This window comes from Pseudomonas sp. SCA2728.1_7 (assembly GCF_018138145.1).
Taxonomy (GTDB): Bacteria; Pseudomonadota; Gammaproteobacteria; order Pseudomonadales; family Pseudomonadaceae; genus Aquipseudomonas; species Aquipseudomonas koreensis_A.
In genome coordinates this window covers 5,004,136-5,060,141 of record NZ_CP073104.1, presented here as the reverse complement: position 1 = coordinate 5,060,141, position 56,006 = coordinate 5,004,136, and the positions used below count along the sequence as shown (strand labels likewise).

The 56,006-nt window shown below is 59.3% G+C and carries 56 protein-coding genes and 1 pseudogene (2 of these 57 only partly in view); 26 read left to right on the top strand and 31 right to left on the bottom strand.

What is annotated here, in order from left to right; translation table 11 throughout:
- The 3 genes in view from KBP52_RS22670 to KBP52_RS22660 are tightly spaced (at most 49 nt apart) and all read left to right on the top strand, a layout consistent with a single transcriptional unit that may run on beyond the window.
- Position 1, top strand: partial view of a C4-dicarboxylate transporter DctA gene (locus tag KBP52_RS22670; RefSeq protein ID WP_212621010.1) — a 1-nt sliver only. Its footprint begins 1,313 nt before the window's first position; only 1 of the gene's 1,314 nt is visible here; its start codon lies off the left edge, out of view; its stop codon straddles the left edge of the window (only 1 of its three bases is visible, at position 1).
- Between the two features lie 49 nt (positions 2-50).
- Complete coding sequence (locus tag KBP52_RS22665) at positions 51-755, top strand: FadR/GntR family transcriptional regulator (protein WP_212621009.1); 705 nt, start codon at positions 51-53, stop codon at positions 753-755.
- 19 nt (positions 756-774) lie between these two features.
- Positions 775-1,485, top strand: coding sequence for a GntR family transcriptional regulator (locus tag KBP52_RS22660; protein ID WP_137216695.1), 711 nt, complete (start codon positions 775-777; stop codon positions 1,483-1,485).
- A 98-nt stretch (positions 1,486-1,583) separates the two neighbouring features.
- Here the strand turns inward: KBP52_RS22660 and yjiA are convergent, their stop codons facing one another.
- The 3 genes from yjiA to KBP52_RS22645 all read right to left on the bottom strand — a co-directional run bounded on the left by yjiA (position 1,584) and on the right by KBP52_RS22645 (position 4,997).
- The gene (yjiA, locus tag KBP52_RS22655) at positions 1,584-2,555 is read right to left on the bottom strand and encodes a GTPase (protein ID WP_212621008.1); all 972 of its coding nucleotides are present in this window, start codon (positions 2,553-2,555) and stop codon (positions 1,584-1,586) included.
- Between the two features lie 162 nt (positions 2,556-2,717).
- Positions 2,718-2,915 (bottom strand): YbdD/YjiX family protein, encoded by a 198-nt coding sequence (locus tag KBP52_RS22650; protein ID WP_003228401.1) that lies wholly within the window; start codon positions 2,913-2,915, stop codon positions 2,718-2,720.
- Between the two features lie 15 nt (positions 2,916-2,930).
- Complete coding sequence (locus KBP52_RS22645) at positions 2,931-4,997, bottom strand: carbon starvation CstA family protein (protein ID WP_095121699.1); 2,067 nt, start codon at positions 4,995-4,997, stop codon at positions 2,931-2,933.
- A gap of 159 nt (positions 4,998-5,156) precedes the next feature.
- Here KBP52_RS22645 and KBP52_RS22640 point away from each other — a divergent pair, with 159 nt between their 5' ends.
- On the top strand, positions 5,157-5,525 hold the full coding sequence (locus tag KBP52_RS22640; protein WP_212621007.1) for a PilZ domain-containing protein: 369 nt from the start codon (positions 5,157-5,159) through the stop codon (positions 5,523-5,525).
- A gap of 120 nt (positions 5,526-5,645) precedes the next feature.
- On the opposite strand, the gene radA is transcribed toward KBP52_RS22640, so the two are convergent.
- The 3 genes from radA to katB are packed head-to-tail and all read right to left on the bottom strand — an operon-like array spanning position 5,646 to position 9,205.
- On the bottom strand, positions 5,646-7,013 hold the full coding sequence (gene radA, locus KBP52_RS22635) for a DNA repair protein RadA (protein ID WP_007909773.1): 1,368 nt from the start codon (positions 7,011-7,013) through the stop codon (positions 5,646-5,648).
- Positions 7,014-7,058: 45 nt separating this feature from the next.
- Positions 7,059-7,604 (bottom strand): ankyrin repeat domain-containing protein, encoded by a 546-nt coding sequence (locus KBP52_RS22630; protein WP_077574619.1) that lies wholly within the window; start codon positions 7,602-7,604, stop codon positions 7,059-7,061.
- A 59-nt stretch (positions 7,605-7,663) separates the two neighbouring features.
- Positions 7,664-9,205 (bottom strand): catalase KatB, encoded by a 1,542-nt coding sequence (gene katB, locus KBP52_RS22625; protein ID WP_077574620.1) that lies wholly within the window; start codon positions 9,203-9,205, stop codon positions 7,664-7,666.
- A 286-nt stretch (positions 9,206-9,491) separates the two neighbouring features.
- Here katB and mscL point away from each other — a divergent pair, with 286 nt between their 5' ends.
- Positions 9,492-9,905 (top strand): large-conductance mechanosensitive channel protein MscL, encoded by a 414-nt coding sequence (gene mscL, locus KBP52_RS22620; protein ID WP_212621006.1) that lies wholly within the window; start codon positions 9,492-9,494, stop codon positions 9,903-9,905.
- Positions 9,906-9,952: 47 nt separating this feature from the next.
- On the opposite strand, the gene KBP52_RS22615 is transcribed toward mscL, so the two are convergent.
- Positions 9,953-10,729 (bottom strand): ferredoxin--NADP reductase, encoded by a 777-nt coding sequence (locus tag KBP52_RS22615; protein ID WP_212621005.1) that lies wholly within the window; start codon positions 10,727-10,729, stop codon positions 9,953-9,955.
- 280 nt (positions 10,730-11,009) lie between these two features.
- Between KBP52_RS22615 and KBP52_RS22610 the strand changes: the two genes are divergently transcribed.
- Both KBP52_RS22610 and KBP52_RS22605 read left to right on the top strand, forming a co-directional pair.
- Entirely contained in the window at positions 11,010-11,723 is a 714-nt protein-coding gene (locus KBP52_RS22610; RefSeq protein ID WP_212621004.1) for an autoinducer binding domain-containing protein, read from the top strand.
- Positions 11,724-11,900: 177 nt separating this feature from the next.
- On the top strand, positions 11,901-13,025 hold the full coding sequence (locus KBP52_RS22605; protein ID WP_212621003.1) for a class I SAM-dependent methyltransferase: 1,125 nt from the start codon (positions 11,901-11,903) through the stop codon (positions 13,023-13,025).
- Positions 13,026-13,097: 72 nt separating this feature from the next.
- Here the strand turns inward: KBP52_RS22605 and KBP52_RS22600 are convergent, their stop codons facing one another.
- The 3 genes from KBP52_RS22600 to KBP52_RS22590 form a co-directional block, all read right to left on the bottom strand.
- On the bottom strand, positions 13,098-13,265 hold the full coding sequence (locus tag KBP52_RS22600; protein ID WP_008084615.1) for a DUF2474 domain-containing protein: 168 nt from the start codon (positions 13,263-13,265) through the stop codon (positions 13,098-13,100).
- 77 nt (positions 13,266-13,342) lie between these two features.
- A complete protein-coding gene (gene cydB / locus KBP52_RS22595; protein WP_007909749.1) occupies positions 13,343-14,350 on the bottom strand; it encodes a cytochrome d ubiquinol oxidase subunit II in 1,008 nt (335 codons plus the stop codon).
- 3 nt (positions 14,351-14,353) lie between these two features.
- Complete coding sequence (locus tag KBP52_RS22590) at positions 14,354-15,799, bottom strand: cytochrome ubiquinol oxidase subunit I (RefSeq protein WP_077574624.1); 1,446 nt, start codon at positions 15,797-15,799, stop codon at positions 14,354-14,356.
- A 459-nt stretch (positions 15,800-16,258) separates the two neighbouring features.
- Between KBP52_RS22590 and KBP52_RS22585 the strand changes: the two genes are divergently transcribed.
- On the top strand, positions 16,259-17,497 hold the full coding sequence (locus KBP52_RS22585) for an MFS transporter (RefSeq protein WP_016986176.1): 1,239 nt from the start codon (positions 16,259-16,261) through the stop codon (positions 17,495-17,497).
- A gap of 12 nt (positions 17,498-17,509) precedes the next feature.
- On the opposite strand, the gene KBP52_RS22580 is transcribed toward KBP52_RS22585, so the two are convergent.
- Positions 17,510-18,055 carry a DJ-1 family glyoxalase III gene (locus KBP52_RS22580; protein WP_212621002.1) on the bottom strand — a complete coding sequence of 182 codons (546 nt, stop codon included), beginning with the start codon at positions 18,053-18,055 and terminating at the stop codon, positions 17,510-17,512.
- Between the two features lie 66 nt (positions 18,056-18,121).
- Positions 18,122-18,571: a DUF4879 domain-containing protein gene (locus KBP52_RS22575; RefSeq protein WP_212621001.1), complete on the bottom strand. Its 450-nt coding sequence runs from the start codon at positions 18,569-18,571 to the stop codon at positions 18,122-18,124.
- A 222-nt stretch (positions 18,572-18,793) separates the two neighbouring features.
- Here KBP52_RS22575 and KBP52_RS22570 point away from each other — a divergent pair, with 222 nt between their 5' ends.
- On the top strand, positions 18,794-20,089 hold the full coding sequence (locus KBP52_RS22570; RefSeq protein WP_212621000.1) for an NCS2 family permease: 1,296 nt from the start codon (positions 18,794-18,796) through the stop codon (positions 20,087-20,089).
- Positions 20,086-21,165 (top strand): tRNA (uridine(54)-C5)-methyltransferase TrmA, encoded by a 1,080-nt coding sequence (trmA, locus tag KBP52_RS22565; protein WP_077574628.1) that lies wholly within the window; start codon positions 20,086-20,088, stop codon positions 21,163-21,165. Before KBP52_RS22570 ends, trmA begins: the two co-directional genes overlap by 4 nt.
- 58 nt (positions 21,166-21,223) lie before the next feature.
- On the opposite strand, the gene KBP52_RS22560 is transcribed toward trmA, so the two are convergent.
- Together KBP52_RS22560 and KBP52_RS22555 are read right to left on the bottom strand one after the other, a co-directional pair.
- Positions 21,224-21,667, bottom strand: coding sequence for a DUF2442 domain-containing protein (locus tag KBP52_RS22560; protein ID WP_122599762.1), 444 nt, complete (start codon positions 21,665-21,667; stop codon positions 21,224-21,226).
- Positions 21,664-22,092, bottom strand: a complete 429-nt coding sequence (locus tag KBP52_RS22555; RefSeq protein ID WP_064392335.1) for a hypothetical protein — start codon at positions 22,090-22,092, stop codon at positions 21,664-21,666. The genes KBP52_RS22560 and KBP52_RS22555 overlap by 4 nt, the downstream gene beginning before the upstream one ends.
- A 315-nt stretch (positions 22,093-22,407) precedes the next feature.
- On the opposite strand from KBP52_RS22555, the gene aroQ reads away from it, so the two are divergent.
- Together aroQ and KBP52_RS22545 are read left to right on the top strand one after the other, a co-directional pair.
- On the top strand, positions 22,408-22,848 hold the full coding sequence (gene aroQ, locus KBP52_RS22550; RefSeq protein WP_008084592.1) for a type II 3-dehydroquinate dehydratase: 441 nt from the start codon (positions 22,408-22,410) through the stop codon (positions 22,846-22,848).
- Positions 22,849-22,853: 5 nt separating this feature from the next.
- On the top strand, positions 22,854-23,708 hold the full coding sequence (locus KBP52_RS22545) for a shikimate dehydrogenase (protein ID WP_212620999.1): 855 nt from the start codon (positions 22,854-22,856) through the stop codon (positions 23,706-23,708).
- 114 nt (positions 23,709-23,822) lie between these two features.
- Here KBP52_RS22545 and KBP52_RS22540 read toward each other — a convergent pair whose 3' ends face one another.
- Positions 23,823-24,500, bottom strand: coding sequence for a TetR family transcriptional regulator (locus tag KBP52_RS22540; RefSeq protein WP_016986169.1), 678 nt, complete (start codon positions 24,498-24,500; stop codon positions 23,823-23,825).
- A gap of 101 nt (positions 24,501-24,601) precedes the next feature.
- The gene (quiC, locus tag KBP52_RS22535; RefSeq protein ID WP_160041910.1) at positions 24,602-26,503 is read right to left on the bottom strand and encodes a 3-dehydroshikimate dehydratase QuiC; all 1,902 of its coding nucleotides are present in this window, start codon (positions 26,501-26,503) and stop codon (positions 24,602-24,604) included.
- 357 nt (positions 26,504-26,860) lie between these two features.
- On the opposite strand from quiC, the gene KBP52_RS22530 reads away from it, so the two are divergent.
- Complete coding sequence (locus KBP52_RS22530; RefSeq protein ID WP_064118770.1) at positions 26,861-28,198, top strand: MFS transporter; 1,338 nt, start codon at positions 26,861-26,863, stop codon at positions 28,196-28,198.
- A 128-nt stretch (positions 28,199-28,326) separates the two neighbouring features.
- Here the strand turns inward: KBP52_RS22530 and KBP52_RS22525 are convergent, their stop codons facing one another.
- The 4 genes from KBP52_RS22525 to KBP52_RS22510 all read right to left on the bottom strand — a co-directional run bounded on the left by KBP52_RS22525 (position 28,327) and on the right by KBP52_RS22510 (position 32,221).
- A complete protein-coding gene (locus KBP52_RS22525) occupies positions 28,327-29,205 on the bottom strand; it encodes a DMT family transporter (RefSeq protein WP_007909717.1) in 879 nt (292 codons plus the stop codon).
- Between the two features lie 116 nt (positions 29,206-29,321).
- Positions 29,322-30,137: a sugar phosphate isomerase/epimerase gene (locus KBP52_RS22520; protein ID WP_212620998.1), complete on the bottom strand. Its 816-nt coding sequence runs from the start codon at positions 30,135-30,137 to the stop codon at positions 29,322-29,324.
- Between the two features lie 2 nt (positions 30,138-30,139).
- Positions 30,140-31,201 (bottom strand): Gfo/Idh/MocA family oxidoreductase, encoded by a 1,062-nt coding sequence (locus tag KBP52_RS22515; RefSeq protein WP_077574633.1) that lies wholly within the window; start codon positions 31,199-31,201, stop codon positions 30,140-30,142.
- Between the two features lie 243 nt (positions 31,202-31,444).
- The gene (locus KBP52_RS22510) at positions 31,445-32,221 is read right to left on the bottom strand and encodes an IclR family transcriptional regulator (protein WP_212620997.1); all 777 of its coding nucleotides are present in this window, start codon (positions 32,219-32,221) and stop codon (positions 31,445-31,447) included.
- Positions 32,222-32,398: 177 nt separating this feature from the next.
- Here KBP52_RS22510 and KBP52_RS22505 point away from each other — a divergent pair, with 177 nt between their 5' ends.
- The 4 genes from KBP52_RS22505 to KBP52_RS22490 all read left to right on the top strand — a co-directional run bounded on the left by KBP52_RS22505 (position 32,399) and on the right by KBP52_RS22490 (position 36,989).
- A complete protein-coding gene (locus KBP52_RS22505) occupies positions 32,399-34,138 on the top strand; it encodes an FAD-dependent oxidoreductase (RefSeq protein ID WP_212620996.1) in 1,740 nt (579 codons plus the stop codon).
- Complete coding sequence (locus tag KBP52_RS22500) at positions 34,122-34,955, top strand: aldo/keto reductase (RefSeq protein ID WP_212620995.1); 834 nt, start codon at positions 34,122-34,124, stop codon at positions 34,953-34,955. Before KBP52_RS22505 ends, KBP52_RS22500 begins: the two co-directional genes overlap by 17 nt.
- Positions 34,956-35,147: 192 nt before the next feature.
- Positions 35,148-36,035: a neutral zinc metallopeptidase gene (locus KBP52_RS22495; protein ID WP_077574637.1), complete on the top strand. Its 888-nt coding sequence runs from the start codon at positions 35,148-35,150 to the stop codon at positions 36,033-36,035.
- Positions 36,036-36,989 carry an alpha/beta hydrolase gene (locus KBP52_RS22490; RefSeq protein ID WP_212620994.1) on the top strand — a complete coding sequence of 318 codons (954 nt, stop codon included), beginning with the start codon at positions 36,036-36,038 and terminating at the stop codon, positions 36,987-36,989.
- Between the two features lie 143 nt (positions 36,990-37,132).
- On the opposite strand, the gene KBP52_RS22485 is transcribed toward KBP52_RS22490, so the two are convergent.
- The 3 genes from KBP52_RS22485 to KBP52_RS22475 form a co-directional block, all read right to left on the bottom strand.
- Positions 37,133-37,726, bottom strand: coding sequence for an HAD family hydrolase (locus tag KBP52_RS22485; protein WP_212620993.1), 594 nt, complete (start codon positions 37,724-37,726; stop codon positions 37,133-37,135).
- Complete coding sequence (tesB, locus tag KBP52_RS22480) at positions 37,723-38,592, bottom strand: acyl-CoA thioesterase II (protein ID WP_003228466.1); 870 nt, start codon at positions 38,590-38,592, stop codon at positions 37,723-37,725. Before tesB ends, KBP52_RS22485 begins: the two co-directional genes overlap by 4 nt.
- A 111-nt stretch (positions 38,593-38,703) precedes the next feature.
- Complete coding sequence (locus KBP52_RS22475) at positions 38,704-39,273, bottom strand: GNAT family N-acetyltransferase (RefSeq protein ID WP_077574640.1); 570 nt, start codon at positions 39,271-39,273, stop codon at positions 38,704-38,706.
- 82 nt (positions 39,274-39,355) lie between these two features.
- Between KBP52_RS22475 and KBP52_RS22470 the strand changes: the two genes are divergently transcribed.
- Complete coding sequence (locus KBP52_RS22470) at positions 39,356-40,276, top strand: histone deacetylase (RefSeq protein ID WP_212620992.1); 921 nt, start codon at positions 39,356-39,358, stop codon at positions 40,274-40,276.
- A gap of 279 nt (positions 40,277-40,555) precedes the next feature.
- Positions 40,556-41,791: a TIGR03862 family flavoprotein gene (locus tag KBP52_RS22465; protein WP_212620991.1), complete on the top strand. Its 1,236-nt coding sequence runs from the start codon at positions 40,556-40,558 to the stop codon at positions 41,789-41,791.
- Between the two features lie 187 nt (positions 41,792-41,978).
- Here the strand turns inward: KBP52_RS22465 and KBP52_RS22460 are convergent, their stop codons facing one another.
- Positions 41,979-43,316: a DEAD/DEAH box helicase gene (locus KBP52_RS22460; protein ID WP_016986155.1), complete on the bottom strand. Its 1,338-nt coding sequence runs from the start codon at positions 43,314-43,316 to the stop codon at positions 41,979-41,981.
- Between the two features lie 52 nt (positions 43,317-43,368).
- Positions 43,369-44,304, bottom strand: coding sequence for a drug/metabolite exporter YedA (yedA, locus tag KBP52_RS22455; protein ID WP_212620990.1), 936 nt, complete (start codon positions 44,302-44,304; stop codon positions 43,369-43,371).
- A 161-nt stretch (positions 44,305-44,465) separates the two neighbouring features.
- Between yedA and KBP52_RS22450 the strand changes: the two genes are divergently transcribed.
- Positions 44,466-44,921 carry an Lrp/AsnC family transcriptional regulator gene (locus tag KBP52_RS22450; RefSeq protein ID WP_212620989.1) on the top strand — a complete coding sequence of 152 codons (456 nt, stop codon included), beginning with the start codon at positions 44,466-44,468 and terminating at the stop codon, positions 44,919-44,921.
- A gap of 153 nt (positions 44,922-45,074) precedes the next feature.
- Here the strand turns inward: KBP52_RS22450 and KBP52_RS22445 are convergent, their stop codons facing one another.
- Positions 45,075-45,587, bottom strand: coding sequence for a Bro-N domain-containing protein (locus KBP52_RS22445; protein WP_212620988.1), 513 nt, complete (start codon positions 45,585-45,587; stop codon positions 45,075-45,077).
- Between the two features lie 451 nt (positions 45,588-46,038).
- On the opposite strand from KBP52_RS22445, the gene KBP52_RS22440 reads away from it, so the two are divergent.
- Together KBP52_RS22440 and KBP52_RS22435 are read left to right on the top strand one after the other, a co-directional pair.
- On the top strand, positions 46,039-47,043 hold the full coding sequence (locus tag KBP52_RS22440) for a hypothetical protein (RefSeq protein ID WP_212620987.1): 1,005 nt from the start codon (positions 46,039-46,041) through the stop codon (positions 47,041-47,043).
- Between the two features lie 6 nt (positions 47,044-47,049).
- Positions 47,050-47,148, top strand: a pseudogene (locus KBP52_RS22435) (Lrp/AsnC family transcriptional regulator); the annotation flags it as partial.
- 134 nt (positions 47,149-47,282) lie between these two features.
- Here KBP52_RS22435 and KBP52_RS22430 read toward each other — a convergent pair.
- The 3 genes from KBP52_RS22430 to KBP52_RS22420 all read right to left on the bottom strand — a co-directional run bounded on the left by KBP52_RS22430 (position 47,283) and on the right by KBP52_RS22420 (position 49,297).
- Entirely contained in the window at positions 47,283-47,888 is a 606-nt protein-coding gene (locus tag KBP52_RS22430; RefSeq protein ID WP_150694677.1) for a 3'-5' exonuclease, read from the bottom strand.
- A 35-nt stretch (positions 47,889-47,923) separates the two neighbouring features.
- Complete coding sequence (locus KBP52_RS22425) at positions 47,924-48,403, bottom strand: NYN domain-containing protein (RefSeq protein ID WP_007949802.1); 480 nt, start codon at positions 48,401-48,403, stop codon at positions 47,924-47,926.
- 138 nt (positions 48,404-48,541) lie between these two features.
- Positions 48,542-49,297: a DUF2076 domain-containing protein gene (locus tag KBP52_RS22420; protein WP_212620986.1), complete on the bottom strand. Its 756-nt coding sequence runs from the start codon at positions 49,295-49,297 to the stop codon at positions 48,542-48,544.
- 178 nt (positions 49,298-49,475) lie between these two features.
- On the opposite strand from KBP52_RS22420, the gene KBP52_RS22415 reads away from it, so the two are divergent.
- A complete protein-coding gene (locus KBP52_RS22415; protein ID WP_127929880.1) occupies positions 49,476-50,150 on the top strand; it encodes a YciC family protein in 675 nt (224 codons plus the stop codon).
- A gap of 75 nt (positions 50,151-50,225) precedes the next feature.
- Positions 50,226-51,305: an endonuclease/exonuclease/phosphatase family protein gene (locus tag KBP52_RS22410; protein ID WP_212620985.1), complete on the top strand. Its 1,080-nt coding sequence runs from the start codon at positions 50,226-50,228 to the stop codon at positions 51,303-51,305.
- Positions 51,306-51,492: 187 nt separating this feature from the next.
- Here the strand turns inward: KBP52_RS22410 and hrpB are convergent, their stop codons facing one another.
- Positions 51,493-54,012, bottom strand: coding sequence for an ATP-dependent helicase HrpB (gene hrpB / locus KBP52_RS22405; protein WP_212620984.1), 2,520 nt, complete (start codon positions 54,010-54,012; stop codon positions 51,493-51,495).
- A 364-nt stretch (positions 54,013-54,376) separates the two neighbouring features.
- Here hrpB and KBP52_RS22400 point away from each other — a divergent pair, with 364 nt between their 5' ends.
- Both KBP52_RS22400 and KBP52_RS22395 read left to right on the top strand, forming a co-directional pair.
- On the top strand, positions 54,377-54,796 hold the full coding sequence (locus tag KBP52_RS22400; RefSeq protein WP_212620983.1) for a polyribonucleotide nucleotidyltransferase: 420 nt from the start codon (positions 54,377-54,379) through the stop codon (positions 54,794-54,796).
- Between the two features lie 12 nt (positions 54,797-54,808).
- Positions 54,809-55,717 carry a cation diffusion facilitator family transporter gene (locus KBP52_RS22395; protein WP_077574648.1) on the top strand — a complete coding sequence of 303 codons (909 nt, stop codon included), beginning with the start codon at positions 54,809-54,811 and terminating at the stop codon, positions 55,715-55,717.
- Here KBP52_RS22395 and KBP52_RS22390 read toward each other — a convergent pair.
- On the bottom strand, positions 55,711-56,006 hold the 3' end of the coding sequence (locus tag KBP52_RS22390; RefSeq protein ID WP_212620982.1) for a DUF6515 family protein. Its footprint extends 778 nt past the window's final position; only the last 296 of its 1,074 coding nucleotides appear in the window; its start codon lies beyond the right edge, outside the window; it ends in the stop codon at positions 55,711-55,713. The genes KBP52_RS22395 and KBP52_RS22390 overlap by 7 nt on opposite strands.

Below are 56,006 nucleotides of genomic sequence, written 5' to 3'. Positions count from 1 at the left end.
AATGACCGCCGTGCCTGCCCGTCCGCAGGCACGGCTCATGGAGCGAATACGTGATCACTACATCAACCGTCGTCAACTCAGTGGTAGAAAAACTGCGGGCCGCTTTGGCCCGTGGTCAGTGGCGCTCCGGCGACATGCTGCCGGGTCAGCGCGAACTGGCCGAACAACTGGGCATCAGTCGCCCAAGCTTGCGTGAAGCGGTCATCGTCCTGGAAACCCTGGGTCTGGTGCGTTCGATGCCGGGCAAAGGCGTGGTCGTGCTCGACGCGCAAATCGGCGATAGCCAGAACCACGACAGCGCGGTCGCCGGCGCCAGCCTCGAAGACGTGCTGCAACTGCGTTACACCCTTGAACCATTCATCGTCGGCCTGGTTGCGCAGTCGATCAGCAGCAAGGAAGTCGGTCAATTGCGCCTGACTTTGATGGACATGCGCGAAGCCCTCGAGGCTGGCGACAGTGAGGCCGGGGTCAACGCCTACATCGCCTTTCATGAAGAGCTGTTCACCCTCACGTCCAACCCGATTTTCCAGAGCGTGGTGCAACAGACCAGCAACGCGCTCAAACAAAGCGCCGAAGTGCTGCGCAATTCCCCGGAACATCTGGCCGAGCGGCTAGAAGAAAACGAAGCGGTGGTCCGCGCGATCCGCAGCAAGAACAGCGCCCAGGCCAGCGCCGAAATGCGTCGGCACATTTTGCGCGAAGGTCAGCGCATGGGGATTGAGCTGAACATTCCGGATGACAACTTGAGTCGCTGATTTCTATTGGAGACAGGCCATGAACAGTTTCGCTTCACCGTCGCAAACCCACCCGACCACTGCGCCCCTGCCCTTCTCCCGCGTAAGAGTGCCAGCGGAGGATCTGTACCCGCGACTGTTCGACGCGATTCTCGAGCAGCGCATCGATCCGGCCAGCCGTTTCACCGAAGACAGTTTGAAGGAGATGTTCTGCGCCAGTCGTGCCGATGTGCGGCGGGTACTGACGCAGTTGTCGCTTGAGCAGGTCATTGTGCTGCGCGCCAATCATCGGCCGCGTGTGGCAGCACCTGATCGAGAGCAGACGCGGCAGGCTCTGCATGCGCGGCGACTGGCCGAAAACACCTTGGTGCGTCTGGCCTGCCAGCGCCCGCAAACAGCAGGCTTGAAACGGCTGCGCGGGTTGATCGAGCGCGAGCGTCAGGCTGTCGAGCAGGATCGGCGCGGGACGGCGATTCGCTTGTCGGGGGAGTTTCATCTGCACTTGGCGCAGATGGCGGGGAATGCACCGTTGGCGCATTTTCTCGGCAGTTTGGTGCCGCTGACGTCATTGGCGATTGCGCGAAGTTCGTCCCTGACGCACAGCTGTTGCGCTTGGCGGGAACATTTGGCGCTGGTTGAGGCGGTCGAGCGTGGCGATGCTTCCAAGGCTGGCATGCTGATGAATCAGCATCTGGATCATCTTGAGCAGACCCTGCTGGGTTCAGACCTTGAGCATTGTGTTGCAGGTTAGATTGCTATCGCGAGCAGGCTCACTCCTACATTTGAAACGCGTTCCCCTGTAGGAGTGAGCCTGCTCGCGATGGCGTCATCATTGACACTACAAACCCATCAGGCAGAAGCCACCCTGGCAAACCCCGCCCGAATCTTCTCTTCCGGCAAATCATCAGCAATAAACACAATCACACTCTCCCGCGCCTCACCCTCGGCCCACTCGGTGTCCCAGTCGAAACCATAGAGTTTCAGCACGCCCTGAAACACCAAACGCCGATCCTCACCGGCAATGTTCAGCACGCCCTTGTACCGCAGCAATTGTTTGCCGTGCTCTTCCAGCAGTTCATTCATGAACTCGCTGAGCTGATCGATATCCAGCGGCTGATCGGTGCGCAATACCAGACTGGAAATACGATCAATCGACGGCGCCTTGCTCAGCGGACGCAAGCTCAAACCACCGCCGAGATCGGCGTTAAGGTTGAAGCCGCGCACGTCGAGCAATTCACCCAGATCGATGTTGCCGTGATCAACCACACGGACTGGCGCGCGACGGTTGATCCGCGTCAGGCGTTCGCTCAACGCGTTGAAAGTCGCCTCGTCCACCAAGTCGGTCTTGCTCACCAGCAGGCGATCGGCAAAACCGATCTGCGCCTGAGCGATGGTTTGGGTCAGGTGCACGTCCGCGTGCGCGGCATCGACCAAGGTAATGATGCCGTCGAGCAGGTAACGCTCGCGCAGTTCTTCATCAATGAAAAAGGTCTGCGCTACGGGTGCCGGATCGGCCAGACCGGTGCACTCGATGACCAGACGATCGAACGCAATCTCGCCGCTGTCCAGCCGTTCCAGCAGCAAATACAACGCCTTGGTCAGGTCGGTGTGAATGGTGCAGCAGACGCAGCCGTTGGCCAGAGTCATGACTTGCACCGGCTCATCACCCAGCAACTGCGTGTCGATGCCGGCGTCGCTGAATTCGTTTTCGATCACGGCGATTTTCAGGCCGTGCTCGGCTTTCAGAATATGGCGCAGCAAAGTGGTCTTGCCGGCGCCGAGGAAACCGCTGAGTACCGTTACAGGTATGGGAGAAGACAAAACTGATCCCCTTCACAAAATGAATGAACAACACAAAAACAACTGTGGGAGCGAGCCTGCTCACGAAAGCGGTGTGTCAGTCAAATCATTCATCAACTGACACTCCGTATTCGCGAGCAGGCTCGCTCCCACAGGGGATTACCTCAACCGCAGGCTGTCAGCTCAACAGCACTTCGGCCCACCCTTGCCACCGTAACGGGCTTCCTGACGTTCGCGAAAGAACATCTCGTAGCTCATCACCGGTTTGTCCGGGTGCTTGGTTTGCATATGCTCGACGTAGGTGTCGTAGTCGGGCATGCCGACCATCAGGCGCGCGGCCTGACCGAGGTATTTACCGAGGCGACTCAGGTCATTGAACATGGTGCAATCCTCTGGTTACGCATCCGGCAAAGCCTGGAATGGCGATTCTTTATCCGTACGCTCTTTTTTGCCCCAGGCGGCGATGCCGACCTTGAGCGCATAGAACAGGATGCTGAAGACCACGAACAGGAACAGCGCGGTAAGCGTTGCGTTGGTGTAAGCGTTGAAGATCACGTGCTGCATCTGCTCGACGCTTTTTGCCGGTGCCAGCACCTGACCATTGGCCAGCGCATCGCTGTATTTCTTGGCCAGCGACAGGAAGCCGATCGCCGGGTTGGCATCGAACAGTTTGATGAAGCCTGCAGTCGTGGTGCAAATCAGCAGCCAAGTGGCTGGCAGCAGGGTGACCCAAATGTAGCGCTGACGCTTCATTTTGATCAGGACCACGGTGCCAAGCATCAGCGCGATACCGGCCAGCATCTGGTTGGAAATACCGAACAGCGGCCACAAGGTGTTGATGCCGCCCAGTGGATCGATCACGCCTTGGTACAGCAACCAGCCCCACATCGCCACACAACCGGCGGTGGCGATCAGGTTGGCCGTCCACGATTCGGTACGCTTCAGCGCTGGCACGAAAGAGCCGAGCAGATCCTGCAGCATGAAACGTCCGGCACGGGTACCGGCGTCGACAGCGGTGAGGATGAACAGCGCTTCGAACAGGATCGCGAAGTGGTACCAGAACGCCATGGTGTTTTCACCCGGCAGGACACTGTGCAGGATCTGCGCGATACCGACCGCCAGGGTCGGCGCACCACCGGCACGGGCCAGGATGGTGGTTTCACCGATGTCGTGCGCCACGGCTTGCAGCGCTTCCGGCGTGATCGCGAAACCCCAGCTGGAGACCACTTGCGCAACCGATGCGACATCACTGCCAACCACGGCGGCCGGGCTGTTCATGGCGAAGTACACGCCAGGCTCGATCACCGAAGCGGCGACCATGGCCATGATCGCCACGAACGACTCCATCAACATGCCGCCGTAACCGATGTAACGGGCGTTGGTTTCGTTATCCAGCAGCTTCGGCGTGGTGCCCGAAGAAATCAGTGCGTGGAAACCGGAAACCGCACCGCAAGCGATGGTGATGAACAGGAACGGGAACAGACCGCCCTTCCACACAGGGCCAGTGCCGTCGACGAACTGGGTCAGCGCCGGCATTTTCAGCTCGGGCATGGTGATCAGAATACCGATCGCCAGGGCGACGATGGTACCGATCTTGAGGAATGTCGACAGGTAGTCACGCGGTGCCAGAATCAGCCACACCGGCAGCGACGCCGCGACGAAACCGTAACCAACCAGCATCCAGGTAATCTGCACGCCAGTGAAGGTGAACGCCTTGGCCCACACCGGATCAGCGGCAATCTGCCCACCGAGCCAGATCGAACCGAGCAGCAGCAACACGCCGACCACGGAGATTTCGCCGATACGGCCCGGGCGGATGTAGCGCATGTAAATGCCCATGAACATCGCGATCGGGATGGTCGCCATCACGGTGAAGATGCCCCACGGGCTCTCGGCCAGCGCTTTGACCACGATCAGCGCCAGCACCGCGAGGATGATGATCATGATCAGGAAGCAGCCGAACAGTGCGATGGTGCCGGGCACGCGGCCCATTTCTTCACGCACCATGTCGCCCAGGGAACGGCCGTTGCGCCGGGTCGACATGAACAGAACCATGAAGTCCTGCACCGCGCCCGCCAGCACCACCCCAGCTATCAGCCACAGCGTGCCGGGCAAGTAGCCCATCTGTGCGGCCAATACCGGGCCGACCAGAGGTCCTGCGCCAGCGATCGCTGCAAAGTGGTGACCGAAAAGAATGTGTTTGTTGGTCGGCACATAGTCCAGACCGTCGTTGTTGAGCACGGCGGGGGTGGCCCGACGTGGATCAAGTTGCATCACGTTGTTGGCGATGAACAGACTGTAGTAACGGTACGCAACCAGATAAATGGCCACGGCGGCGACCACAATCCACAAGGCGTTGATCGCCTCGCCGCGGCGCAATGCCACTACGCCCAGGGCGCACGCTCCTACGATTGCCAGCACTAGCCAGGGTAAGTGGCGTAGCAGGCTATTATTATTTTTCATTTTATTATTCCAGCCAGGGTGGACAAGAAAGACAGCCACCCCGAGTTTAGCGCTTACGGCGCCAAAGGCCATACCCCGACGTTGGTCTAGACGCTTTAGCGATTGGCTGGCGCCCGCATTCGCGGTCTATAGTCAGCGAACCTTCATGAGGATTGCGCCATGAGCGAGCACCCCGCCAACCGTCGTCGCTTCAAACGTATTGCGTTCGATGCCAGAACCGAGCTGAGTCAGGGGCAGTTTATCTGGCCGGTGAAGCTGATCGATCTGTCGCTCAAGGGGCTGCTGATCGAACGGCCTGAGCCGTGGCTGGGGGATGCGGAGAAGGATTTTTTCGTCGACATTCACCTGAGCGATGACGTCGATATCGAGATGGATGTGCATCTGGCACACGAAGAAAATAACCAGTTGGGCTTTGTCTGCCGACATATCAGTCTGGAATCGATTCAGCGCTTGAGACGGGTGATCGAGCTGAACCTGGCTGATCCGCAAGAACTTGAGCGCGAACTGGGCGCCCTGATCGAAATCTAGAATCCGCCACAGATCAAATGTAGGAGTGAGCCTGCTCGCGATAGCGATTTGTCATTCAACATTTGCGTTGACTGGTTCACCGCTATCGCGAGCAGGCTCACTCCTACAGGGGTCGGTGGTTTATTCGAAAAGGGCGTCGAGGGCCTGTTCGAGGCGGGTCACGGCAATAATCTGCAAGCCCGGAGGGGATTCCTTCGGCGCATTGCCCTTCGGCACGATCGCCCGTTTGAAGCCATGCTTGGCGGCTTCCTTCAATCGCTCCTGCCCGCTCGGCACCGGACGCACCTCACCGGACAGCCCCACTTCACCAAATACCAACAGATCATGCGGCAACGGTCGATTGCGCAAGCTCGACATGACAGCCGCCATCAGCGCCAGGTCAGACGCCGTCTCCAGCACCTTCACGCCACCGACTACGTTGAGGAACACATCCTGATCATGGGTCGGGATGCCGCCATGGCGGTGCAAAACGGCAAGCAACATCGCCAAACGGTTCTGATCCAGGCCCAGCGTCACCCGACGCGGATTGGCCAGATGACTGTCATCGACCAGCGCCTGCACTTCCACCAGCATCGGCCGGGTGCCTTCCCACGTCGCCATGACCACACTGCCCGGGACTTCTTCCTGCGCGCGAGTGAGAAAAATCGCCGAAGGGTTGGAGACTTCTTTCAAACCCTTGTCAGTCATGCCGAACACGCCCAATTCGTTGACCGCACCAAAACGGTTTTTCACTGCGCGCAGCAGGCGCAAGCGGCCATCGGACTCACCTTCGAAATACAGCACGGTGTCGACCATGTGCTCCAAGACGCGAGGACCGGCCAGCGCGCCCTCCTTGGTGACGTGGCCGACGAGGAAAATCGCCGTGCCGCTCTGCTTGGCATACCGCACCAGCAACGCCGCGCTTTCACGTACCTGGGAAACACCGCCGGGTGCCGACTGCAGTTGTTCGGTGAAGATCGTCTGGATCGAGTCGATCACCATCACCTTGGGCTTTTCCTGACGGGCCGTGGCGATGATGGTTTCGATGCAGGTTTCGGTCATCACCCGCAGTTGATCCTGGGGCAAGCCGAGACGGCGGGCGCGCATGGCCACTTGCTGCTGGGATTCTTCGCCAGTGACATAAAGGGCCGGCATGCTCTTGGCGAGGTTGCACAGGGTCTGCAACAGGATCGTCGATTTGCCGATGCCAGGATCACCGCCGATCAACACCACCGAACCATCGACCAGACCGCCGCCCAAAACCCGATCCAGTTCACCGGACGCGGTGGAGAAACGCGGAATCTCTTCGATGCTGACTTCGGCCAGGGTCTTGATCTGCGCCTGCTGTCCTGCCCAACCGGTGCGTCCGGTCGGTGCCGTGGCACCACCGCTTTCGATCATGGTTTCGGTCAGGGTGTTCCAGGCACCACATTCCCCACACTGCCCGGCCCACTTGGGAAAGGTTGCGCCGCACTCGGTGCAGCCGTACATGCGCTTGGCCTTGGCCATCAGAACCCCCGACAAAAACCGCGATGATAACGCACGTGCTGCCGATCAGCGCGGCGCTGCACTACGGATTTCTCCGCTGGCCAGACGCGCGGCGCTATTGCCCAACGGATCTTCGGCATTCAGGTCAGCGCCCTTGGCCTTCAATGCATCAAGCAACTCCAGACGCTTGAACAACCCGGCGTACATGGCCGCCGTCTGCCCGGCGCCGTTGCGCTGATCGGGGCTGCAATTGGTGGCCATCAAGCGCCGGGCGATCTGTAATTCCCCTTTGAAAATCGCCCCCATCAGCGCTGTGTTGCCGCGTTGATCCTGGGCACAGGCATCGGCGCCGGCCGCGAGTAACCGCTCCACCGCCGGCGCTTGACCGTGATAAGCCGCCAGAATCAGCGCGGTGTAGCCTTTGCTGTCGCGGGTATCGAGGGAATAGCCGGACTCGATAAAGGTGTCGAGCATCGGTACATCACCGCGCCGGGCCGCGTCGAAGTAATAGTCCTGCAGTTGGGCCTTGATCGCCTCGGGACTCTGCTCGACCGGTGCCGCCCACGCCGCGAACGACAGGCAACCGGCCAACAGTAAAAGACAGATTCGCATGAGTAGTCTCCTTGCACGGAACGGGGCCTGACTCAGGCCCCGCGTGCGCTACGTCGGTATCAGTCGGCCAGTTTGGCCGCCAACGCCTTGACCCGGCTCAGGTCACCTTTGGCCACTTTGGTGACGCCGGTGCCGTATTCCGGATCGGCCTTATAAAGGAAGGACAGGATGATGTGCTTGCTCTCGTCATCGGTGGTCGCCAGCGAGCCGCCGAAGCTGTCGATCAGATCCCGGCGTTCTTGCTTGCTGAACGAGCGATACAGATCGCCGGCCTGCTTGAAGTTCTGCTCACGCTGGATTTTCGCCTGCTGAGTGCTGCCCGACAGCGCCGACTGGCTGTAACGTGCACTCTGGGTCTCCTCACGCGGTTGCAGTCGGCTCGGCTGATAGTTCACGCCGCTATTGCTGGCACCGAAGTTCATCGCACCGTCCTGATTGCCATTGTTCACGGCAACTTTCGGCGCATTGATCGGCAATTGCAGCGCATTGGCACCCAGGCGGTACATCTGCGTATCGGCATAAGAGAACACTCGACCTTGCAACAAACGGTCTTCGGAAGGCTCGATGCCCGGAACAATATTCGCTGGCGCCATGGCCACTTGTTCGGTTTCCTGGAAGACATTCGCCGGATTACGGTTCAATACCATTTGTCCAACTTTTCGTTCAGGAATACCTGGCCAGATCTTGGTGGCGTCTAATGGATCAAAATCAAACTTGGACAAGTCTTGTGGTTTCAGCACTTGAATGTACAAGTCCCATTTCGGGAAATTGCCTTTATTGATATTACTCACCAGATCATTGGTCATGTGACTGTAGTCTTGACCCTGAACGTTGGCGACTTGTTTTGGCGTCAGGTTATTAATTCCCTGCAAGCTCTTCCAGTGAAACTTTACATAGTTAACTTCGCCTTTGGCGTTGATCAACTTGTACGCATGTACGCCGTTGCCGTCCATTTCTCGATAACTGGCGGGAGTGCCCGAGTTCGAATACAACTCGGTCAGCGTACGAGTAGCTTCCGGTACATGGGAGAAGAAGTCGAATCGACGCGAGTCGTCATCGAGGTTAGTCCGTGGGTCCGGTTTAAACGCGTGCACCATGTCGGGAAACTTGATTGCGTCGCGAATGAAAAAGGTCGGGAAATTGTTGCCGACCAGATCCCAGTTGCCGTCGGCCGTGTAGAACTTGGTGGCGAAACCCCGTGGGTCGCGCAGTGTTTCCGGCGAGTGATTACCGTGCACCACGGCAGAGAAGCGCACAAATACAGGGGTGCTCTGGCCGGCGGCAAACACCTTGGCCTTGCTCAGGTCGCTGAGGTCGTTGGTCACGGTGAAGGTGCCATGGGCACCGGTGCCGCGTGCGTGAACCACGCGCTCGGGAATGCGCTCACGATCGAAGCGTTGCAGCTTCTGGATCAGTTGCACATCCTGTAGCAGCACCGGGCCGTTGGCGCCGGCGGTCTGCGAGTTCTGATTGTCGCCGACGGCGGCGCCGTTATCGCGGGTCAGCGGAGCGGCGTTGACGGAAAAGGTCAACAGACTGGCGGTGAGTACACCGAGGGTGCGGCGACGGGGAAAAGCCCCCAGTCCAAGTGCGGAATTCATATCAGGATCCTCTGGTTGTTTTGGGGCGCATCCAGATGCGCCAACCCAAGGCTAGAGGCCTGCGACGTCGAACATAAATAGAAAGAACGTAACGCCATGATTGAGAAAATTGGCTTTCCGATCAGCGATTTACCGGATATTTCGCGCGCGATTGATGGCACTTTGCAAACTAATCGTCGATTGATGTGTCGATAAAAACGGGCATTGTAAGAAGGTGTTTCGCGCAGGACGCGTTTTGCTGATTTACACTGCGTACACCAAACTCATCTGTAACAAGGAAATAACTATGGGCGTGCTAAGTGAGTTCAAGGCCTTCGCGGTCAAAGGCAATGTGGTCGACATGGCCGTCGGTATCATCATCGGGGCCGCGTTCGGCAAGATTGTTTCGTCGTTTGTCGGTGACGTCATCATGCCGCCAATCGGCCTGCTGATCGGTGGGGTGGACTTCAGTGATCTGGCCATCACGCTCAAGGCCGCCGATGGCGCTGCACCTGGGGTGGTAATGGCCTACGGCAAGTTCCTGCAGACCATTCTGGACTTCGTGATCGTCGCTTTCGCGATCTTCATGGGCGTCAAAGCCATCAACCGCCTCAAGCGCGAAGAAGCCGTGGCCCCGACCCTGCCACCGGTTCCGACCAAGGAAGAAGAGTTGCTGGGCGAGATCCGCGACTTGCTCAAGGCCCAGAACACCCGGCCCTGAACCTTGCACGATAGAAACAACGGCGCCTTCGAGGCGCCGTTTTTTGTTTACCAGTAGTTTTCCACCGCCACCTGGCCAGGCCGGCGGGTGAGGCTGAGGCTCATGTGGCGTTTTTTCAGCAACGCGCGCGTGTCATCAATCATCTGCGGATTGCCGCACAGCATGACACGCGAGTGCTCAGCCGACAGTTCCACGCCCGCTGCGTGCTCCAGCTCACCATTTTCGATCAAGGTGGTGATACGCCCGTGAAGAGCACCTGGATGTGTTTCACGTGTCACCGTCGCGATGAACTGCAATTTGTGGGCATGTTCGCGGAGATAGTCGCGCTGCCTGAGTCCGGCAATCAAATCCTGATAGGCCAGCTCCCGCGCCTCGCGCACGCTGTACACCAGAATGATGCGCTCGAATTTTTCCCAGACTTCGAAGTCCTGCAGAATCGACAGAAACGGCGCCACCCCGGTGCCCGTGGACAACAGCCATAAATCTCGCCCGTCGACGAAGCGATCAAGGGTCAGGTAGCCGAACGCCTGGCGATCCACCAGCAAGGTATCGCCGACCTGCAGCCGACTCAGTTCACTGGTGAACTCCCCGCCCGGCACCACAATGGAAAAGAATTCGAGATAGTCGTCAAACGGCGACGACACCATCGAATAAGCCCGCCAGACAATGCTGCCGTCAGCTTTGCTCACACCCAGCCTGGCGAACTGCCCGGCGCGGAAACGAAAACCGGCATCCCGGCTGGTGCGCAAGGTAAACAGGCTCGGGGTCAGGGGTTGGACATCGAGTAACGTCTGCGTGGTGTATTGCTCTGCGCTGGCGGTCATGGGGTACTCCATTGAACGATTGCCGTCAGTGTCGCGCAAATTAACTGGTCTAAACACCGATAATTGGTAATGGCATTCGAACACTTAATCAATCCGGCAGTATTTATCAGATGACAATATAAATATAAACATCGTCCACCCTAAGAACGCTTTATGGATATTTCGCTATCTGCAATCTCGAAAAAATTTAAAGCCCATTGTAAGAAACATCCTACACTTCGTTGCGTGCCGGATCCTTTGGATCCATTCGGTGCCCCGCAACGTCTATGGAGTGTTCAAGATGGAAACGTGGAAGGAGTCACAGTTAAAAAGACTGACTTTTGCCAAAGGAGTAGAGACTGCTTATCCGATATTGTTGCAATTCGCGGAAAATCTCGGCTTCAACTTTTGCGCAATTTCGGTTGTTTCACTTCATCGCGACATACCGCTTAAACCCTTGCAAATCAACAACTACCCTGACGAATGGAATTCACAATACGAGAAAAACAACTACAGTAAAGTTGACCCACTGATAGCACACTGCAATCATTCAATGACGCCTATTGTCTGGTGCGAATCGGTATTCGCAGATGCCCTCCCTTACTGGGAAGGATTACAGCATCACGGTCTGCAACATGGCTGGTCACAGGCGTTCCATCATGAGCCAAGCGGCTTGTGCAGCATCATCAGCCTGGCGCGCAGGCACTGCCCGATCAGTCCTCTGGAGCTGTATGAACATTTTGGTTATATGTTCTACGCCACCAGCCACTTGAGTGAACTATTTGCCCGGACGCTGCCGCGTGAGTCTCTCAAACCACGCCAGCCACACCTGTCGCCACGAGAACTTGAGGTTCTGCAATTATCTGCTGCCGGCAAAACGGCCTATGAAATCTCGAAGATTCTCAACCTGAGCGAGCGCACCGTGAATTATCACGTGCAAAACCTCATCGTGAAGCTCGGGGCCTGCAACAAGATGTCCGCTGTTACCAAGGCCACCAAAGCCGGCATCATCTAGTCGATCGGTCGTGCCTCCTTTACAAAACGTGCGGGTAATAACGAAGAAAAAAACGTACCATTTGTGGCCCTCCTGAGTGATGACGCGAACATTCTGCGTTGCCTTACACTCGGTCGGTTCCGCCGCACACTGTCAGGGCTGCGGAACACCCTGTTGATTACCCTGAGTCCCCGCCCGATGCCTTTGCTTGATACGCCCTTCGCCCAACTCGATCTGATCCGCCAGCCAGAACAGCAGAACGAACCGCTGCAAGCCTTCGATGCCGCCGACGAATACCTGCTCAACCATTTGGCTGCGCAGCAACCGACGGCCGACACGCGCGTATTGGTGCTCAACGACAGCTTTGGTGCGCTGGCGGCCAGCCTGCTCGGCAAGGTCAAGGTCAGCAGCAGCGGCGACTCGTTTCTGGGGTTTCAGGGGCTGGAGAAAAACCTGTTGCGCAATGGCCAGGCGTTTGACGCTGTTTGCGGGATCCCCGCCAGCGAGCCATTGGTCGGACCGTTCGACCGGGTACTGATCCGCGTACCGAAAACCCTCGCGCTGCTGGAAGAACAACTGATCCGCTTGCAAGGGCAGCTCGCGCCCGGCGCTGAAGTGGTGGCGGCGGCGATGGTCAAACACCTGCCACGCGCTGCCGGTGATCTGCTTGAGCGCTACATCGGCCCGGTGCAAGCCTCACTGGCGGTGAAGAAGGCGCGGCTGTTGATCGCTACGCCAGAAGCAAAAGTCCCGGTCGTCTCGCCCTACCCTTCGCGGTATCGCCTCGACGAGCCGTCGATCGAATTGCTTAACCACGCCAACGTGTTCTGCCGCGAAGGCCTGGACATCGGCACACGCGCCTTCCTCCCGCATCTGCCGAAAAACCTGGGCAATGCCCGAGTCGCCGATCTGGGCTGTGGCAATGGTGTTCTGGCCATCGCGAGTGCGCTGCAAAACCCCGATGCGCATTACACGCTGGTCGACGAGTCGTTCATGGCGGTGCAATCGGCTGCCGAGAACTGGCGCGCAGCGCTGGGCGATCGCGAGGTGATTGTGCGTGCCGGCGATGGTCTGGCCGGGCAGGAAGCACAATCACTGGACGTGGTGCTGTGCAATCCGCCGTTCCATCAGCAGCAAGTGGTCGGTGACTTTCTGGCCTGGCGCATGTTCCAGCAGGCGCGCGAAGCACTGGTGGTGGGTGGCGCGCTGTACATCGTCGGCAACCGCCATCTGGGTTACCACAGCAAACTGGCGCGGCTGTTCCGTGGCGTCGAGCAAGTGGCCGCCACACCGAAATTCGTGATCCTCAAAGCCCGCAAGTAAACCGCCAGGCAAAAAAAACCCTCCGCAAGGAGGGTTGCAAAGCCGTACCCGAAGGCGCCGGGACGGGATGATTCAGTGCGTGGTCAGGCCTGCGGCATTCATGAACATGCGCATCAGGCTGGCGACGATGAACAGCGCGCCGACACTGCCGACCCAGATCAGGGCCAACCAGCCGAGCCGCTGCCACAGCGGTTTTTTTTCGGCTTGTTCAATGTCGTGCAGGGAATGTTTTCCAGTCATTTTCTTCAAACCTCTTCAAGATTGATGGCGCCATCGCCGACGCCATCGCGAGCAGGCTCGCTCCCACAGGGTTTTGCTTAGTGATAGCCGTCTTCGTGGGTGACCTTGCCGCGGAACACGTAGTAGCTCCAGAAGGTGTAACCCAGGATGAACGGGATGATGAACAGCGTGCCCACCAGCATGAAGCCCTGACTTTGCGGCGGTGCGGCGGCGTCCCAGATCGAGATCGACGGCGGCACGATGTTCGGCCACAGGCTGATACCGAGGCCGCTATAGCCGAGGAAGATCAGCACCAGGGTCAGCAGGAACGGCATGTAGTTGGCGTTGCGCGCCACCGCGCGGATCAGGCCGTACATCGTCACCAGCACCAGAATCGGCACCGGCATGAACCAGAACAGGTTCGGCATGCTGAACCAGCGGGTGGCAATATCCGGATGAGCCAACGGCGTCCAGATACTGACAATACCGATCACGGCCAGCAGTACGAAAGCCAATGGCCGTGCCAGGTCATGCATCTGTTCCTGCAGCTTGCCTTCGGTTTTCATGATCAGCCAGGTACAGCCGAGCAAGGCATAGGCCACCACCAGCGCGGCGCCGCAGAACATTGTGAACGGCGTCAGCCAGTCCAGTGAACCGCCGGCGAACTGCCGATTGACCACCGGCAAGCCATCGATGAACGCGCCCAGCGCCACGCCCTGGAAGAACGTTGCCGCCACCGAGCCGCCGATGAAGGCCTTGTCCCAGAGATGACGCTTGTCGTCCTTGGCCTTGAAGCGGAACTCGAACGCCACACCACGGAAGATCAAACCGATCAACATAAAGATCAGCGGCAGGTACAGCGCCGACAACACCACCGAATAGGCCAGCGGGAACGCGCCAAACAACGCCGCGCCGCCCAGTACCAGCCAGGTTTCGTTGCCGTCCCAGACCGGGGCCACAGTGTTCATCATCACGTCACGGTCGACTTTGCCAGGGATGAACGGGAAAAGAATCCCGATGCCCAGATCGAAGCCGTCCATGACCACGTACATCATGATGCCGAAGATGATGATCACGGCCCAGATCAGCGGAAGATCAATACCCATGGCTCAAATCTCCTTGGTCAGGCTGGGGGTGTCGTCGTGATCGGCATCGGCCGAATCGTCGGCGGCGGACAACGGACGCGCCGGTGTGCGCGGTTTGCCTGGACCACCTTGCGGCGTTTCGGCACCCTCGCTGATCTTCGGCCCTTTGCGCACCAGACGCATCATGTAACCGAGACCTGCGCCGAACAGGGCGAAGTACACCACCACAAACATGATCAGGGTGATGCTCATCTGCATGAAGCTGTGGTTGGAGGACGCATCCGCCGTGCGCATCAGCCCGTAGACCACCCACGGCTGACGGCCGATTTCAGTGGTGAACCAGCCAGCGAGGATCGCGATCAGGCCGGACGGCCCCATCCACAACGCCAGATAAAGGAATGGCCGTGAGGTGTAGAGCGTGTCGCGTTTGCGCAACCACAGGCTCCACAGACCGGTGAAGATCATCAGGAAACCGAGGCCGACCATGACCCGGAACGACCAGAACACGATGGTCGAATTCGGCCGGTCTTCCGGCGGAAACTCCTTGAGCGCTGGCACCTGTTTGTCCAGCGAGTGCGTGAGGATAAGGCTGCCGAGATACGGAATCTCCACGGCGAACTTGGTTTTCTCTTCCTTCATGTCCGGCCAGCCGAACAGAATCAGCGGCGTCGCTTCGTCACCGTGGTTTTCCCAGTGACCTTCGATCGCGGCGATTTTTGCCGGCTGATGCTTGAGCGTATTCAGACCATGGAAGTCGCCGATGACCGCCTGGATCGGCGCGACAATCAGCGCCATCCACATCGCCATCGACAGCATCGTGCGGATCGCCGGATTGTCCTTGCCACGCAGCAAGTGCCAGGCCGCCGAGGAGCCGACGAAGAATGCCGTAGCGACGAACGCAGCCGTCGCCATGTGCATCAGGCGATAGGGGAACGATGGGTTGAAGATGATCGCCAGCCAGTCGGTGGGAATCACCTGACCGTTGATGATTTCGAAGCCCTGCGGGGTCTGCATCCAGCTGTTGGACGCGAGAATCCAGAAGGTCGAAATCAGCGTGCCGATCGCCACCATGACGGTGGAAAAGAAGTGCAGCCCGCGCCCGACCTTGTTCCAGCCGAACAACATCACCCCAAGGAAACCGGCCTCGAGGAAGAATGCCGTGAGCACTTCATAGGTCAGCAATGGTCCGGTGACGGCGCCGGCGAAGTCCGAGAAGCGGCTCCAGTTGGTGCCGAACTGATAGGCCATGACCAGCCCCGAGACCACACCCATGCCGAAGTTGACGGCGAAGATCTTCGACCAGAAATGGTAGAGGTCACGGTAGGTGTCGTTACGGGTTTTCAGCCACAGGCCTTCGAGTACCGCGAGGTAACTCGCCAGGCCAATGGTGATGGCCGGGAACAGGATGTGGAACGAGATGGTGAACGCGAACTGAATTCGGGCGAGATCTAGTGCCTCTAAACCGAACATATGGCTTCCTCTGTCAGGTAATACCGGCTGCGGACCCGGAGGCCTGCACCCACTGCCCCCACGGATATGGAGTGCGGCGAATTCCGATTCGTTCTTTTTAAACAACCATCGCAACGCAGGGAGTCTGGCCAACTGGCCACCGGATCAATTCCTTTTGGGTCTTGATCTGGATCAAGCAACGTTGAAAGAGTAGTCCCATTTTTACCGATGAACTGCGTGGTCGTTTGCCGCGTGACAAGTTGCCTCATCGGCGGGGCAATGCTCTGCAACAAATCCCCGGCGTGTCGTAAGCGGGGAAAACAGTACAGATTCCGAGGACGACACAAATTCCCGAACAGCGGAATCAATCTGCACCGCAAAAAATTCGATGTCCTCCTAACTAAATTTTTTGCCATAGCAACTTCCTGTTACAAACTGGTGATAACCTCGGCATTCCCCTCGAGCCAGACCTGCCTTCAGATGCCCAGCCAAGAGCCCCTGCTGTTACGTCATCACCGCCCGTTTCTCGCTTTCTGGTTCGCGCGGATCTTTACCGCCAGCGGTTTCCAGATGCTCACCGTGGCGATTGGCTGGAACCTCTACCAATTGACCGGCAACGTCCTCGATCTGGGTCTGGTCGGGCTGGTCGAATTCGCTCCGCGCGTGCTGTTCATGCTGCACACCGGGCATGTCGCCGACCGTTATGACCGGCGCAAAGTCGCGGCGATCTGCCAGTCGTTACAGGCGTTGATCGCGCTGGCACTGGCCATCGGTAGCGCCACCGATCACGTGACCCGCGAGATGATCTTCATCCTCGCCTTCCTGCTCGGCGCGGCGCGCTCGTTCGAGATGCCGACCACACAGGCGTTGCTGCCAAGTATTGTGCCCAGCGCGCTATTCCCTCGGGCCGTAGCGGCGGCGCAGTCGGCGCAACAGTCGGCAACGATCGTCGCCCCGGCGCTGGGTGGTTTGCTTTACGCATTTGGCAGCGTCTGGGTCTATGGCCCGACCGTGCTGCTCTACGTCATTGCCTGCACCTTGATGCTCAACCTGCCCGCGCGGCAGACGCCGTTGAACAAAGGCAAAGCCACGCTGGATTCGTTGCTGGCGGGGATTCGCTTCATTCGCAGTCGCCCGGACATTCTCGGGGCGATTTCGCTGGATCTGTTTGCGGTACTGCTCGGCGGGGCCACGGCGCTGCTGCCGGTATTCGCCAAGGACATCCTGCTGACCGGACCGTGGGGCCTCGGGTTGCTGCGTTCGGCACCGGCGGTCGGCGCACTGGGGATGTCGCTGTTCCTTGCGCGATTTGCCGTGGAGCGCAATGTCGGTCGGGTGATGTTCACCGCAGTCGGCATTTTCGGCGTCGCCACCATCGCGTTCGGCCTGTCGACCTCATTCTGGTTCTCCCTGGCAGTGCTGGTAGTACTTGGCGCGGCGGACATGATCAGCATGGTCATCCGCGCGTCGTTCGTGCAGTTGGAAACCCCGGACGAAATGCGCGGCCGGGTCAGCGCGGTGAACGGGCTGTTTATCGGTGCTTCAAACCAGTTGGGTGAATTCGAATCCGGCGTCACAGCCCACTGGTTCGGAACCGTGCCAGCGGTGGTGATGGGCGGGATCGGCACGCTGGTGGTCACGGGGACGTGGATCAAGTTGTTTCCGACGCTGGCTAACCGGGACCGGATGCATGTGCCGGTGGAAGAGGTGAAGGTCTGAAGCGATCCAGACCTACAACTCCCCCGCCACTTTCACCCGCAAGGCCTTGCCGCCGATTTGCTCGACCAGCGTCAAGGCAAACTCCAGCGCAGCGCTGGAGCCTTGCGCGGTGACGCAGTTGCCATCGACCAGCACCGGTTGATCAACAAACGTACAGCCCGAGAGTTGATGACTGGCGCTGGGCAGGCAGGTCATGCGCCGCTGGCGCAGCACACCGAAGCGTTGCAGGGCGACGGCCGGGGATTCGCCGATGGCGGCGAACAGGCGGCCGGCACTGGCCTGATCCTTGAGCAGTTGTTGCAGCGGTTGATGCGCCGCCAGGTGTTGAGAGCCAACGGCGCCGCCGGGCAGGACGATCAGGTCGAAGGTTTGCGCCAGCACATCGACCAGCATGCCGTCGGCGGTCAGGCGCGTGCCACGCGCGCAAGTCAGCATGCGTCGTCCTTCAATACTGGCGGCGACCACTTCGATGCCGGCGCGGCGCAGCACGTCGATCAGGGTCACACTTTGCAGATCATCGATGCCCTCGGCGAGGGTAATCAGGGCTCTAAAGGTCATGGGCGCTATCCGCTGGGTGATACTTGAAGCGTAGTCAGCTTCACCCGGATCGCGCTGCAACAGCCGTTACTTGATGTAAATCTGGGTCGACATTGTATTGCGTGGCGCGTTGATCGAGGTGTTGCTGAAGGTGAAAGTGCCTTCCTGCTTGCCCGCCAGATCGAAGGTATAAAGAGAACCGACGGTTTTGTTGCCGGGAGTGCATTCGGTGAGGTTGCCGTTATCAAAGGCACACACCGGGGCTCGGGTGCCGTTCACTTCAAAACCGTCCAGTGCGACCTGGGGCTGGCTCTTGCCGTAGCCGACTTCGAGCACGTAAACCTTGATATTCGGTCCGCTGTGATTGCACTGGGTTTGCGTCTGCCCATCGCCGATGTCTTCAAGGCCGCAGGCAGGCGATTGCACCTTGATCACCTTCACTTGCGTCAACGGTGGGGCCGATGCTGCCCAAGCCGTCGACATCCCGGCCGTCAGCGTTGCGATTAACCCGAAAACGTTCATCCAGCGCTTGCTCATGCGTTCCCCACCCCGAAAAAATCAGCGCGCAGTATGGCGCAGTTGGCTTCAAGGCAAAACTTCGCCGACGATCGACACCAACAACCGCCATATTCCTCACGCTGCTGGTATGATGCGCGGCTTTTTCCGGCCCACCACAATTTTTCAGGCGCTAGCGACGGTCTGTGCTTTGCTGTTGAGGTCGATACATTCACGGCGCCACGCGCGCCACGGGGAGCAGACATGCTGGAAAGGCTGTTTCAACTCAAGGCACACAACACCAACGTGCGCACCGAGATTCTGGCGGGCATCACGACTTTCTTGGCCATGGCCTACATTCTGTTCGTCAACCCGAGCATTCTCGGTGAGACCGGCATGGACAAGGGTGCGGTGTTTGTCGCCACCTGTCTGGCCGCCGCGATCGGTTCGACGATCATGGGCCTGATCGCCAACTACCCGATTGCCCTCGCTCCGGGCATGGGCCTGAACGCCTTCTTCACCTACACCGTGGTCTTGCACATGGGTCACACCTGGCAAGTGGCGCTGGGCGCGGTATTCATCTCGGCGGTGTGCTTCTTCCTGCTGTCGATCTTCCGCATCCGTGAATGGATCATCAACAGCATCCCGCTGCCACTGCGCTCGGCCATTGCCGCCGGTATCGGCCTGTTCCTGGCACTGATCGCCCTGCACAACGCTGGCATCGTGGTCAGCAACCCGGCGACCATGGTCGGCCTCGGTGACCTGAAACAACCTGCGCCGATTCTCGCCACCCTCGGTTTCGCCCTGATCGTCGCCCTCGAAGCGCTGAAAGTGCGCGGGGCGGTGCTGATCGGCATTCTGGCCGTGACTATCGTGTCCATCGCCATGGGCTTCACCCCGTTCAACGGCGTGACCTCGATGCCACCTTCGCTGGCGCCGACCTTTATGCAACTGGACATCAAAGGCGCACTGGACATCGGTCTGGTCAGCGTGATTTTCGCCTTCCTGTTCGTCGACCTTTTTGACAACTCCGGCACCCTGATCGGCGTTGCCAAGCGTGCCGGCCTGATGGGCAAGGACGGCCACATGCCGAAAATGGGTCGTGCACTGATCGCCGACAGCACGGCGGCCATGGCCGGTTCGTTGCTGGGTACGTCGACCACCACCAGTTACATCGAATCTGCTGCTGGCGTGAGTGCGGGTGGCCGTACTGGTCTGACCGCCATCGTCGTGGCGATTCTGTTCCTGCTGGCACTGTTCTTCTCGCCACTGGCGGCCAGCGTTCCGGCCTTCGCCACTGCACCAGCGCTGCTGTTTGTCGCCGTGTTGATGACGTCGGGCCTGGCGGAAATAGACTGGGACGACATCACTGTCGCCGCGCCGGTCGTGGTGACCGCGCTGGCCATGCCGTTCACTTACTCGATTGCCAACGGCATCGCGTTCGGCTTCATCGCCTGGACCGTGATCAAGTTGCTGTCCGGCCGCGCTCGAGAGCTGAACCCGGCGCTGGTGATTCTGTCGATTCTGTTTGTGATCAAGTTGGGTTGGTTCAACGCATGACATTCGATTCCCAGGCTTACGCCGAGCAACTTGAAGCCAAGGTCACGCGTTTGCGGGACCTGCTGGCGCCGTTCGATGCCCCCGAGCCGACCGTTTTCGACTCGCCGCTGCAGAACTTCCGTCTGCGCGCAGAGTTCCGTTTGTGGCGCGAGGGCGGCGATCGGCATTACGCGATGTTCGCTCAAGACGACAAGCGCACACCGATCCTCATTGAAGAGTTCCCGATTGCCAGCCTGCGCATCAACCAGTTGATGCCGCAGCTGAAGGCCGCGTGGCAAGCCAGCTCGGCGCTGAGCCACAAGCTGTTTCAGGTGGAATTTCTGACCACGCTGTCCGGCGATGCGATGATCACCCTGTGCTATCACCGTCCGCTGGACGAACACTGGCACGCGGCAGCCACCAAGCTATCTGCGGATCTCGGCGTCAGCATCATCGGTCGCTCGAAGGGCAAACGCGAAGTGCTTGGCCTCGATTACGTGGTCGAGAAACTCGAAGTCGGCGGTCGCACCTTCAGCTATCGCCAGCCGGAAGGCGCGTTCACCCAGCCAAACGGCACGGTGAACCAGAAGATGCTGAACTGGGCGTACGAGGCATTGGGCGATCGCAGCGACGATCTGCTCGAGTTGTACTGCGGCAACGGCAACTTCACCCTGCCGCTCGCTACCCGCGTGCGCAAAGTGCTGGCCACCGAAATCAGCAAGACCTCGGTCAACGCTGCATTGAGCAACCTCAGCGAAAACGCTGTGGATAACGTCACTCTGGTGCGTTTGTCTGCCGAAGAACTGACCGAAGCGCTCAACGAAGTGCGCCCGTTCCGTCGCCTGCAAGGCATCGACCTGAAGAGCTATGAGTTCGGCAGCGTCTTCGTCGACCCGCCGCGCGCCGGCATGGACCCGGACACCTGCGAGCTGACCCGCCGCTTCGACAACATCCTGTACATCTCCTGCAACCCGGAAACCCTGGCGGCGAACATCGCCCAGTTGCACGACACGCACCGTATTACCAAATGCGCGTTGTTCGACCAATTCCCGTGGACGCATCACATGGAATCGGGTGTGTTGCTGACCCGGCGTTGATTGCGGGGAGCTGAGGCGAAAAAGCCGTCGTGATTGACGGCTTTTTTGTGGGCGCTCACTAAGCGGGATCGATCTTACGCGGACGCCCGCCCTTTTTGCCATTCGCCCGCGCGGCTGCAGACTTTGCCGCGCTGCTCTGACGGCCGTTGCGCGAAGCAACGGCAGAAGCGGCCATGGCTAATAGTGATGGGCTCGCCGAAATCATCCCGGCAATGGAAACGTCGAGGTCTTTACCCTCGTGACAAAGCGCAGTGCCCGCGAAGCCGACTGTCAGGCTTTCATAGTCCGCTGCGTTGAATCCGTCGAACTCTGGATAACGATCCACCGGTAGCAACACACCGCTGCCGTCTTCAAAACGGATGATCAGGGATGGTTTCTCAAAGGTTACGGAGACAGCCTGCAAGCTATTCGTCCGGCGTGCTTGCCCTTGCTCGATGGCGACGTCGATCATCTCCTCCGTGAGGGGACGACGTGCGGATGGCTTGGCTTTGATGACCTTCATAAATCGATTTCCACTCCTTCCAATGCGTCTATCAATGTCAGAAGAGTTTTGCCCTCGTCTGGCAGATAACGCGCCGATCCCACTCTGTATGTCGTGTCAGTGACGAGTTTCATCCCCAACACTTCGTTTGAATGGCTGTCCCACAATTGATTGTCGAGACAGACAGTTTGCAATTTCGACCACCAGATCCCGCGTGCTCGTCGCAGATGAGCAGGCTGCTCAAGGGATCGACACAAGCCTTCCAGCACGGCCAAGGGTGGTCGACGAGAAAGCGGCACGACGTCCCAAAGCTCAATATCGTTGTGCCAGAAACTGAACTGTAATCGGGCACTCCAACTGCCCGCATTCACGTGAACGTGTGGTGGGCAATGTTCATCTCGCAGCATGATGACGATCGACAATCCTTTGTAGCTGCACACCTTCATGCTAACCCATCCGTTAGGTTAAAAAGTTTCAGGATTCGAGATTCCTTTCAAATCCGACGACTGGTGATCAAGCACATGACGTTTCACCGCCTTTGAGGCTAGCGTCGGAACGGGTCATGAGTCGGTCAATCTCCGGTAAAAAACGTAAGCAAAGCTGTCGTCATATCTCGATCAATATTGCTTCTGTGCGATCACCGAACATAAAAAGCCACGTCCATTTTTGTTCAATTGACCATGGTAACCATCTAGTACATTTTATCTCCACAGGCTGAAACCCTCGGCCAAAGCCAAAAACAATAAGTGGAGTCACCCCTCATGCCCCCTATCGTTCTGGTGCTCAACGGCCCGAACCTGAACCTGCTTGGCACTCGCGAGCCGGCGACTTACGGTCACGAAACCCTGGCGGACATCTCGGCTCTGTGCGGTCGTGCGGCTGAAGAATTCGGCCTGGCCGTGGAGTTTCGCCAGACCAACCACGAAGGCGAACTGCTCGACTGGATTCACGCCGCCCGTGGCCGTTGCGCCGGAATCGTGATCAACCCGGCGGCGTGGACGCACACTTCGGTGGCGATTCGCGATGCGCTGGTAGCCAGTGAATTGCCGGTGATCGAAGTGCACCTGTCCAATGTCCACGCCCGCGAACCATTTCGTCATCACTCGTTTGTCTCGGCGATTGCCACAGCGGTAATGGCCGGGTTTGGCAGTCACGGCTATCGACTGGCACTGGAACATTTCAGCCAGCGGCTGAAGGGGTAACGCGCATGTCTCGCTCTAACGTAATACTCGCCGGGCTGATCGGCGCCGGCATTCAGGCCTCGCGCACTCCCGCGCTGCATGAGCACGAAGGCGATGCCCAAGGCCTGCGTTATCTGTACCGACTGATCGATCTCGATCAACTGAACATGGACAGCACCGCCCTGCCCGACTTGCTGCTGGCGGCCGAACGGATGAATTACACCGGGCTGAACATTACCTTCCCGTGCAAGCAGGCGATCATCCCGCTGCTCGATGAGTTGTCGCCGGAAGCCAAAGGCATCGGCGCGGTCAACACGGTGGTGCTGAAGGACGGCAAGCGTGTTGGCCATAACACCGACTGCCTCGGTTTCGCTGAGGGTTTTCGCCGTGGCCTGAAGGACGCTGCCCGTGAGCGAGTAGTCCAGATGGGGGCCGGCGGCGCGGGTGCAGCAGTAGCCCACGCCCTGTTGAGCGAAGGCGTACAGCAACTGAGTATTTTCGACGTCGACCGTGAGCGCGCCGAAAGCCTGGCGAACAATCTCAATGAGCATTTCGGCTTTGGCCGCGCGGTGGCCGGGCATGATCTGCCGAGCACGCTGAATGAAGCGGACGGGCTGGTGAATACCACGCCGATGGGCATGGCCAAACTGCCGGGCATGCCGGTGCCGGTCGAACTGTTGCGCAAGGAATTGTGGGTGGCGGAGATTGTGTACTTCCCGCTGGAAACCGAACTGCTGCGCAATGCCCGCGCGCTGGGTTGCCGGACGCTGGATGGCGGCAATATGGCGGTGTTTCAGGCGGTGAAGGCGTTTGAGTTGTTCAGTGGCGTGGTGCCGGATGCGCAGCGGATGCTGACGCATTTTCAAAGCATGAATGGCTGAAGCAACTTGCTTCCTTGTGGGAGTGAGCCTGCTCGCGATGGCGTCCTGTCAGCCAACCCATTAGTTGCCTGACACACAGCTATCGCGAGCAGGCTCACTCCTACAAAAGCAGTGTCAGGCTTGCAGGTAGCGCAACACCGATTCGCAAATCATCTCGCGATGCCGCTGCTTGATGCTTTCATCCGGCAGATCGATCTGAAAAATCTCGCCAAACGTGTGCCGGTTCGATACGCGATAGAAGCAGAACGAACTGATCAGCAAATGCACATCCAGCGCATCCAGACCTGCGCGGAACACACCCTCTTCAGCACCCCGACGCAGAATCTCGCCGAGTGAATCAAGAATGGTGTTGTTCATCGCCTTGATCGCATCGGAACGCTTCACGTATTCAGCGTTGTGGATGTTTTCGATGCTGACGATGCGCACGAAATCGACGTTGCGGTCGTGGTGATCGAAAGTGAACTCCACCAGTCGCCGAATCGCCTCCACCGGCGCCAGCTCGGCCAGATGCAGGCGGTTTTCGGTGCTGCGGATGTCGCCGTAAAGCTTTTCCAGCACCTCGACGTACAACTGCTCCTTACTGCCGAAGTAGTAATAGATCATGCGTTTGGAGGTGTGGATGCGCTCGGCGATCGCGTCGACGCGGGCACCGGACAAGCCTTGCTGGACGAACTCGACGATCGCCTCCTGCAGGATGTTCTCGCGGGTCTTTTCCGGGTTGTTCTTGCGACTCTTGCGCGGCTCTACAGCGGACACTTCAGGAGCTGCGGAAAGTTCTGTATTCATCGTCATTGCGGGCTCACGGCCATCACTGCACAGGCGGCGATTATGGGCCGCGCAGCACAGTGAAGGAAGCCGCGCGGCCCGTGTTTAATCCCGCGTTTACGAATTTCCTACAACTTCGCCTGGCGCACCGCGCCACTGCGTGATTTGGCCATCGCCGCCAGACGCACCGCGACGTTCGCCGCGCCATACCCGGCATAGCCGTTCTTGCGCTGGATGATCTCGAAGAAGAAACGCCCTTCGAACGGCTCGGTGTAGACGTGAAACAGCTCACCGCCCTGGGCATCACGGTCGTAAAGGACGTTGTAATACGCCAGTTCGCTGAGGAATTCGTCGTCGAAATCGAAGCGCGCAGCGAGATCGTCGTAATAGTTCAGCGGGATATCCAGCAGCGGTACGCCGGCCTCTTTGGCGCGACTGACTTCGGCGAAGATGTCATCACAATCGAAGGCGATGTGATGCACACCGGAGCCGCGATAACTCGACAGCGCGTGGGAGATCGCGGTGTTGCGGTTCTCGGAGATGTTCAGCGGCAAACGGATCGAGCTGTCGCGGCTGCGCAGTGCGCGGCTTTTAACCAGTCCGTACGGATCAGGCAGCACCACTTCATCGTCCGCTTCGAAATCCAGCAGGCTCTTATAGAACAGCACCCAACTGTCGAGGCTGTCGGCCGGCAGCGCCATGGCCATGTGGTCGATGCGCTTGAGACCGCCGCGTGCCGGCGCATCTGCCAGCAGATTGAAATCGGTGCCGTAGACATCAGCTTGTTCATCGACCAGATAGATCAGGCTGCCGTCCGGCGCGCGCACCGCCGCCAGTTCCAGTTCGTTGGGGCCGACCAGTCCACGATAGGGCTGACCTTTGTAAGCGACGGCGCGGGCCAAGGCACTGGCGCTGTCCTTGACCCGCACGGCGGTAGCGCACAGCGACGGGCCGTGAGCCTCGAAAAAGCTGTGAGCAAACGAATACGGTTCGGAGTTGAGGATCAGGTTGATATCGCCCTGACGCAGCAAGCTCACGCTCTTGGAGCGGTGCTGCCCGGCCTTGACGAAACCGAGGCGCTCCAGCCAGTTCGACAGCTTGGCGCCGAGGCTTTCATCCACGGCAAATTCAAGAAACTCGATGCCGTTGTACTCGCTGGCCTTCGGTGTTTCGAAAAGGATTTCGCGATTGGCCACAGGTTTGGTTTCCTGCTCCAGACGCTGGCGGGTCTTTTCTTCCAGATACAGCAGCGAACGCAAACCGTCGGCGGCATTGGCCCGTGGTGGCGCGGCGCGGAAGCCGTCGTTGAAGATTTCCAGCGACAGCGGCCCGGTGTAACCACTCTGGATGATCGGCGCGAGGAACCCCGGCAGATCGAACTCGCCCTGCCCAGGGAAGCAGCGGAAATGCCGGCTCCACTCCAGCACATCCATCGCCAGGATCGGCGCATCGGCCATTTGCACGAAGAAAATCTTGTCGCCAGGAATGTCGGCGATGGCGCGAGGATCGCCCTTCAACGACAAGGTGTGAAAACTGTCGAGCAAGACGCCGAGGCTCGGGTGATCGGCCTGACGCACGATGTCCCAGACCTGTTGATAAGTGTTGACGTGACGGCCCCACGCCAGCGCTTCGTAACCAATGCGCAAGCCGCGCGCACCGGCATGCTCGGCCAGCAGGCGCAGGTCATCGACTAGAATTTGTTGATCGCCGACGCTGTCGGCCGAGGCATTGCTGCAGACCAGCACCAGATCGGTGCCCAGTTCCTGCATCAGGTCGAACTTGCGTTCGGCCCGCTCCAGATTGCGCGCCAGGCGATCGCGGCGGCAGCCTTCGAAATCGCGGAACGGCTGAAACAGCGTGATGGCGATGCCGAGGTCGGCGCACATCTGTTTAATTTCCCGTGGACTGCCGTCGTAGTACAGGAGGTCGTTTTCGAAAATCTCCACCCCGTCGAACCCTGCGGCGGCAATGGCTTCGAGTTTTTCCGGCAGGGTGCCGCTCAAGGAAACGGTGGCAATGGAACGCTGCATGTTTCAACTCCCGGACTGCGCCGCTGTATCTTTACTGTAGGAGCTGCCGAAGGCTGCGATCGTTTGATCTTTATTCGTGAAAACAGAATCAAAAGATCGCAGCCTGCGGCAGCTCCTACATGGGATGGTTTTTATAGTAGGGAAATTATTGGCTGCATCGATCGCGGCAGCAATTTAAAGTGTACTACCCGGTTAGTTTTGCGTGCGATTATCGAACACAATGGCGGTTTGGCGAATTGACGATTTTTCATCCACTGCCCAACATCGACCGCACATTGAGTCCGGATCTGAACCACCGGTCGCAGCGTGCAAAGTAAAAAGCACACCAAATAACAAATCCAAAAACGGGTGGAACACATGATTCCTTCACAGACTTCCCGCATGGCCCCGGCCATGAGCACTGCCACGGGTGGCATCGGCGACAAGATCCGCGGCGCCATGGCCGTCGGCAAGACCCGTTGGGGCATGCTGGCGCTGGTGTTTTTCGCCACAACCCTGAACTACATCGACCGCGCCGCCCTCGGCGTCATGCAGCCAATCCTCGCCAAGGAAATGAGCTGGACGGCGATGGATTACGCCAACATCAACTTCTGGTTTCAGGTCGGCTACGCGATCGGTTTCGTCCTGCAGGGGCGCTTGATCGACCGGGTCGGCGTCAAACGCGTGTTCTTCTGCGCCGTGCTGCTGTGGAGCCTGGCCACCGGTGCCCACGGCCTGGCGACTTCGGCTGTTGGTTTCATGGTCTGCCGGTTCATCCTCGGTCTGACTGAAGCGGCCAACTACCCGGCCTGCGTGAAGACCACGCGCCTGTGGTTCCCGGCCGGCGAACGTGCGGTTGCCACCGGCATCTTCAACGCCGGCACCAACGTTGGCGCGATGTTCACGCCGATGCTGCTGCCACTGGTCCTGCACGTCTGGGGCTGGCAAGCGGCGTTCCTGTGCATGTCGGCACTCGGCGGGATCTGGTTGCTGTTCTGGGGCTTGAAGTACTTCAACCCCGAAGATCACCCGAGCGTCAAACAGTCCGAACTGGACTACATCCAGCAAGAAGTCGAACCGGAACAGGCCCGCGTACCGTTCTCGAAGATTCTGCGGATGCGCGGTACCTGGGCCTTCGCCCTCGCCTACTCGCTGACCGCGCCGGTGTTCTGGTTCTACCTGTATTGGCTGCCGCCGTTTCTCAATCAGCAATACAACCTGGGCATCAACGTCACCCAGATGGGCATTCCGCTGATCATCATCTACGTCACGGCTGACTTCGGTAGCGTCGGCGGTGGGATTCTGTCTTCGTTCCTGATCGGTCGCGGCATGAACTCGATCAAGGCGCGGCTGCTGTCGATGTTCCTGTTTGCCTGCTGCATCATCGGCGTGGTCATGGCGGCCGGTTCAGCCAATCTGTGGGTGGCGGTGGCGGCGATTTCCCTGGCGATCGGCGCGCATCAGGCCTGGACGGCGAACATCTGGAGCCTGGTGATGGACTACACGCCCAAGCACATGATGAGCACGGTGTTCGGTTTCGGCGGCATGTGCGCGGCGATCGGCGGGATGTTCATGACCCAGATCGTCGGCCACATCCTCACCGTCACCAACAACAACTACACCGTGTTGTTCACGCTGATTCCGGCGATGTATTTCATTGCGCTGACGTGGATGTACTTCATGGCACCGCGCAAGATTCCGACCATCACCGAATAACCTGCCTACACAACGCTACCTGTAGGAGTGAGCCTGCTCGCGATGGCTTAGTGTCAGTCAATAACTTCATCGACTGACACACCGCCATCGCGAGCAGGCTCACTCCTACAAGGTTTTGCGTAACCTACTCAACGGCGGCTCTGCTGCCACGCTGCCGCCAGTCCGCTGCAACAGATCACCGCAATACCGATGATCGTCAGCAGACTCGGCGTGTGATTGAACAGCAGCCAACCCAACAACCCCGCAAACACGATCTGGCAATAACCGAACGGCGCCAGCAGCGCCGGAGCGGCATGGCGGAACGCCTGGGTCAGAAACAGATGCGCAGTCATCCCGCAACTGCCCAGCGCCAGCATCAGCCCGGCGTGGGTCAGCGTCGGCACCTGCCAGAAGAACGGCACCAGCGCACTCATCACCAGCGTGTTGCACAACCCGGCGAAGAAGTTGCTGGTGGTCGGGCTATCGACTTCAGCAAGCTTGCGCGTGAGCAATTGATAGAAGCAGAAAAACAGCGCCGAACAGAACGGCAGCAACACCGCCGGTGTGAACAACTCACCGCCGGGATGGACGATGATCAGCACACCGATAAAGCCGCAGATCACCGCGATCCATTGGCCGCGTGTCACTCGTTCCTTGAGCAGTGGCACTGATAATGCCGTCACCAAAACCGGCGCAAGAAAGTTGACTGCAGTGGCTTCCGCCAACGGGATATACAGCAGCGCCGTGGTGAAAAACAGGCTGGTACCGAGTAGACAAAGTGCCCGCGTCAGCTGCCATAACGGCTTCTTGGTGCGCAAAACGCGCAACCCGGATTGCGGCAGAAAAATCCCCGCCATCAGCAGTGTGTGCACCAGATAACGCGCCCAGACCACCATCACGATCGGATAGAAACCGGACAGGTATTTCGACAACGCGTCGTGACTGGAAAACAGGAAGGTTGCCACGACAATCAGCAAGATCCCCTTGAAGGGTTGGTTGACTCCGGAGAGCGGGGTGCTGACGGTCATTGGATTTCCTTGTGTTGCCAAAAAGATCAAAAACCTTCGCAGGAAAGTCGCGCCGCCACAGGAACAACACGGTCCCTGTGGCAGCGGGCTTGCCCACGATAGGTGCGCAGCACCGCTTAAAGCCGCGCCAATAATTCCCGGGTTCTGCCGATCGCCATCTGCGCTCGCTCTAATCCGCTTACGCCCTGCTCGAGCAGTTTCACCGTGGGAATTTCCAGACTCAGTGGAATATTAGTCGGCAGCGCTTTCAACAACCCGAGCAGATCGCAATCGCCCTCGCCGGGAAACCGCCGCTCGTTGCGCGCCTGACGCAAGATCTCGGCCATGTCTGACGGTCGCGGCCCCGCCACATCACATAATTGTGCATAGCGCAGCCTCGACGGCGACACTGTTTGCAGATCCTCAAGCCGTGAAGCCGAACGATCAAAGTGGAATGCATCAACCAGCACCGCAGCGTTTTCCCGATCAGCGTTTTCGACAATTCGCAGTGCTTGTTCGAGGTTGCGCGCATCGGTCCAGGGCATGAACTCCAGATGCGGGTGCAAGCCGTAAGGCGCGGCCAGATCGCAAAGGGCGGCGAAGTTGTCGGTGAGTCGTTGCTCGTCAGGATCATTACCGGCGACGAGTAATTCCGTGGCGCCAAATTCCGCGCCCACTGTCAGAAGTTTCTCGAAATCGGCGACGACGGTCTGCGGTTTTAAACGCAGGATTTCCACGTCGAGCACACGGATGCCGGTATCGCGCAGGCGCTGCAAAGTCTGACTGCGCAATTCAGCATCAGCGACCAACGGGAAATGATGCTCCTCGGGCGTCGCCGGTTCCAGACGCAAGCCGACATGACTGTAACCGGCGCGCGCGGCCACTTCGACCATTTGCGGCGGCGACAACTCCAGTACCGTAAGGCTGGCCAAGGAGAGGATTCTTTCGCTCATGTTCAAGCCTCGATCAATGCAGGGGCGCAGGCACGGCCGGTAGCGGCAGCCTCGCGAATGGCTTCAATCAACGCAAGGGTGCGGGCGGCATCGGCAGCGCTGACCAGCGGCTCGACTTCACGCCGCGCCACACGTACGAAATGCTGTAACTGCAAGCGTAAAGCGTCGTCACCGCTGTAGGACTCTTCGACCATCAACAACGGTTCATGCCAACCGGCGTCGACCTGATCAGCGGCGTAATACCAACGCCTGAGTTGCGGAATGCTCAAAGCGCCAGCGGTCCCGGCCAGCAGATAACAGGGCTGATCGGCCTGGCGCGGATACACCGGGTTCTCACCGGAACCCAGCTCCCAACTCCACGGCGCCGCCACTGCGTCGGACCCGCTCAGGGTTCCCAAGGTGCCACCTTCGAATTGCAGCAACACCGCCGCGCTGTCTTCGTTGGCGAACCCGCGCACGGTGTTGTCGGTGATCGCTTGCACCGAGCGCACCTCACCGCACAGATGCCGTAACAGATCGAGGTCGTGAATCAGATTGGTCAGCAACATCCCGGCGCCCGGTTCGCGGCGCCATGGGATTTCGAAGTAACTGTCCGGCTTGCGCAACTGGAACAACGCGGTGACGGTGGTCAGCCGCCCGAGCGCCCCACTCTGCACCAACTCATGAGCCCGAACGATCAGCGGATTGTGACGCCGATGATGGCCGACCAGCACCGGCACGCCGCTGCTTTTGACCGCCGCAACCAGTTCGCGCACTTCATCCAGGTGCACGCCGACCGGTTTTTCCAGCAACACCGGCACACCCGCCGCCAGGCAATCGAGCGCGGTGCTGACGTGTTGATTATTCGGATTGGCGACGATCACCGCGTCTGGCCTGATCTGCTCAAGCATCTGACGATGATCGGCGAAATGCCTTACACCCCATTTCGCCGCAAGCCCTGCTGCTTGCGGCCCCGGATCCGCCACCGCGCAAAGCGTTGCTTCGTTAAGGGTTTGCAGGTGCCGATAATGTTGCTGGCCCATGTTGCCGGCGCCGATCAGGGCGATTCGAAGGGGCGAATTCAAGGTGCGGTCCTCTTGTGATTGTTCTCGGAATAACACTCCGCAAACAATTTAGAACCGAGTTCCAGAATCAAACACCCATCCATCCTAAAACCGTGCGCACACCGCACAACTTCGTGGACAACAAAAATCCCCTGTAGGAGTGAGCCTGCTCGCGATCACGGTGTGTCAGCCAACGTTAATGCCAACTGATACACCGCGATCGCGAGCAGGCTCACTCCTACAAGGGCACTGCGTGAATTCGGATTAGATAAACAGTTCTGAGGCCAGGCTTGCTGCTGATAACTCTTCGGTGAAGGTCAGTAACAGCGGCGCCAGCTCATGCAAGCGCGCCCCCGGCATCCGCGCACTGGGCCCGGCGATACTGAGCACGCCGATCACCCGCCCATCCGTTGGATGCCTCACCACCGCCGCAATCGCCGAAGTCCCCACTGCCGAACTCTCTTCGACACAGGCATAGCCCTGTTCACGGGCCAGGCGCAGCCGTTCCAGCAACTCGATATTGGAGCGCGGCGCATTCGGCCCGACGCCCATTGGCACCTCTGCCGCCTGTCGTTCAACCATCGACAACGCCTCGGCATCGCTCATGCACGCCAGCCACGCATGCCCGGACGCGGTGTAGAACAGCGGCGCGTCGCGGCCCATGTCCGGGTCATAACGCAGACCGCTGCGCGCGCCTTGTGCCTTGGCAATCCACGTCTGCCGCTCGCCATCGATCACGCCCAAACGCACCAGTTCGCCGGTTTCCTGCGCCAGTCGATCAAGCACCGGCTGGACGATATCGGCGCCGCTGCTCGACAAATACTGGAAGCCCATCGCGACGAGTTTGGTCGACAGGTGATAACGCAAGGTTTCCGCGTTCTGGCGCACGTAGCCCAGGCGAATCAGCTCGGCGAGCAAGCGGTGCGTCGCGCTTTTGGGGATATCCAGTTGCTCGGCCAGCGTCTGCATCGGCAGCCCGCGCGGATCACTGGTAAGGGTTTCCAGCACACTGAAAACCCGTTCGATTTGACTGCCGGCCATAGGGATATCCAAAGGAAATTTTGCCGATTCTAGAAGACATCAGCGGCAAAGCGAAATCTGGAACCGGTTGTTCGATAACCGCCCGCTTTGTTGAATCAAGGCTTGTCGTGCTGCGCCAGCACTGGTTATTTTCTGGAATCAAATTCCAAAAACAATTCATCGCAGGAGCGTTGTTTGATGTCTGCCGAACTCCCTGATATCGACTGCGACGTATTGGTCGTCGGTTCTGGCGCCGCCGGGTTGTCGGCCGCCGTCACCGCCGCGTGGCATGGCTTGAAAGTCATCGTCGTCGAAAAGGATCCGGTGTTCGGTGGCGCCACCGCATGGTCGGGTGGCTGGGCGTGGGTGCCGTGCAATCCGCTGGCCCGTCGGGCCGGGATCGTCGAAGACATCGAACAACCGCGCACCTATTTGCGCCATGAACTGGGCGAGCACTTTGACCCGGCGATGATCGACGCCTTCCTTGAAGCGGGGCCGCGCATGGTCGCGTTTTTCGAGCAGCACACCGCCCTGCAATTTGCTGACGGCAACGCCATTGCCGACATTCATGGCGACACGCCAGGGGCCGGCACCGGTGGTCGCTCGGTTATCGCAGCGCCTTACGACGGACGCAAGGTCGGACGCTTGCTCAGGCGCCTTCGTACCACCCTGCGCGAAACGTCCTTCATGGGCATGCCGATCATGGCCGGGGCGGATCTGTCGGCGTTCCTCAATCTGACGCGGTCGCTGAAAGCGGCATGGCATGTGACCTGGCGCTTTACTCGACACCTGTTCGACCTCGCTGTGCATGGCCGGGCGATGCAACTGGTCAACGGCGTGGCGCTGGTGGCAAGAATGGCAAAGTCCGCCGAAGACCTTGGCGTTCTGCTCTGGGAATCAGCGCCTGTGACGGAACTGCTGCGTGATGGCTCGCGCGTTTCGGGAGCTGTGGTCAACACAGGCAAAGGCCCGATCCGCATTCATGCACGCAAAGCCGTAGTACTCGCCGCGGGTGGTTTTGCCAATGACATCGAGCGGCGCAAAAACTTGTTCCCGCGTACGCCGACCGGTCACGAGCATTGGGCGCTGCCACCGCTGGCCGTCAATGGCGATGGTTTGCGCCTGGGCGAAAGCGTCGGTGCACGGGTCAATACTGACGTGGCCTCGCCCGTGGCGTGGGCGCCGGTATCGCAAGTGCCACATTCCGACGGCAGCACCGGCCACTTCCCACACATCATCGAGCGCGGCAAACCCGGGATCATCGGCGTGCTGTGTAACGGCCAGCGCTTCGTCAACGAAGCCAACGGTTATTTCGACTATGTCAGCGCCATGGTGGCTGCTGCGCCGGAAGGTGAAGAGGTCGCCTCCTGGCTGATCTGCACCCATGCCTTTCAACGGCGTTATGGTCTGGGTATATCGCGGCCATTTCCGCTGCCGGTGTCAGAATTTATCCGCTGCGGCTATCTGAAAACCGGTAACACCGTTGAAGAATTGGCCCGCGCCTGCGGCATCGACCCGAGCGGCTTGCGCCAGACTGTGGATAACTACAACCGCCATGCCCGTCACGGCAAAGACCCGTTGTTCGGACGCGGCACCACACCTTACAACCGCAAACAGGGTGATCCGGCGAACCTTCCCAACCCCTGCGTTGCCCCAATAGACAGCGGCCCGTTTTATGCCGTGAAAGTCCAACCCGGATGCTTTGGCACCTTCGCCGGACTCAAGGTCAACCCCCACGCGCAAGTGCTGGACGCCCACGAACAGCCTATCGCCGGCCTCTACGCAGCGGGAGGCGACATGGCCAGCATCATGGGCGGCCACTACCCGGCGGGCGGTATCAACATCGGCCCCGCGCTGACTTTCGGTTACATCGCCGCCCGGCACATTGCCGGCATGACTGCTTTCGAACAGGAGATCGACCATGCAGCACATCGTTAACGCCCAGGGTTTGAACATGCCAAAACTCGGCCTCGGTACCTGGCCAATGCTCGGCGACGAATGCACTCGCGCCGTGGAGCAAGCACTGGAACTGGGTTATCGACACATCGACACGGCAGCGGCCTACAACAACGAAGACGCGGTCGGACAAGCACTGGCGAATACCCCGACACCGCGCGAGCAGATTCACGTCACCACCAAGGTCTGGTGGGATCAGCTGCAACCCGACGCGATGCGCCATTCCATGGACCGCAGCCTCACAGCCTTGCGCAGTGACTACGTCGACCTGTTCATGATCCACTGGCCGACCACCGACTGGGATTTGCCAAGCACCCTCGCCACGTTGGCCTCGTTCAAGGAGCAAGGCCTGGCGCGCAACATCGGCGTAGCGAATTTTCCGCTGCCGTTGCTGCGCAAAGTCGTCGAGGACTACGGCATCGCTCTGTCAGCGATTCAGGTTGAATACCACGTCCTGCTCGGCCAGAACGCTCTGCTCGACTACGCCCGTCAACACGACATGGCACTGACGGCCTACACGCCGCTGGCGCGCAACAAGGTCTCGGACATTCCGCAGATTCAACAGATCGCCAACAAGCACGGCGTGCTGCCGACTCAGGTCGCATTGAAATGGTTGCTCGATCAACCCAACGTCGCGGCGATTCCCAAGGCCAGCAGCCGCGCCAATCAACTGGCCAACCTCGCCTCGCTGAAGGTCGAACTCGACGATGAAGACCGCGCATTGATTGCCGCACTGCCGAAAAATCAACGCCAGGTCAGCCCGGATTTCGCACCGCAGTGGGATGCGTTTGATCGCTGATTGATAATCCAGCGATAGAAATCCTGAGCGGAGTTGAATTTGCCGCGCGCCAGACCGTCAATAACAGGCCCGACCTCGTCAGCACGAGGCCGGGCCTGTTTGCATGTGGCCAATAGACGGACGACCGGACTGGCGCCACACTCACACAACAGCAACACTCATCACCACCCGATACACACAGAGGATTCCCACATGCTATGGAAAAAAGGCCGACGCAGTGACAACGTCGTCGATGCCCGTGGTGATGATGCCGGCGGTGGCGGCGGCATGCGCTTCGGCGGCGGCAAAGGCCTGAGCCTGGGGGCCATCCTGCTGATCGTCGGTATCGGCTGGATCACCGGACAGGACCCAATGCAGATCCTCGGTCAGCTCGCCGGGCAATCCACACAACAAGCGGCGCCTACCTCGCAAACCCGTCAGGCACCGCCGGCCAACGATGAACAGGCCGAATTCGTCCGCTCGATCCTCGGCGATACCGAAGACACCTGGGGCGCGATTTTCCAACAGGCCGGGCGCCAATATAAAGACCCGACCCTGGTGCTGTTCAGCAACCGGGTCAATTCCGCCTGCGGTCTGGCCACCTCGGCCACCGGCCCGTTCTATTGCCCCGCCGACCAGAAGGTCTATCTGGACATGGCGTTCTTCCAGGAAATGTCGCAACGCTTCAAAGCGGCCGGCGACTTCGCTCAGGCCTACGTGATCGCTCACGAAGTCGGACACCATGTGCAGACACTTCTCGGCGTCTCGGCGAAAATTCAGACAGCCCGCCAGCAAGGCCGGCAGATGGAAGGCGACGGCGGTTTGCTGGTGCGTCAGGAATTGCAGGCCGACTGCCTCGCTGGCGTCTGGGCCTACAACGCGCAGAAGCGTTTGAACTGGCTGGAACCGGGCGACATTGAAGAAGCCTTGAACGCGGCTAATGCCATCGGTGATGATCGCCTGCAACAACAGGGTCAGGGCCGTGTGGTACCGGACTCGTTTACTCACGGTACGTCGGCGCAAAGGGTGCGCTGGTTCAAAACCGGATTCGCGCAGGGCCAGGTCGGCCAGTGCGACACCTTCGCGGCGAAAAACCTGTAAATGCATAAATGGCTTTTGGCGTTACTGATCGTTGGCAGCACCGCGCAAGCTGCCGGTGTCGATGCGATCAGCCCCGGTCGTTTGCAACTCAAGGCCGGGGAAATGGCGGTGGGCATCGGCCCCGCGCCGGAGAAAATCGAGCGCGTGCTGATCGTCATTCATGGCCGCTTGCGCAACGCGGAAACCTATCGCAAAAGCGCCGAGAGCGCCGCCGAACTGGCCGGACAAAGTGCCCACACACTGGTGATTGCGCCGCAGTTCCTCAATGAAAGTGATGTCGCGCTGTACTCGCTTCCCGCCACGTTGCTGCGCTGGCAAGGTAACGAATGGATGGGCGGCGGCTTATCCACAGGGCCGAATCCGTTGAGTTCCTACGCCGCGCTCGATGAGATCGTCGGACGGATCAGCGATCGCAAACAGTTTCCGGACGTGAAGCAGATCGTGATCTTCGGCCACTCCGGCGGCGGCCAGGTGGTGCAGCGCTATGCCCTGCTCGCCAAGGACCAGCCTGCGCTGAAAGCCAACGGCATTCGCTTGCGCTATGTCGTGGCCAATCCGTCTTCTTATGCCTACTTCAATGAACAACGGCCGGTGGCGTTCGATCACGCCAAATGCGCGGGTTTCAATCGCTGGAAGTACGGTCTGTCAGACATGCCGGTCTATGCCGGTGGGCAAACGCCGTTGCAGCTTGAGAGCAGTTACGTCAAACGCGAGGTGATTTATCTGCTCGGGCAGCAGGACACCGACCCCAAGCATCCGGCGCTGGACAAGGGTTGTGAAGCCGAAGCGCAGGGTGCGTATCGCCTGGAGCGTGGGAAGTTGTACTTCGGCTATTTGCTGCGTCGGCACCCGGAAGGGGTGAATCAGCGGCTGGTGGAAGTGCCCGGGGTTGGGCATAACGGCGATGGAATGCTGACCTCGCTGGAGGGGCAGAAGGTGTTGTTTGAACAGTGAGTTGTGCGGTGGATGATCTGGCCTCTTCGCGAGCAGGCTCGCTCCCACATTGGATTGATGCATGAGACAAAATCTCTGTGCACCGAATATCTAATGTGGGAGCGAGCCTGCTCGCGAAGGCGTCCCTTCTGACAACATAAATCTCAGGCCAGAAGCATCCGCCGCAACTCGACACAATCCTTCGCATGCCAATCGGTCAACTCGGGCCACGGGTTATCCGGCAGATTCACCAATACCGTGCGCGCCCCCGCCGCTCGCCCGCAATCCAGATCAAAACGGTAATCACCGACCATCACCATCGCGCTGGCCGGCACGTCCCAAGCGTCTGCCAGTTTCAGCAAGCCACCCGGATGCGGCTTCGGCGGTGCTTCATCACGGCCCAACACATCTTCCACCGCGAAGCAGTCAGCCAATCCAATCGCCTCCAGCGTCACATGCGCTAGCTCCCGCGCATTGCGGGTCAAGATGCCGAGGCGATAACCGCGCGCGTGCAGATCACGCACCAGTTCCACCGCGCCGGTGGCCGGGGTCGAACCCAGCGCCAGATCGCGTTCATGCTCCAACAGCCATGCGTGTTTCACTGCAGCCTCATCCGCCGGCAATGCCGCAAGATGGGTCAGGATGTCGTCCTCCGGCGGAATCGCCAGCGCCACGCGAATCGCCGCAAAATCATGCACAGCGACGGTCAGCGTGCCGTCCATGTCGAACACCCAGTGCTTCACATCCTTCAGGCTCATGCCCAATCCTTGCGATGGCGGATCAAGCCTTCCTGCGTCACCGACGCGACCAGTTGCCCGGCGCGGTTGTACACGCTGCCACGGGAGAAACCACGGGAATTGCCGGCCCACGGACTGTCCATCGCGTAGAGCAACCAGTCATCGGCACGCAGATCGTTGTGAAACCACAGCGCGTGATCGAGGCTGGCGACCTGCATGTCTTTCTGCCACACCGACTTGCCGTGGGGCAGCATCGAGGTCGTCAGCAAACCGAAGTCCGAGGCGTATGCCAGCAGGTATTTGTGCAGCGCCGGGATGTCGGCCAATGCGCCGTCGGCGCGGAACCACACGTACTTCACCGGATCCGCGGGTTGCGGGTTGTACGGGTCTTTTTCGGTGACCGGGCGCACTTCGATCGGTTTCGGGCACAGCAGTTTTTCACGCATGTGCTCGGGGATCAGGTGTGCGCGTTGCTGGGTCAATTCCAGCTCCGACGGCAGATTTTCCGGGCCGACCACGACAGGCATCTGACTCTGGTGCTCGAAGCCTGCCTCGTCGTATTGAAACGATGCGCTGCAGGTGAAGATCGGATGGCCCTTCTGGATCGCCGTCACCCGGCGGGTACTGAAGCTGCCGCCATCGCGCACGCGATCAACCGAGTAAACCACCGGCAACTTGGCATCGCCCGGGCGCAGGAAGTAGCCGTGCATCGAATGCACATGGCGCGCCTCTTCAACCGTCTGACTGGCCGCCGACAGCGACTGACCGAGCACCTGACCACCAAACAACTGACGAAAACCCAAGTCCTGGCTACGGCCACGGAACAGGTTTTCTTCGATCGGTTCCAGGGTCAGCAAGTCGACCAGATCTTCCAACACTTGGCTCATTCAGACTCTCCTCACACAAAGCACTATGCCGCGCAGTCTTGGCTGCGGCGGCCGATTCAGATTCTGGCGCGGGCCAATGATATGGCGGCCATTGTAAACGTCCGTGTCGGCTTATCCATGCAAGGTTTGCAGCCATTGTTCCCGGGTGATGCGGTACAGCACATGCCGGCGTAACGGATGATCGACGGCAAGCTTGGGATGATCGAAATCATCTTGCGGGGCGTGATGCATGCCAATCGCCTGCATGACTTTCTCCGACGGCAGATTGGATTGCGCAGTGAAGGAGACGATTTCCTTCAAGGCCAATCGATCAAAGCCGCAACGCAGAGCAGTCCACGCCGCTTCACTGGCGTAACCCAGACCCCAATGCTCCTTGGCCAGGCGCCAGCCGATTTCCACTGCCGGAGTGAACGGCGCATCGAAACCGACCACGCCGAGCCCGGTGAAACCGATGAATTCACCGCTGTCCTTGCGCTCCAGCGCCCACAGGCCAAAACCGTGCTCAGCAAAATGCCCGCGAATCCGACCGATCAGCGAAGCGCTTTCCAGACGGCTCAACGCTGCCGGAAAATAGCGCATCACCTGAGGATCGGCGCACATCGCGGCAAATGCCGGCAAATCCTCGTCCTGCCACTGACGCATCAGCAAGCGCGCGCTTTCGAGTTCCAGTATCGGCTCCATCGTGCCCCTCCGTTTCCATGCCGCAAGTCTACATCGCTGGTAGGATCCTTCACTCTTTCCTACGTTCCTACATGAAACCGCCATGCCACTGCCGCTGATCTACCATGAAGACTACAGCCCCGAGTTTCCGGCGGATCACCGCTTCCCGATGGACAAGTTTCGTTTGCTGCGCGATCACCTGGTGGACAGCGGTCTGACCCGCGATGCCGATTTGTTGCGCCCGGAGATCTGCCCCAACGACATCCTCGCCCTCGCCCATGACCGTGCGTATATCGAACGCTACATGAGCGGCGAGTTGTCCCGCGAAGACCAGCGGCGTCTTGGTCTGCCGTGGAATGAAGCTTTGGCGCGGCGTACGGTGCGCGCGGTCGGCGGATCGATTCTGGCGGCGGAGAAAGCCTTGGAGCATGGGCTGGCCTGTCACTTGGCCGGCGGCACTCACCATGCGCATTACGACTACCCGGCAGGCTTCTGCATCTTCAATGACTTGGCGATCATCAGCCATTACCTGCTGCAAAGCGGTCGGGTCAATCGCGTGTTGATCTTCGATTGCGATGTGCATCAGGGCGACGGCACCGCGCGGATCCTGCATGACACGCCGGAGGCGATTACCGTTTCCCTGCACTGCGAGAAGAATTTTCCTGCACGCAAAGCGCAAAGTGACTGGGACATTCCGCTGCCCAAAGGCATGGGCGATGGCGATTATTTGAAGGTGGTCGACGACACGCTGAACTACTTGCTGCCGCTGTATCAACCGGATCTGGTGCTGTACGACGCCGGTGTCGATGTGCACAAGGACGATGCCCTCGGCTATCTGCAACTGACCGACGAAGGCGTCGCCGCCCGCGATGAAAGCGTAATGCGCCATTGCCTGGGCCGCGACATTCCGGTGATGGGTGTGATTGGCGGCGGTTACAGCAAGGATCGCCACGCCCTCGCCCGCCGCCACGGCATCCTCCATCACAGCGCGCAGCGCGTGTGGCGTTCACACGGATGTCATTGAGTTGTGCTGCGTTACCCACAATCGCTGTGGAACGGCCTGTGGATAACCTGAGTGAAAGGAACTACAGGCCATACCGCTTATGGCCTGCAGCGCACTGATCATTTTTCAACCAACATTCTGAGCCAACACAAATCCTGTAGGAGTGAGCCTGCTCGCGATAGCGTCAGCACTTTCAACATTAACTTGGCTGACACACCGCTATCGCGAGCAGGCTCACTCCTACAAAGGAACTCGGCTGTTAGAATGCCCGGCTTATCCCGCCATACCGCAGCGCATGCCATGACCCAGAATTCCGCCTCCTCCCCCGCTCACGTCGCCATCATCGGCGGTGGCCCCGCCGGCCTGATGGCCGCCGAAGTGCTGAGCCAGGCCGGAATCCGCGTTGATCTGTACGACGGCATGCCCTCGGTGGGGCGCAAATTCCTGCTGGCCGGTGTCGGCGGCATGAACATCACCCACTCTGAAGCCTATCCGGCGTTCCTTTCGCGCTACGCCGAACGCGCCCCGCAAATCGCCCCACTGCTGCGCGGCTTCGACGCCGATGCGTTGTGCCAATGGATTCATGATCTGGGCATCGAAACCTTTATCGGCAGCTCCGGCCGCGTATTCCCCACCGACATGAAAGCCGCCCCCCTGCTGCGCGCCTGGCTCAAACGCTTGCGTGATAGCGGCGTAGTTATCCACACCCGCCATCGCTGGCTCGGTTGGGATGCACATGGCGCGCTGCGCATAGACAGCCCGGAAGGTGAAATCACCGTCAAACCCGATGCCACGCTGCTTGCCCTCGGCGGTGGCAGCTGGGCGCGCCTCGGTTCCGACGGTGCGTGGATGTTGCCGCTGGAGCAACACGGTGTAGGACTGGCGCCGTTGCAGCCGAGTAATTGTGGCTTTGAAGTGCAGGCTTGGAGCGAATTGATGGTCAGCAAGTTCGCCGGCGCGCCGCTGAAAAACATCGCCATCGGTTTGAACGACGACGTTCCGCGTTTGGGCGAATGCGTGATTACCGCGAGCGGGATTGAGGGCAGTCTGATTTATGCACTGTCGGCGCCGATTCGTGAGGCGATCCATCAGCATGGCGCGGCGGTTATTCACATTGATCTGTTGCCCGGCCGGCCTGTGGATAAATTGCAGACGGCGTTGAGCAAGCCACGTGGCTCGCGGTCGATGGCCAAGCATCTGCACAGTCAGGTCGGGATTGATGGGGTGAAAGCGGCGTTGTTGCGTGAACTGACTGATGCTGCGACGTTTGCTGATCCGGCACTGTTGGCGCGGGCGATCAAAGCATTGCCGCTGACTCTGCTCAAAACGCGGCCGTTGGACGAGGCGATCAGCAGTGCTGGGGGCGTGACGTTCGAGGCGATGGATGAGCGTTTGATGCTCAAGGCGTTGCCGGGGGTGTTCTGTGCGGGGGAGATGCTCGATTGGGAGGCGCCGACGGGCGGCTATTTGCTGACGGGATGTTTTGCCAGTGGGCGGGCGGCGGGGTTGGGGATTGTGCAGTGGCTGAAAAGCTAAACCCTCACCCCAGCCCTCTCCCAGAGGGAGAGGGGGCCGACCGAGGTGTCTGGCGTCCAACATCGACCTGAAACACCGAGTCGATTATGTATTCAACCCTGCAAGATCAGGTCGGCGTATCTCGAATATCCAACTCGGTCAGTCCCCTCTCCCTCCGGGAGAGGGTTAGGGTGAGGGGCTTTTGACTTTAAGGCTTGCGCTTACGCGGTCCAGTGTTGAACACCGGCACCTTACGCACAGGCTTGATCGATGGCTCCGGCGCCTGCGTCTCGCCGCTGTCGACCCACTTGCCCAGATTGCGCTTGCCACCACCACCCGAAGCTTTCGGCTTCTTCGGTTTTTTCGGCTTCTTGATCACCTGACCGCTGGCATCGGTATCCGGCACACGATGCTCCGGTTCGAAATCCGGCTCGTTCTGGCGCTTCAAGGTCTGACGCGTCAGCATCTCGATCGCCGACAACATGTTCACTTCATCTGCGCACACCAGCGAGATCGCCTCACCGGTTGCACCCGCACGACCGGTACGACCAATGCGGTGAATGTAATCCTCAGCCACGATCGGCAGATCGAAGTTGATCACCAACGGCAGATCTTCAATATCCAGGCCCCGCGCCGCAACGTCAGTCGCGACCAGAATCTGCACTTCACTCAATTTGAAACGATCCAGCGCGCGCTGACGGGTTGCCTGCGGCTTGTCGCCGTGGATACCGTCGGCATTCACACCCAGGCCCTGAAGTTTTTCCACCAGCGCATCGACACCGTTGCGGGTTTTGGCAAACACCAGCACCTGCTTCCACTTGTTCTTGCGCATCAGGTGCACGAACAATTCGGCCTTGCGCTTCTTGTCCACCGTGACGATCCACTGCTTGACCGTATTGGCCGCAACGTTGCGCGGGCTGACTTCGACGGTCAGCGGATCGTTGAGCATCTGCCCGGCGAGCAGGCGGATGTCATCGGAGAAGGTCGCGGAGAACAGCAGTGTCTGGCGCTTTTTCGGCAGCATGCGATAAATGTTCGCCAGTTCTTCGGAGAAGCCCAGATCGAGCATACGGTCGGCTTCATCCAGCACCAGAGTCTGCAACTGATCGAGTTTCAGCGCGTTCTGACGGAACAGGTCGATCAGGCGACCCGGCGTGGCGACCAGCACATCGACGCCGCCGCGCAGCTTCATCATTTGTGGGTTGATGCTGACGCCGCCGTAAACCGCGTAAGTGCGCAGCGGCAGGTTTTCAGCGTACTGGCGCACAGACTCATGAACCTGCTCGGCCAGCTCACGGGTCGGCACCAGAATCAGCGCACGCGCCGAGTTGGCGGCGACTTTCGGCCCTTCCATGGCCAGCAACTGCAACAGTGGCAAGGCGAAACCGGCGGTTTTGCCAGTACCGGTCTGGGCCGCTGCCATCAGGTCACGACCGGCCAGCACGGCCGGAATGGCTTGCGCCTGAACCGGCGTAGGGGTCTGGTAGCCGAGCGTCTCGAGAGAGCGCAGCAAGGGTTCGATCAGGCCAAGGGTGGCGAAAGTCATGGAAGTACCGTAGGAAAAAATGACGCGGGCATGCAATGCCGCGCAGTTTACCCTAATTCGTACGTTGTTCTGCGGGAACGACTGTCGGCGCCACGACTGGCGACTGTGTCGGGCGGCGCCACTGCGGCAAGCCAATCAACACCACGGCGCTGATGATCACCAGCATCGCCAGCGCTTCTTCGATGCCGATGGTCTCGCCAACGAACACAATCCCCAGCAACACCGCCACCGCCGGGTTGACGTAGGCATAACTGGTCGCCGCCGCCGGACGCACGTGCTTGAGCAGGTACATGTAGGAATTGAAGGCGATGATCGAGCCGAAGAAAATCAGATACGCCAGCGCCAGCCAGCCTTCAACCGGCGGCACGGCTTGCAGGTGCTCGCCGCTGACAACGCTGCCGATCAGCAGCACCACACCGCCGACCAGCATTTCCACCGCACTGGCCATCGCGCCCTGCGGCAACGGCAGATGTCTGCTCCACACCGAACCGAACGCCCAGGTCGCCGCCGCAAAAATCAGCAGCGTCGCGCCCATCGGGCTCGATTGCAGGTTGGAGCCCATGTTGAGCATGGCAATACCAACAATCCCCAACGCCACCCCGGCCCATTCCAGCCGAGTGTTACGCGCGCCCCAGAAATATCCACAGAGCAAAGTAAACAACGGCACCGTCGCCACCGCCAACGCAGCAACACCGGAAGCCACACCGGTGTGCTCGGCCACACTCACCGCGCCATTACCGAAACTGAGCAGTAAAATGCCGATGATCCCCGCCGCTTTCCACTGCGCCCAGGTCGGCGCCGGAGCCCCGCGCCAGCGCAGGAAGGCGTACATCAGGCTGCCGGCGATCACGAAGCGCACACCGCCGAGCATCAGCGGCGGCCAGTACTCAACGCCGATGCGGATCACCAGATAGGTCGATCCCCAAATCACATACAGCGCAAAAAACGCGGCGATCAGCGGCAAGGAAAAACGGCGCACGGCAGACATGGGCAGCTCGACAGTCAGATTCGGGGACTGCTTATTCTAGAAAGGCCAGAGAGCAAAAATAAGTTACAAAACCTGTTTATCAGGGCAGTACACTTTTGAAATCACGGAGATCGGCGGTATAAGCCGAGATTTCGAAAGTCCGACATTTTCAGGAGTCGATCTTGGACAAATACGACCGCATGCTGCTAAGCGCTCTTCTCGAAAACGCTCGTGCGTCCTACGCCGACCTCGCACGCAAGGTGAACCTTTCCGCCCCCGCCGTCGCCGAGCGCGTGGCCAAGCTTGAGGCATCCGGGGTCATCACCGGCTATGAAGCAAAAATCGACCTGTCGAAAATCGGCCTGCCAATCCAGTGCATGATCGAATTGCGCCTGCACCAGAATGGCAGCCAGAAGGTCTACGACGAACTGGTGAAAATCCCGCAACTGACCGAGTGCTTCCGAGTGACAGGCGACCCGTGCGTGATGATGAAGGCCGCGGTGGGATCGATGACGGAGCTGGAGGAGTTGATCAATCGGGTGGCGAAGTTTGGTTTCAGCAAGACCTCGATTGTGCTGTCGAGCGCAATCGAAAAACGCGTGCCGTTAGGCCAGATCGAAGGCAACGGCAAATCCTGAGGACGATGATGCCCCCTGTGGGAGCGAGCCTGCTCGCGAAAGCGGTGTATCAGTCGATACAAATTTTGGCTGACACACCGTCATCGCGAGCAGGTTCATAGCTCATTCACCCGATCAAAAATCAACTTTCCATCCTGAAACAACTAGCGGTCTTCATCTGTAGCTGGCCCCTTCCTGAGTCAACATGTACGGCATGTCTCGCATGCGTATCCATGGCTCATTACGCCAATGCAGAAGCCTCAACGTTTCCCCGGCACACATGATCAAGCGCAAATGTGGGTCTGGAACTGACTTCGAACTCTGACGAAGCATTGGCACAATCTCGTGAGTCAGCCAACGACGCAGATGACGGTTCTCTGGGGAATAGTGATAAACCAGCATTGCGTAAACCCCTGACTCGCTCAACATCAAAAACTCTCGAGCGCCATCATTACCTGACAGACGCATCATCCGCCGCTGATCCTCATCCAGCTTGAGCACTTGCCGCGCATTGATTTCCAGCCCCATGAGACGACCGATGTCTCGGGCACAGAACCAAGCCTCCGCATGTTGCACAGTAGCCCGCAGTTGAATGTGATGACGGATGAACAATTGGGGCTTTATGAGCGGCTCATGAGTGATTGCTGAACCGAAATTTTCTGAGTGTGTGGGGACGACTTTGACCATGACAAATCTCCTAAGAACATCGGAGCTGCCCGCATCACTTGCAGATGACGGGTGGCAGCTGTGCGCGGGTCTGCAAGACCGAGTAGGAGACCTCGGCAGACCCGAAGGTCTCCCGCACACAGCTACCATAAATCGATAGTCGCTAATTGAAGCGACGCGATTATAGGTTTGCCAGTGGTCTCCTAACAAACTATCGGCGGGCTTGCAGTCCCGATCGCTGAATTTGCAGCGACGCACCGAGGTTAACGGCGGGGTTATCTGAGCTCAAGACGGATTCCCCCTAAACTTCAGTAGGATTCTTCGCCACCCCATACACGCAACTAAACAACCCGATTACACAAGACTTTTGGTCGATGGACGCCACCCAACGCAGCAGCTAATGTCCTGACTATGCCGAGAACCGGCCTTTCTAAAAAAATAAAGCCCCGTTACAAATGAGAGGAACTCAGAAATGACTTGGAAGGGAACCCTACGCTCGATGCAGGCGTCAGCCAGGAGAGCTGAGCGCAACTCGAAGCGGCGCCAACGCGAATTGCAGGTACGTCAAAAAGAATTCGCAAAAATGGAGGCTCTTGAGCAGGCAGCGTACGAAGTTGAGGTCTATGAAAACCACATAGATTTGTTGCTTTCCGTGCATAAAGATTGTGGCGAGATAATCGACTGGAGTGAGTTCGCAAATCAACTGCCACCGATCAAACCCGAAGCGCTCAATACCCATGAAAACCAGGCAAGGGCAAAACAATCCAGTTACAAGCCTGGTTTCTTTGCGCGCACCTTGAAACTTGAGGCCAGGCAACGCAAAAAAATTGAATTAGCCATTCAAGCAGCGGTTGCCAAAGATACGCAGCAGTTGGCTCAAGAATTAAGCGAGTGGGAAGCGCAGTATCAGGATTGGAAAGTAGATCACGAGCTTGCGTTGGGAATACTCGCTGGTAATGCCCAATCGAAAATTGATGCAGTCCTGCGAGTGGATCCGTTCACGGATATTTCGCACTTGGGCACGTCAATTAATTTCTCGGTTGCCGAAACTGGCATTCTCGAATGCACGCTCTCGGTACACGGCATCAAAGTGATCCCTCAAGAAATCAAGTCACTACTACAGAGTGGAAAACTGTCAGTTAAAAAAATGCCGATCAGCAAATTCAATGAGCTGTTACAGGACTACGTATCCAGCTGTGTTTTGCGCGTAGGCCAGGAACTGCTGAGTATTCTTCCCGAACGACTCGTCATTGTTACGGCGGTTGACTCTCTTCTCAACTCCGCAACCGGCCATCTCGAAGATCAGCCGATCCTCAGCGTCGCGCTTGCACGCGAGACGCTATTCAAACTCAACATGCAAAGCATCGATCCATCCGATTCGATGAAGAACTTTGTACACACGATGAATTTCAAGAAAACAACCGGATTTATGCCGGTGGACAAGGTTGATAGTCAACAATTCGCCAGTCTGGCCTGACGCGAAAAGATCGCAGCCTTCGGCAATTCCTAGACCTCGATTGTGCTGTCGAGCGCAATCGAAAAACGCGTGCCGCTCGGCCACATCGAAAGCAACGGCAAATAGTCCGGATCACCACAAATCCAATGTAGGAGTGAGCCTGCTCGCGATAGCGGAGTATCAGTCGAAACAAATATTGACTGACACACCGCTATCGCGAGCAGGCTCACTCCTACAGGGGTTGTGTACTGGATTGGGGATCAGCGGTAACGCAGCAAGTGCTCGCTGACTTTCGCGGCGGGGACTTTCTGCAACTTGCACAGCAGGTCATGCGATAGCTCGCTGACGCCGTGCTTGTGCCGCAACTCATCCGCCAGATGCGCCATCAGATTCGCCGCCATCTCGGCATCGGCCATGGCCCGGTGAGCCTGGCCGGTATGCGGCAGGCGCGCAAACGTGGTCAACGTACCGAGCTTGTGATTCGGCGCCGCAGGCATCAAGCGCCGTGCCAGCAACAGCGAACAGGCAAAGTTCTGCAACCGCGTGCGTTTGATCCGTCCCAGTTCAAAGTCCCAGAACTTCTGGTCGAAGGATGCGTTGTGCGCCACCAGCGGCGTGCAGCCGACAAACTCGTTGACCTCGTTCATCACCTGTTCGGCCGATGGCGCGGTGCGCAGCATGGCGTTGCTGATGCCGGTCAGTTGTTCGATGAACGCAGGGACGCGTACGCCGGCGTTCATCAGGCTCTGGTAACGCTCGACGATGCGGCCGTTTTCCAGCATGACCACGGCGATTTCCGTGGCGCGGCAGTTGCTGTTCGGCGACAGGCCGGTGGTTTCAAAGTCGATGACTGCAATGCGTTCCAAACCGGGTTCAACTCCGTACAAATCAATTCTTCAGCTTAATTTTTTAACAGCAGCGCGCCTTCGATCGGCACGTAACGGCTGGCGGCGCGGATCAGCGAGTTGGCGGTCAGGCCGGGCACGCCATAGGCGACTGCTTGCACGCCGTGTTTGCTGATGATGCGTTCGAGCAGCATGTCGAAATCACCGTCACCGGAGGCTAGGACGATTTCGTCGACATGGTCGGCGGCGTCCATGATGTCGAGGGTGATGCCCACGTCCCAGTCGCCCTTGGCCGAGCCGTCGCTGCGCTGGATGTAGGGCTTGAGCTTCACGGTGAAACCGAGGTTGCGCAGGATCTGCTGGAACTGCTGCTGCTTGCTGTCGCCACGGTCGATCGCGTAGGCGTAAGCCTCGACGATCTGCCCGTCCTTACTGATGTCGGCCCACAATGCGGCGTAGTTGAAGTGACAACCATAGGCCTGACGCACGGTGTAGTAGAGGTTCTGCACGTCGGCGAACACTGCGATTTTTTTCACCGGAGTTCCTGTGGGCGCGCAAGCGCACGAAGCGGGATCAGGCGCCAGGCCCGAAAAAGGCGCTCAGTATGCCAGCCATCAGGAGGGTTCCGCGAATAATCGGCCCGGAGCCCTCAGGGGCTCCGGACGAATGGTGAATCAGACGAAGGAATCGTCGTCATCGAAGAACGATGAGTTGTCGTTGCCGTAGTCGGTGTCGGTGAACCCGCTCTGGTCATTGCCAGAGAAGCCGTTATCGGCCACACGCTGGTCATCGCCCCAACCGTTATTGCTCTGATCGGCGACCTGCGCCGGCTCTTCCTTGATCACTTCAACGATTTCTTCCGGCTGCTGATTGTGATGAAAGAGGCTGCTGATGCCTTGCGCCAGCATCACGCCACCGGCCACACCGGCGGCGGTTTTCAAAGCGCCGCCGAGAAAGCTGCTGCCCGCCCCTGGAGCGGCTTGTTGCGCATAGTTAGGCGGTGCTGCACCGAAGTTCTGTTGTGGCGCCGGGGCCGCGTAATTCTGCTGCGGTGCCGGTTCACGCCAGCCGCCAGTCGAGGCTGGGGCGCTCTGGGTCGGCGCCGGACGTGGGCTGCCACCAAAAATGCTCGACAGGAAACCACCACCACCGCTCGGCGCCGGGGCGGCACTTTGCGCTTTGGCTGATTGCAGCTCAGCCTGCAACTGCTGGACCTGTTGAGTCAGCTTTTTGTTTTGCTCGTCGAGGCTCTTGAGCGCAGCCTCTTGCACCAGAATCGCCTGGGTCATGAAATAACCTGCCGCCGGCTGGCGGGTCAGGTGTTCCTTGATCCGCGCCTCAGCCTGGGCATCGCGCGGGGCTGCCTCCGTTTCGGCCTGTTGCAGCCGGGAAAACAGTCCATCGATCAGGGTTTGCTCTTCGCTGTTCATGGCGACCTCGTAGATTGCCGGGGATAACATTGTCCTCGTCCACGTTGGCCGAGGTGCTCTCCTGTAATGGAGACGGTGACAAAACGTTTCAATGACCTTTACCGAATGTTTACGTTTGTGTCGCGCCAGTCATCATCGGTTAAAGTGAGCCACTGTTTTCGACCTGCGATACCGACTGATGAATGCCCTCGAAGTGCTGCGCGACTCTCTGTATTTTTTCAAACGCCATTTGGGCAGCATCGTGCGGTTGTGCCTGCCGCTGGTGATTTTCGAAGCGTTTCTGCAACAGGTGGTCGATCACGCCAGCGGGCCGGAAAACATCTCGGCGATCAGTATCGTCGTCGGTCTGCTGGTGTATCCGCTGTACACCGCAGCGCTGATCCTCTTTCTCGATGCACGCAGCCGTGGCGAGGCGCCGCGCAACCGCGATCTGCTGGCGATGGCCGCCACTCTGTGGCCGCGCTTCGCGTTGCTCACGGCGCTGAATACTTTGTTGATTTTGTTGGGCCTGTCGCTGTATTTCCTGCCGGGCCTGATGTTGATGGTGATGCTCGCGTTCGGCGAATACCTGCTGGTGCTGCGCGGCATGGGTCCCTTGCAGGCGATGAAAGAAAGCCTGCGCCTGACCCGTGGGCATTTCTGGCGGATCCTGCTGTGTATTCTCTGCGTGATGACGCCGCTGTGGTTGCTCAAGGGCGCGACGCTGGCGGTGTACCCGGAGCCGCAGAACCCGGTGATCGCCATACTGATCGACAGCGCTCACAGCTTCCTGCAACTGTTCACCAGTGTGGTGTTGTTCCGCCTGTTCATGTTGATCAGCGAATTGCCTGACAAACGTGACAGAGCGGTCTGACAGCTCCGCGCTTGGGCTTCCAGACAGCCGTCAGGTATGCTCGGGGCCACTTTCTGTAACGCTATAAGCCGAGCCATGACCCGTCTACTGCGCTACACCCTGTTGCTTGTTGTGCTGGCCGTCGTGTTGATCGGCGCGCTGATGTTCAGCCTGACCTGGCGCCCCGATGCCCGCGAAACCCTGCCGGTCAGTTGCTCGGGGACACCACCGACGCTGGTGCCGGGCCAGGCGCTGAAAGTCATGACCTGGAACGTGCAGTACCTGGCCGGCAAACGCTACGTGTTCTGGAATGATCTGGCCCAGGGCAACGATGAAGCGCCGACCCAGGAAGACATGGCCTTCAGCCTCGATGAGGTGGCGCGGGTGATCCGCGATGAGCAGCCTGATGTGGTGCTGTTGCAGGAACTGGATGACGGCGCCAAGGCCAGCGACTACCAGGATCAGCTGAAGTTATTGCAGGAACGCGTTGCCGACCTGTATCCGTGCAGCGCCAGCGCGTTTGACTGGAAAGCCGAATTCGTCCCCGACGCTCATGTTTTCGGCAGTGTCGGGCGACAACTGGCGACCCTGAGCCGCTACCGCATCGAACACGCCGAGCGCCTGCAATTGCCGGTGGCTTCGGCGAACTTCATCAGCCGCCAGTTCCAGCCAAAAGATGCGCTGCTCGCGACCAAACTGCCGCTGAGCGATGGTGGGCAACTGACCGTTTTCAATACCCATCTGGAGCGTGCCAGGCAACCCGACGACACCTTGCAGGCGCAAGTGAGCGCCGTGGCCAAAGTGCTCGACAAGTACGAAAGTCAGGGCCTGCCGTGGTTGATCGGTGGCGACTTCAATCTGTTACCGCTTGGCCAGTATCGCCGTTTGTCTGCCGAAAAACGCACGCCCTACTCAGCCGACAGCGAACTGCATCTGCTGTGGGACAAGTACCCGATGATCCCGACCAACAATGAGGCCAGCGGTATCGACCGTGCGCAGTGGCTGACCCACTACCCCAACGACCCCGGTCTGAATGGCCCGGATCGTACGGTTGACTACCTGTTCTATAGCCCGCGGATCAAACGGGTTGAAGCGATGGTGCGACAGGACGATACCTTGCGCATCTCCGATCACCTGCCGGTGATTGCGCGGTTCCTGCTCCCCGCCACTCCGTAGTTCACAACTTCGGCACACCACCGATCACTGTGGGAGCGAGCCTGCTCGCGAAAGCGCTGTATCAGGTAACGGATGCGTCGACTGAAACGACGCCTTCGCGAGCAGGCTCGCTCCCACAGTAGATCGGTGTCGTAGCGTTACTCTGTGGCCGACTTCAATTTTGTAGGCGCTGCTGATCTCTTGATCTTCAGGTCCCGCGCGGTTTCGCCCGCGCCGTAGCCTCGGCCACCAACGGATCATCCGGCCAATAATGCTTCGGATAGCGGCCCTTCAAATCCTTCTTCACCTCGGCATAGGTGCTGCGCCAGAAGTTCGCCAGATCCTGCGTCACCTGCACCGGTCGCCGCGCTGGCGATAGCAGATGCAATTTGACCACTTGCCGCCCTCCGGCAATTCGCGGTGTATCCGCCAGCCCGAACAGCTCCTGCAAACGCACCGCGAGAATCGGTGGAAACTCGCTGTAGTCCAAACGAATCGATGAACCCGACGGCACGCTCAAATGATGCGGCGCCAGCTCATCGAGCTTTTGCGGCAACGGCCATGACAGCAGGTTTCGCACAATGCTCGACAGATCCAGATTGGCAAAATGACTGAGCCGCGAGACCTTGCCCAGATACGGCATCAGCCAATCTTCGAGGGTGTTCAGCAACGTCGCGTCGCTGACATCCGGCCACTGACTGTCGTCCTGATGGTTCAATTCCAACTGCCGCAACAGCGCCAATCGCGCCTGCCACTGCCGCAGTTCCGGCGTCCACGGCAGCAACTCCAGACCTTTGCGCCGCACCAGATTGACCAGCGCCTGACTGCGCGCATTTTCGTCGAGACCGGTCAGCGGCTCGCGGCTGAGAATCAGCTCGCCGACCTTGCGTTGCCGCTCGGCGCGCAGCACGCCTTCGCGCTCATCCCAATCCAGTTGATCGACGTTGCGCACCTGTTCGGCCAGCACCGAATCGAACAGCGCCGGATCGAAATCCGCTGCCAGATAAATCCTTTCCTCACGCTGGCCCTGACGGCTGCCGAGATCGGCGATGACGATCCACGGCTGTTTCATCAGGCTGTCCGCTTCGGCGAACAGCGCCGCACGACCGTTGGCCAGACGATATTCAGCGCCACCGGCACGCCGCTGTTGCGCGACGCGATCCGGATAGGCCAGCGCCAGCAAGGCACCGAGCCAGCGCGGATGATCGGGATCGCTGACCGGCTCGCTGGCCTTGCCACGCAGATAACCGCGATATTGCCGGGCGAGTTGCTTAGCCCGTTGTACGCCGCCCTGCGCACCTCGGGCGGCACGTTCTTCACCCGAGAGCAGCACCAGACGACTGTGCAGATCCGCCCCGGCGCCACGCAAGATATCGCGCTCACCAAGCAATGCGGCGACGTCGCAGGCCATGTTCGCCAGACCCAACGCCTGACCGCGCAGAAGCAAATGGCCGATGCGCGGATGCGCAGGCAACTCGGCCATGGCCTGACCATGAGTCGTCAGAGACTCGCCTTCCAGCGCGCCAAGTCGCTGCAACAAATCCTGCGCCTGGGCATAAGCCGCCGCTGGGGGGACATCGAGCCAGACCAGTTCGCCCGGCGTCACGCCCCAACGACCCAGTTGCAGCGCGAGGCTGGCGAGATCCGCCGAGAGAATTTCCGCACTGCCATACGCCGCCAGCTGTTCGTGCTGATCCTGCGACCACAAGCGATAACAAACACCCGGCTCCAGTCGCCCGGCGCGGCCCGCACGCTGGGTGGCGCTGGCCTTGGAAATCCGCTGAGTATCGAGACGCGTCATGCCGCTGCCGGGATCGAAACGCGGCACCCGCGCCAGCCCGGCGTCGATCACCACGCGCACGCCGTTGATGGTCAGACTGGTCTCGGCGATGTTGGTCGCCAGCACCACTTTGCGCTGACCGGCCGGCGCCGGATCGATCGCCGCGCGTTGCGCATTGAGGTCGAGCTCACCGTGCAGCGGGCAGAGCAAGACATCACTGCGCTCACCAATCGCGTCGACCAGTTGTTGATGGACGCGACGAATTTCCGCCTGCCCCGGCAGGAACACCAAGACGCTGCCGGTTTCGTCGTGCAGTGCTTCAAGCACGGTTTGCGTGACACGTTGATCGATGTATTCACCGGGCTGAAACAGCCGGCCCCAGCGCATCGTCACCGGGTACATGCGGCCTTCGCTGCGCAGGATCGGCGCATCATCCAGCAACCCGGCCAGACGCTCGCCTTCGAGCGTGGCCGACATCAGCAAAATCTTCAGCGGCTGTTCAGCTCGAAACAGCTCGCGACCGTTCAGACTTAAGGCCAGCGCCAGATCGGCATCGAGGCTGCGTTCGTGGAATTCGTCGAAGATCAGCAGGCCCACGCCGTCCAGCGCCGGGTCGTCCTGCAAGCGCCGGGTGAGAATGCCTTCGGTGACCACTTCGATGCGTGTGTTGGGGCCGACCTTGCTGTCGAGACGAATGCGATAACCAACGGTTTCACCGACCTTCTCACCCAACTCGCTGGCCAATCTTTCTGCGGCTGCACGCGCGGCGAGACGGCGCGGTTCAAGCATCAGAATGGTCTGCCCGGCCAGCCACGCTTCATTGAGCAAGGCCAAGGGCACGCGGGTGGTTTTACCGGCGCCGGGCGGTGCTTCGAGCACCGCTTCGTGGCGCGTCGCCAAGGCTTCACGCAGGGCGGGTAAAACTTCATCGATTGGCAAAGAATTCATGCTGGCTCCCCAGGGCGTGCCCACAGTAAATTGCGAGTCGCGTTAAAGCTGTGAGCGTGCCAGGCAAGGCGCGGGACGCAGGTAAGGGTCGTTTCCTTGCCAAGTCCCGCAACGCAGCATGGCGCGCTCACAGCTTTAGCCCGGAGGGCCGAACCCCGATAGGATTCATTGGCCTTCACGCGGTGTCGATCTGGAGAAAACAACTTCAATCCTCAACGTATTTCGGTAGGGGTGAGACGAGGCCGCAATTTACTGTGGGCACGCCCTGCCAGCCGCGAGTATAACGGCGAACTGCTTGGCGTTCGTCAGGGTCTTAACTTCACAAGACGAAGCTTCGTTATCAGATGACTCAGGAGATTTTCCCATGCGCTTACCTTTTCGCCTGATCGGCGGTGTACTGGTCGCCACCCTGCTCACGCAAATCACCGCGTGCGGTTCGATTTTCTACCCGGACCGGCGCGGTCAGATCGACGGTAAGATCGACCCGGCGATTGCAGTACTCGACGCCGTAGGCCTGCTCTTCTACATAATCCCCGGCCTGATCGCGTTTGCCGTCGACTTTGCCACCGGCGCGATCTACTTCGAACCCGGCCACACCGCGCAGATCGACCCGGCCAAACTCAAGCAAGCCATCGGCCCGGGCGGTCAGGTCGATAATCACAAGCTGCAGGCTATTCTCGAAAGTGAACTTGGGCGGGACTTTCCTTTGGACGATCCGCGCCTGATTCAACACAAGGGCAGCACTCAACAATTGGCGATGTTCGGCCTGCAACCCGCCGCTTAAAAAGGACGTTCAATGACATCCAGCCCCGAACACGCCCGCCTGCTACGGCTGGCGACCCGCGCCTCGGTGGCGGTCGCGTGCACGCTGATCGTCGCCAAAGCCATCGCCTGGTGGCTGAGCGGTTCGGTGAGCATGCTCGCCGGCCTCACCGACTCGGCGCTGGATGGCGTCACTTCGATGCTCAATCTGCTGGCGGTGCATTACGCGCTGCGCCCGGCCGATGACGATCACCGTTATGGCCACGGCAAGGCGGAATCGCTGGCGGGCATGGCGCAGGCCTTGTTCATTGGCGGCAGTGCGGTATTGATCGCGTTTCAGGCGTTCGAACGGTTGAAGACGCCAGAGCCGATCGGCGCACCGTGGCTGAGCATCGGTGTGATTGTGTTTTCGTTGCTGCTGACGGCGGCGCTGCTGGTGTTGCAGCATCGGGTGATCAAGCAGACCGGCTCCAACGCCGTGCGCGCGGACTCGCTGCACTATCGCTCGGACATGCTGCTCAACGGCAGCATTCTGCTTGCGCTGATCCTCGCCGGGTTTGGTTTTGAGCAACTGGATGCGTGGTTCGGTCTGGGCATTGCTGCGTACATTCTGTGGAGTGCGATCCAGATCGCCCGGGAAAGTTTTTCGGTGCTGATGGATGAAGAGCTGCCGATGAATGTCAGTCAGCACATGCTCGAACTGGCCTGCAGTGTGCCGGGCGTGTTGGGCGCGCATGACTTGCGCACGCGGATCTCCGGCAACCACTGGTTCGTGCAGTTGCACCTGGAATTACCGGGGGAATTGACCTTGTCGGTGGCGCACGGCATCAGCGACCAAGCCGCCGATGCCATTCACAAAGCCTACCCGCGAGCCGAAGTGCTGGTGCACGCCGATCCGCAGGAAGTGGTCAAATCTGAACGGGCGCAAACCCGGCTTCAGTAACTGACCTGATAACCGCGACTGCTCAGGCAATTGCCCTGAGCCTGTCGATAGGCCTGAACCACTTCGGGCGCGGGTTGATAGGTCGCGGTGCGCGGGTCAAAACCGCTTTGCTGCACAGCGTACTGGTAGCACTGATAACCGTCCTGCTGCACCTGCTCCGGCGACTGACCGTTGGCTGGATACGCTTCGACGTCATAGCCTTGGGATTGCGGCTGCGGCTGTTGCTGCACCGGCGGCTCGACCACCACGTAATCTTGCGTCGCTTCCTGATACGCGTAGTAGGAACCGG

Excerpts from the sequence above, each read along its gene's own strand:
- KBP52_RS22660 (WP_137216695.1), top strand. The coding sequence starts at position 775 with ATGAACAGTTTCGCTTCACCGTCGCAAACCCACCCGACCACTGCGCCC.
- KBP52_RS22650 (WP_003228401.1), bottom strand. The coding sequence starts at position 2,915 with ATGTTCAATGACCTGAGTCGCCTCGGTAAATACCTCGGTCAGGCCGCG.
- KBP52_RS22645 (WP_095121699.1), bottom strand. The coding sequence starts at position 4,997 with ATGAAAAATAATAATAGCCTGCTACGCCACTTACCCTGGCTAGTGCTG.
- KBP52_RS22640 (WP_212621007.1), top strand. The coding sequence starts at position 5,157 with ATGAGCGAGCACCCCGCCAACCGTCGTCGCTTCAAACGTATTGCGTTC.
- radA (WP_007909773.1), bottom strand. The coding sequence starts at position 7,013 with ATGGCCAAGGCCAAGCGCATGTACGGCTGCACCGAGTGCGGCGCAACC.
- KBP52_RS22630 (WP_077574619.1), bottom strand. The coding sequence starts at position 7,604 with ATGCGAATCTGTCTTTTACTGTTGGCCGGTTGCCTGTCGTTCGCGGCG.
- katB (WP_077574620.1), bottom strand. The coding sequence starts at position 9,205 with ATGAATTCCGCACTTGGACTGGGGGCTTTTCCCCGTCGCCGCACCCTC.
- mscL (WP_212621006.1), top strand. The coding sequence starts at position 9,492 with ATGGGCGTGCTAAGTGAGTTCAAGGCCTTCGCGGTCAAAGGCAATGTG.
- KBP52_RS22615 (WP_212621005.1), bottom strand. The coding sequence starts at position 10,729 with ATGACCGCCAGCGCAGAGCAATACACCACGCAGACGTTACTCGATGTC.
- KBP52_RS22610 (WP_212621004.1), top strand. The coding sequence starts at position 11,010 with ATGGAAACGTGGAAGGAGTCACAGTTAAAAAGACTGACTTTTGCCAAA.
- KBP52_RS22605 (WP_212621003.1), top strand. The coding sequence starts at position 11,901 with ATGCCTTTGCTTGATACGCCCTTCGCCCAACTCGATCTGATCCGCCAG.
- KBP52_RS22600 (WP_008084615.1), bottom strand. The coding sequence starts at position 13,265 with ATGACTGGAAAACATTCCCTGCACGACATTGAACAAGCCGAAAAAAAA.
- cydB (WP_007909749.1), bottom strand. The coding sequence starts at position 14,350 with ATGGGTATTGATCTTCCGCTGATCTGGGCCGTGATCATCATCTTCGGC.
- KBP52_RS22590 (WP_077574624.1), bottom strand. The coding sequence starts at position 15,799 with ATGTTCGGTTTAGAGGCACTAGATCTCGCCCGAATTCAGTTCGCGTTC.
- KBP52_RS22585 (WP_016986176.1), top strand. The coding sequence starts at position 16,259 with ATGCCCAGCCAAGAGCCCCTGCTGTTACGTCATCACCGCCCGTTTCTC.
- KBP52_RS22580 (WP_212621002.1), bottom strand. The coding sequence starts at position 18,055 with ATGACCTTTAGAGCCCTGATTACCCTCGCCGAGGGCATCGATGATCTG.
- KBP52_RS22575 (WP_212621001.1), bottom strand. The coding sequence starts at position 18,571 with ATGAGCAAGCGCTGGATGAACGTTTTCGGGTTAATCGCAACGCTGACG.
- KBP52_RS22570 (WP_212621000.1), top strand. The coding sequence starts at position 18,794 with ATGCTGGAAAGGCTGTTTCAACTCAAGGCACACAACACCAACGTGCGC.
- trmA (WP_077574628.1), top strand. The coding sequence starts at position 20,086 with ATGACATTCGATTCCCAGGCTTACGCCGAGCAACTTGAAGCCAAGGTC.
- KBP52_RS22560 (WP_122599762.1), bottom strand. The coding sequence starts at position 21,667 with ATGAAGGTCATCAAAGCCAAGCCATCCGCACGTCGTCCCCTCACGGAG.
- KBP52_RS22555 (WP_064392335.1), bottom strand. The coding sequence starts at position 22,092 with ATGAAGGTGTGCAGCTACAAAGGATTGTCGATCGTCATCATGCTGCGA.
- aroQ (WP_008084592.1), top strand. The coding sequence starts at position 22,408 with ATGCCCCCTATCGTTCTGGTGCTCAACGGCCCGAACCTGAACCTGCTT.
- KBP52_RS22545 (WP_212620999.1), top strand. The coding sequence starts at position 22,854 with ATGTCTCGCTCTAACGTAATACTCGCCGGGCTGATCGGCGCCGGCATT.
- KBP52_RS22540 (WP_016986169.1), bottom strand. The coding sequence starts at position 24,500 with ATGACGATGAATACAGAACTTTCCGCAGCTCCTGAAGTGTCCGCTGTA.
- quiC (WP_160041910.1), bottom strand. The coding sequence starts at position 26,503 with ATGCAGCGTTCCATTGCCACCGTTTCCTTGAGCGGCACCCTGCCGGAA.
- KBP52_RS22530 (WP_064118770.1), top strand. The coding sequence starts at position 26,861 with ATGATTCCTTCACAGACTTCCCGCATGGCCCCGGCCATGAGCACTGCC.
- KBP52_RS22525 (WP_007909717.1), bottom strand. The coding sequence starts at position 29,205 with ATGACCGTCAGCACCCCGCTCTCCGGAGTCAACCAACCCTTCAAGGGG.
- KBP52_RS22520 (WP_212620998.1), bottom strand. The coding sequence starts at position 30,137 with ATGAGCGAAAGAATCCTCTCCTTGGCCAGCCTTACGGTACTGGAGTTG.
- KBP52_RS22510 (WP_212620997.1), bottom strand. The coding sequence starts at position 32,221 with ATGGCCGGCAGTCAAATCGAACGGGTTTTCAGTGTGCTGGAAACCCTT.
- KBP52_RS22505 (WP_212620996.1), top strand. The coding sequence starts at position 32,399 with ATGTCTGCCGAACTCCCTGATATCGACTGCGACGTATTGGTCGTCGGT.
- KBP52_RS22500 (WP_212620995.1), top strand. The coding sequence starts at position 34,122 with ATGCAGCACATCGTTAACGCCCAGGGTTTGAACATGCCAAAACTCGGC.
- KBP52_RS22495 (WP_077574637.1), top strand. The coding sequence starts at position 35,148 with ATGCTATGGAAAAAAGGCCGACGCAGTGACAACGTCGTCGATGCCCGT.
- KBP52_RS22490 (WP_212620994.1), top strand. The coding sequence starts at position 36,036 with ATGCATAAATGGCTTTTGGCGTTACTGATCGTTGGCAGCACCGCGCAA.
- KBP52_RS22485 (WP_212620993.1), bottom strand. The coding sequence starts at position 37,726 with ATGAGCCTGAAGGATGTGAAGCACTGGGTGTTCGACATGGACGGCACG.
- tesB (WP_003228466.1), bottom strand. The coding sequence starts at position 38,592 with ATGAGCCAAGTGTTGGAAGATCTGGTCGACTTGCTGACCCTGGAACCG.
- KBP52_RS22475 (WP_077574640.1), bottom strand. The coding sequence starts at position 39,273 with ATGGAGCCGATACTGGAACTCGAAAGCGCGCGCTTGCTGATGCGTCAG.
- KBP52_RS22470 (WP_212620992.1), top strand. The coding sequence starts at position 39,356 with ATGCCACTGCCGCTGATCTACCATGAAGACTACAGCCCCGAGTTTCCG.
- KBP52_RS22465 (WP_212620991.1), top strand. The coding sequence starts at position 40,556 with ATGACCCAGAATTCCGCCTCCTCCCCCGCTCACGTCGCCATCATCGGC.
- KBP52_RS22460 (WP_016986155.1), bottom strand. The coding sequence starts at position 43,316 with ATGACTTTCGCCACCCTTGGCCTGATCGAACCCTTGCTGCGCTCTCTC.
- yedA (WP_212620990.1), bottom strand. The coding sequence starts at position 44,304 with ATGTCTGCCGTGCGCCGTTTTTCCTTGCCGCTGATCGCCGCGTTTTTT.
- KBP52_RS22445 (WP_212620988.1), bottom strand. The coding sequence starts at position 45,587 with ATGGTCAAAGTCGTCCCCACACACTCAGAAAATTTCGGTTCAGCAATC.
- KBP52_RS22440 (WP_212620987.1), top strand. The coding sequence starts at position 46,039 with ATGACTTGGAAGGGAACCCTACGCTCGATGCAGGCGTCAGCCAGGAGA.
- KBP52_RS22420 (WP_212620986.1), bottom strand. The coding sequence starts at position 49,297 with ATGAACAGCGAAGAGCAAACCCTGATCGATGGACTGTTTTCCCGGCTG.
- KBP52_RS22415 (WP_127929880.1), top strand. The coding sequence starts at position 49,476 with ATGAATGCCCTCGAAGTGCTGCGCGACTCTCTGTATTTTTTCAAACGC.
- KBP52_RS22410 (WP_212620985.1), top strand. The coding sequence starts at position 50,226 with ATGACCCGTCTACTGCGCTACACCCTGTTGCTTGTTGTGCTGGCCGTC.
- hrpB (WP_212620984.1), bottom strand. The coding sequence starts at position 54,012 with ATGAATTCTTTGCCAATCGATGAAGTTTTACCCGCCCTGCGTGAAGCC.
- KBP52_RS22400 (WP_212620983.1), top strand. The coding sequence starts at position 54,377 with ATGCGCTTACCTTTTCGCCTGATCGGCGGTGTACTGGTCGCCACCCTG.
- KBP52_RS22395 (WP_077574648.1), top strand. The coding sequence starts at position 54,809 with ATGACATCCAGCCCCGAACACGCCCGCCTGCTACGGCTGGCGACCCGC.